General features: G+C 61.5%; 51 protein-coding genes, 2 tRNA genes and 1 pseudogene (1 of these 54 cut by a window edge). 36 read left to right on the forward strand and 18 right to left on the reverse strand.

The genetic code is table 11. The features are described 5' to 3' along the window. Positions 1-113 precede the first annotated feature (113 nt). Positions 114-683, reverse strand: a complete 570-nt coding sequence (locus EK416_RS16670; protein WP_127079480.1) for a hypothetical protein — start codon at positions 681-683, stop codon at positions 114-116. A gap of 356 nt (positions 684-1,039) precedes the next feature. Between EK416_RS16670 and EK416_RS16675 the strand changes: the two genes are divergently transcribed. From EK416_RS16675 to EK416_RS16690, 5 genes are all read left to right on the forward strand, one after another. Then, positions 1,040-2,176: a Re/Si-specific NAD(P)(+) transhydrogenase subunit alpha gene (locus EK416_RS16675; RefSeq protein ID WP_127079482.1), complete on the forward strand. Its 1,137-nt coding sequence runs from the start codon at positions 1,040-1,042 to the stop codon at positions 2,174-2,176. Continuing rightward, a complete protein-coding gene (locus EK416_RS16680; RefSeq protein ID WP_127079484.1) occupies positions 2,176-2,598 on the forward strand; it encodes a proton-translocating transhydrogenase family protein in 423 nt (140 codons plus the stop codon). The genes EK416_RS16675 and EK416_RS16680 overlap by 1 nt, the downstream gene beginning before the upstream one ends. After that, positions 2,598-3,992 carry an NAD(P)(+) transhydrogenase (Re/Si-specific) subunit beta gene (locus EK416_RS16685; RefSeq protein WP_127079486.1) on the forward strand — a complete coding sequence of 465 codons (1,395 nt, stop codon included), beginning with the start codon at positions 2,598-2,600 and terminating at the stop codon, positions 3,990-3,992. Before EK416_RS16680 ends, EK416_RS16685 begins: the two co-directional genes overlap by 1 nt. A gap of 195 nt (positions 3,993-4,187) precedes the next feature. Then, positions 4,188-4,361: a hypothetical protein gene (locus EK416_RS17790; RefSeq protein ID WP_164730073.1), complete on the forward strand. Its 174-nt coding sequence runs from the start codon at positions 4,188-4,190 to the stop codon at positions 4,359-4,361. 375 nt (positions 4,362-4,736) lie between these two features. Next, positions 4,737-6,368, forward strand: a complete 1,632-nt coding sequence (locus tag EK416_RS16690) for an SUMF1/EgtB/PvdO family nonheme iron enzyme (protein ID WP_164730074.1) — start codon at positions 4,737-4,739, stop codon at positions 6,366-6,368. 27 nt (positions 6,369-6,395) lie between these two features. Here EK416_RS16690 and EK416_RS16695 read toward each other — a convergent pair whose 3' ends face one another. After that, the gene (locus EK416_RS16695; RefSeq protein ID WP_245434088.1) at positions 6,396-7,118 is read right to left on the reverse strand and encodes a Crp/Fnr family transcriptional regulator; all 723 of its coding nucleotides are present in this window, start codon (positions 7,116-7,118) and stop codon (positions 6,396-6,398) included. 237 nt (positions 7,119-7,355) lie between these two features. Between EK416_RS16695 and EK416_RS16700 the strand changes: the two genes are divergently transcribed. From EK416_RS16700 to ubiV, 6 genes are all read left to right on the forward strand, one after another. After that, positions 7,356-8,156, forward strand: coding sequence for a DUF2189 domain-containing protein (locus EK416_RS16700; RefSeq protein WP_127079490.1), 801 nt, complete (start codon positions 7,356-7,358; stop codon positions 8,154-8,156). Between the two features lie 156 nt (positions 8,157-8,312). Then, positions 8,313-9,533, forward strand: coding sequence for an efflux RND transporter periplasmic adaptor subunit (locus tag EK416_RS16705; protein WP_127079492.1), 1,221 nt, complete (start codon positions 8,313-8,315; stop codon positions 9,531-9,533). Positions 9,534-9,536: 3 nt separating this feature from the next. Next, positions 9,537-12,701 (forward strand): efflux RND transporter permease subunit, encoded by a 3,165-nt coding sequence (locus EK416_RS16710; protein WP_127079494.1) that lies wholly within the window; start codon positions 9,537-9,539, stop codon positions 12,699-12,701. Positions 12,702-12,879: 178 nt separating this feature from the next. Continuing rightward, on the forward strand, positions 12,880-13,533 hold the full coding sequence (ubiT, locus tag EK416_RS16715) for a ubiquinone anaerobic biosynthesis accessory factor UbiT (RefSeq protein ID WP_164730075.1): 654 nt from the start codon (positions 12,880-12,882) through the stop codon (positions 13,531-13,533). Beyond that, complete coding sequence (ubiU, locus tag EK416_RS16720) at positions 13,530-14,522, forward strand: ubiquinone anaerobic biosynthesis protein UbiU (protein ID WP_127079498.1); 993 nt, start codon at positions 13,530-13,532, stop codon at positions 14,520-14,522. Before ubiT ends, ubiU begins: the two co-directional genes overlap by 4 nt. Further along, positions 14,522-15,442: a ubiquinone anaerobic biosynthesis protein UbiV gene (gene ubiV / locus EK416_RS16725; protein WP_127079500.1), complete on the forward strand. Its 921-nt coding sequence runs from the start codon at positions 14,522-14,524 to the stop codon at positions 15,440-15,442. Before ubiU ends, ubiV begins: the two co-directional genes overlap by 1 nt. An 80-nt stretch (positions 15,443-15,522) precedes the next feature. Here ubiV and sseA read toward each other — a convergent pair whose 3' ends face one another. Continuing rightward, positions 15,523-16,383, reverse strand: a complete 861-nt coding sequence (gene sseA, locus EK416_RS16730; RefSeq protein ID WP_127079502.1) for a 3-mercaptopyruvate sulfurtransferase — start codon at positions 16,381-16,383, stop codon at positions 15,523-15,525. 103 nt (positions 16,384-16,486) lie between these two features. On the opposite strand from sseA, the gene EK416_RS16735 reads away from it, so the two are divergent. Next, on the forward strand, positions 16,487-16,942 hold the full coding sequence (locus EK416_RS16735; RefSeq protein WP_127079504.1) for an NlpC/P60 family protein: 456 nt from the start codon (positions 16,487-16,489) through the stop codon (positions 16,940-16,942). Here EK416_RS16735 and EK416_RS16740 read toward each other — a convergent pair. Further along, complete coding sequence (locus tag EK416_RS16740) at positions 16,912-17,967, reverse strand: cysteine synthase A (RefSeq protein WP_127079506.1); 1,056 nt, start codon at positions 17,965-17,967, stop codon at positions 16,912-16,914. The genes EK416_RS16735 and EK416_RS16740 overlap by 31 nt on opposite strands. A 282-nt stretch (positions 17,968-18,249) precedes the next feature. Beyond that, positions 18,250-19,011 carry an outer membrane protein gene (locus EK416_RS16745; RefSeq protein WP_164730076.1) on the reverse strand — a complete coding sequence of 254 codons (762 nt, stop codon included), beginning with the start codon at positions 19,009-19,011 and terminating at the stop codon, positions 18,250-18,252. Positions 19,012-19,318: 307 nt separating this feature from the next. On the opposite strand from EK416_RS16745, the gene EK416_RS16750 reads away from it, so the two are divergent. Together EK416_RS16750 and EK416_RS16755 are read left to right on the forward strand one after the other, a co-directional pair. Beyond that, positions 19,319-19,403 (forward strand) — tRNA-Leu (locus EK416_RS16750). Between the two features lie 416 nt (positions 19,404-19,819). Beyond that, positions 19,820-20,386 (forward strand): PQQ-dependent catabolism-associated CXXCW motif protein, encoded by a 567-nt coding sequence (locus EK416_RS16755; protein WP_127079510.1) that lies wholly within the window; start codon positions 19,820-19,822, stop codon positions 20,384-20,386. Here the strand turns inward: EK416_RS16755 and tnpB are convergent, their stop codons facing one another. The 3 genes from tnpB to EK416_RS16770 all read right to left on the reverse strand — a co-directional run bounded on the left by tnpB (position 20,387) and on the right by EK416_RS16770 (position 26,213). Continuing rightward, entirely contained in the window at positions 20,387-20,599 is a 213-nt protein-coding gene (tnpB, locus tag EK416_RS18260; RefSeq protein WP_425376129.1) for an IS66 family insertion sequence element accessory protein TnpB, read from the reverse strand. 81 nt (positions 20,600-20,680) lie between these two features. Then, complete coding sequence (locus EK416_RS16765; protein WP_127079514.1) at positions 20,681-24,664, reverse strand: rhamnan synthesis F family protein; 3,984 nt, start codon at positions 24,662-24,664, stop codon at positions 20,681-20,683. Positions 24,665-24,779: 115 nt separating this feature from the next. Continuing rightward, positions 24,780-26,213: a glycosyltransferase family 4 protein gene (locus EK416_RS16770; RefSeq protein ID WP_164730077.1), complete on the reverse strand. Its 1,434-nt coding sequence runs from the start codon at positions 26,211-26,213 to the stop codon at positions 24,780-24,782. A 902-nt stretch (positions 26,214-27,115) separates the two neighbouring features. Here EK416_RS16770 and EK416_RS16775 point away from each other — a divergent pair. Continuing rightward, on the forward strand, positions 27,116-27,745 hold the full coding sequence (locus EK416_RS16775) for a glutathione S-transferase family protein (RefSeq protein ID WP_127079518.1): 630 nt from the start codon (positions 27,116-27,118) through the stop codon (positions 27,743-27,745). Positions 27,746-28,012: 267 nt separating this feature from the next. Further along, positions 28,013-29,851, forward strand: a complete 1,839-nt coding sequence (gene ybaL / locus EK416_RS16780; protein ID WP_127079519.1) for a YbaL family putative K(+) efflux transporter — start codon at positions 28,013-28,015, stop codon at positions 29,849-29,851. Positions 29,852-29,933: 82 nt separating this feature from the next. On the opposite strand, the gene EK416_RS16785 is transcribed toward ybaL, so the two are convergent. Together EK416_RS16785 and EK416_RS16790 are read right to left on the reverse strand one after the other, a co-directional pair. Next, positions 29,934-30,275 (reverse strand): TfoX/Sxy family protein, encoded by a 342-nt coding sequence (locus EK416_RS16785; protein WP_127079521.1) that lies wholly within the window; start codon positions 30,273-30,275, stop codon positions 29,934-29,936. Between the two features lie 83 nt (positions 30,276-30,358). After that, positions 30,359-31,348, reverse strand: coding sequence for a 2-hydroxyacid dehydrogenase (locus EK416_RS16790; protein WP_013419867.1), 990 nt, complete (start codon positions 31,346-31,348; stop codon positions 30,359-30,361). Positions 31,349-31,431: 83 nt separating this feature from the next. Between EK416_RS16790 and EK416_RS16795 the strand changes: the two genes are divergently transcribed. From EK416_RS16795 to scpB, 4 genes are all read left to right on the forward strand, one after another. Continuing rightward, entirely contained in the window at positions 31,432-31,959 is a 528-nt protein-coding gene (locus EK416_RS16795) for an SH3 domain-containing protein (RefSeq protein WP_127079523.1), read from the forward strand. Positions 31,960-32,025: 66 nt separating this feature from the next. Continuing rightward, a complete protein-coding gene (locus tag EK416_RS16800; RefSeq protein ID WP_127079525.1) occupies positions 32,026-32,325 on the forward strand; it encodes an antibiotic biosynthesis monooxygenase family protein in 300 nt (99 codons plus the stop codon). A 239-nt stretch (positions 32,326-32,564) separates the two neighbouring features. Further along, positions 32,565-32,649 (forward strand) — tRNA-Tyr (locus EK416_RS16805). Positions 32,650-33,044: 395 nt separating this feature from the next. Then, positions 33,045-33,962, forward strand: a complete 918-nt coding sequence (scpB, locus tag EK416_RS16810; protein ID WP_127079527.1) for a methylmalonyl-CoA decarboxylase — start codon at positions 33,045-33,047, stop codon at positions 33,960-33,962. 17 nt (positions 33,963-33,979) lie between these two features. Here scpB and acpS read toward each other — a convergent pair whose 3' ends face one another. The 6 genes from acpS to rpoZ all read right to left on the reverse strand — a co-directional run bounded on the left by acpS (position 33,980) and on the right by rpoZ (position 39,283). Continuing rightward, the gene (gene acpS / locus EK416_RS16815; RefSeq protein WP_127079529.1) at positions 33,980-34,381 is read right to left on the reverse strand and encodes a holo-ACP synthase; all 402 of its coding nucleotides are present in this window, start codon (positions 34,379-34,381) and stop codon (positions 33,980-33,982) included. A gap of 13 nt (positions 34,382-34,394) precedes the next feature. Continuing rightward, positions 34,395-35,192 carry a pyridoxine 5'-phosphate synthase gene (locus EK416_RS16820; protein ID WP_127079531.1) on the reverse strand — a complete coding sequence of 266 codons (798 nt, stop codon included), beginning with the start codon at positions 35,190-35,192 and terminating at the stop codon, positions 34,395-34,397. A gap of 8 nt (positions 35,193-35,200) precedes the next feature. Further along, entirely contained in the window at positions 35,201-35,791 is a 591-nt protein-coding gene (locus EK416_RS16825) for a DUF2062 domain-containing protein (protein WP_127079534.1), read from the reverse strand. Between the two features lie 76 nt (positions 35,792-35,867). Next, a complete protein-coding gene (pyrE, locus tag EK416_RS16830) occupies positions 35,868-36,461 on the reverse strand; it encodes an orotate phosphoribosyltransferase (RefSeq protein WP_127079536.1) in 594 nt (197 codons plus the stop codon). Positions 36,462-36,499: 38 nt separating this feature from the next. Further along, positions 36,500-38,740 (reverse strand): RelA/SpoT family protein, encoded by a 2,241-nt coding sequence (locus EK416_RS16835; RefSeq protein WP_164730108.1) that lies wholly within the window; start codon positions 38,738-38,740, stop codon positions 36,500-36,502. 132 nt (positions 38,741-38,872) lie between these two features. After that, positions 38,873-39,283 carry a DNA-directed RNA polymerase subunit omega gene (gene rpoZ / locus EK416_RS16840; protein ID WP_127079540.1) on the reverse strand — a complete coding sequence of 137 codons (411 nt, stop codon included), beginning with the start codon at positions 39,281-39,283 and terminating at the stop codon, positions 38,873-38,875. A 177-nt stretch (positions 39,284-39,460) separates the two neighbouring features. Between rpoZ and EK416_RS16845 the strand changes: the two genes are divergently transcribed. After that, a complete protein-coding gene (locus EK416_RS16845) occupies positions 39,461-40,051 on the forward strand; it encodes a general stress protein (RefSeq protein ID WP_127079542.1) in 591 nt (196 codons plus the stop codon). A 48-nt stretch (positions 40,052-40,099) separates the two neighbouring features. On the opposite strand, the gene EK416_RS16850 is transcribed toward EK416_RS16845, so the two are convergent. After that, positions 40,100-40,372: a hypothetical protein gene (locus EK416_RS16850; protein ID WP_127079544.1), complete on the reverse strand. Its 273-nt coding sequence runs from the start codon at positions 40,370-40,372 to the stop codon at positions 40,100-40,102. 129 nt (positions 40,373-40,501) lie between these two features. Here EK416_RS16850 and meaB point away from each other — a divergent pair, with 129 nt between their 5' ends. From meaB to EK416_RS16915, 14 genes and pseudogenes are all read left to right on the forward strand, one after another. Then, positions 40,502-41,512 (forward strand): methylmalonyl Co-A mutase-associated GTPase MeaB, encoded by a 1,011-nt coding sequence (gene meaB, locus EK416_RS16855; RefSeq protein WP_127079546.1) that lies wholly within the window; start codon positions 40,502-40,504, stop codon positions 41,510-41,512. Between the two features lie 4 nt (positions 41,513-41,516). Next, entirely contained in the window at positions 41,517-42,245 is a 729-nt protein-coding gene (locus tag EK416_RS16860; RefSeq protein ID WP_127079548.1) for a pyroglutamyl-peptidase I, read from the forward strand. Further along, positions 42,181-42,999, forward strand: coding sequence for a glycosyl hydrolase family 28-related protein (locus tag EK416_RS16865; protein WP_164730078.1), 819 nt, complete (start codon positions 42,181-42,183; stop codon positions 42,997-42,999). Before EK416_RS16860 ends, EK416_RS16865 begins: the two co-directional genes overlap by 65 nt. Positions 43,000-43,266: 267 nt before the next feature. Continuing rightward, a complete protein-coding gene (locus EK416_RS16870) occupies positions 43,267-44,112 on the forward strand; it encodes an ABC transporter ATP-binding protein (protein ID WP_127079552.1) in 846 nt (281 codons plus the stop codon). After that, positions 44,105-44,983, forward strand: a complete 879-nt coding sequence (locus EK416_RS16875; RefSeq protein ID WP_127079554.1) for an ABC transporter permease — start codon at positions 44,105-44,107, stop codon at positions 44,981-44,983. Before EK416_RS16870 ends, EK416_RS16875 begins: the two co-directional genes overlap by 8 nt. Before the next feature lie 108 nt (positions 44,984-45,091). Next, on the forward strand, positions 45,092-46,105 hold the full coding sequence (locus tag EK416_RS16880; RefSeq protein ID WP_127079556.1) for an ABC transporter substrate-binding protein: 1,014 nt from the start codon (positions 45,092-45,094) through the stop codon (positions 46,103-46,105). Positions 46,106-46,263: 158 nt separating this feature from the next. After that, a complete protein-coding gene (locus EK416_RS16885; RefSeq protein WP_127079558.1) occupies positions 46,264-46,578 on the forward strand; it encodes a UxaA family hydrolase in 315 nt (104 codons plus the stop codon). A gap of 10 nt (positions 46,579-46,588) precedes the next feature. Beyond that, entirely contained in the window at positions 46,589-47,854 is a 1,266-nt protein-coding gene (locus EK416_RS16890; protein ID WP_127079559.1) for a UxaA family hydrolase, read from the forward strand. Between the two features lie 75 nt (positions 47,855-47,929). Further along, the gene (locus tag EK416_RS16895) at positions 47,930-48,871 is read left to right on the forward strand and encodes a hydroxyacid dehydrogenase (protein WP_127079561.1); all 942 of its coding nucleotides are present in this window, start codon (positions 47,930-47,932) and stop codon (positions 48,869-48,871) included. 17 nt (positions 48,872-48,888) lie between these two features. Next, positions 48,889-49,884: an Ldh family oxidoreductase gene (locus tag EK416_RS16900; protein WP_127079563.1), complete on the forward strand. Its 996-nt coding sequence runs from the start codon at positions 48,889-48,891 to the stop codon at positions 49,882-49,884. Between the two features lie 371 nt (positions 49,885-50,255). Beyond that, positions 50,256-51,272, forward strand: a complete 1,017-nt coding sequence (locus tag EK416_RS16905) for a histidine kinase dimerization/phosphoacceptor domain -containing protein (protein ID WP_127079565.1) — start codon at positions 50,256-50,258, stop codon at positions 51,270-51,272. Positions 51,273-52,023: 751 nt separating this feature from the next. Then, on the forward strand, positions 52,024-53,037 hold the full coding sequence (gene dctP / locus EK416_RS16910) for a TRAP transporter substrate-binding protein DctP (protein ID WP_127079567.1): 1,014 nt from the start codon (positions 52,024-52,026) through the stop codon (positions 53,035-53,037). Next, a pseudogene (locus tag EK416_RS18140) lies at positions 53,037-53,549 on the forward strand (TRAP transporter small permease); the annotation flags it as partial. The gene dctP and the pseudogene EK416_RS18140, both read left to right, overlap by 1 nt. A gap of 87 nt (positions 53,550-53,636) precedes the next feature. Next, positions 53,637-55,001 carry a TRAP transporter large permease gene (locus tag EK416_RS16915; protein WP_245434115.1) on the forward strand — a complete coding sequence of 455 codons (1,365 nt, stop codon included), beginning with the start codon at positions 53,637-53,639 and terminating at the stop codon, positions 54,999-55,001. 174 nt (positions 55,002-55,175) lie between these two features. Here EK416_RS16915 and EK416_RS16920 read toward each other — a convergent pair whose 3' ends face one another. Then, on the reverse strand, positions 55,176-56,048 hold the full coding sequence (locus tag EK416_RS16920; RefSeq protein WP_127079571.1) for an outer membrane protein: 873 nt from the start codon (positions 56,046-56,048) through the stop codon (positions 55,176-55,178). A 598-nt stretch (positions 56,049-56,646) separates the two neighbouring features. Here EK416_RS16920 and lepB point away from each other — a divergent pair. Next, on the forward strand, positions 56,647-57,122 hold the 5' portion of the coding sequence (gene lepB, locus EK416_RS16925; RefSeq protein ID WP_181952147.1) for a signal peptidase I. The gene runs 316 nt beyond the window's last position; 476 of the gene's 792 nt are visible here — the first part of the coding sequence; the start codon lies at positions 56,647-56,649; its stop codon lies beyond the right edge, outside the window.

The following is a 57,122-nucleotide window of genomic DNA, read 5'->3' on the forward strand; positions in this document are numbered from 1 at the left end:
CTTGTCGAACCGGGCATGCTCTTGCCGGGCGTAGCTTGAGACTCAAGCTCGCCGGATCGCCGCAGGGACGGAGATCGCGGCTTTGCGATCTCCTGATATGGCGCCGCATTGGCTTATTTGGCTTCGAGGATCCTCGGGCATTCCTTCGAGACGAAACGGTTGATCTCGCGCACGAGATCCTTTTCGAACAGGCCAAAATTCTGTTCGAGCGTCGCGGCAGTCCAGACCACGCCCTTGATAAGGGTCGCGCCCTGGATGTCGTTGATGTGAAGCGCCGCGCTCGTTGTCGCTCCGTCCTTGAACTTCAGCTCGGGCGCAAGTGTGGCGCTGATAGGATATTTGCTTTCGCCGATCTCGCAGGACACGGCCTGCTTCTCGACCTTCAGCTCGTGTTCCGGCTTCGTGAGCGATGCGACGATGTCGGCGCGCTTCACGCTGACTTTCGCGCTGCACTTCGCCGAGCCTTGGCCCCAGGAGAGCTTCTTCTGTTCGGCGCCCTTCTGGATTTCTTCTTTCTGCCACGTCTTGGTCACGTCGCAGGTTACATCCGGCCCGTTCGCGTCCTTCGAGACGATGATCGAACACAAGTCTTTCGCGCATTGCGAAAGCTTGGCCTTTTCGCTTTCGTCTTCCGCCGACGCCGCTCCAGCGAGCGCCATGGAAAGACCGAGCGGAATCATCACGCGGACAATTCTCGCACTCCAACCGAATTTCGACATACGCAATAAAACTCCCCCGGGTTTCGCGGGCTTCGCCGCGCCGCGATGCTAGCCATTTGGGCAATGGCGCGCTCATTTAGCATGGCGCATACAGAGTTCAACACTTGGCGGTCGCAGAAACTTGTGTAAATGTTCGGCTAACAAAAAGGGGTCCGGCGATGAAGGGGGAGCGAACGGAAGCGGTTGAAACCGTGGACATGTCGGCCTGGATCGTCGCCGGCAAAGCCAAAATCAATCTGTCAAAAGTCAGGTGCGGACGTCGCCATGCCGCTGCGGTGCGGCGACTGTCCTAATCGAAGCCCCAACGTTCCAATAGGCTCATGATCACAATCTCCGTAACCCGGGAGGGAGAGGGCGAAACGCGGGTCGCCTTGTCTCCTGAAACGACGAAAAAATTCAAAGGTCTCGGCGCGCGCGTCGTGTTTCAGGCGGGCGCCGGCGACCGTTCATTCCTGCCGGACCGGCTGTTTGCCGAGGCAGGCGCGGACATCGTCGAAAGCGCTTCGGAAGCTGTGCGCGAAGCCGACGTTCTCCTCAAGGTCGGCCGCCCGTCGGCGGAGGAACTCGCCGCGCTGAAGCCCGGCGCTCTCGTCGTCGCCATGCTCGACCCGTTCGGCGCCCGCGACGAGCTTGATGCACTCGCGGCGAAGGGCGTGTCCGCTTTTGCGATGGAGTTCATCCCCCGCATCACGCGCGCGCAGTCGATGGACGTGCTTTCGTCGCAGTCGAACCTCGCGGGCTACAAGGCCGTGATTGACGCGGCGGCGCAGTTCGGCCGCGCCTTCCCGATGATGATGACGGCGGCGGGCACCGTTCCGGCCGCGCGCGTCTTCGTCATGGGCGCGGGTGTGGCCGGCCTCCAGGCCATCGCCACTGCGCGCCGCTTGGGCGCGGTGATCTCGGCGACCGACGTTCGCCCCGCCGCGAAGGAGCAGGTGGCGAGCCTCGCCGCGAAGTTCATCGCGGTCGAGGACGAAGAGTTCAAGGCGGCTGAAACCGCGGGCGGCTACGCCAAGGAAATGTCGGACGAATACAAGAAGAAGCAGGCGGCGCTGATCGCAAGCCACATCGCGGCGCAGGACGTGGTCATCACGACCGCGCTCATTCCGGGGCGCCCCGCGCCGCGCCTCGTCACGCGCGAAATGGTCGAAAGCATGAAGCCCGGTTCGGTGATCGTGGACCTCGCGGCGGAACGCGGCGGCAATGTGGAAGGCACAGTGCCCGGCCAGATCGTCGAGCATGCGGGCGTCACCATCATGGGCCAGACGAACCTCGCGGGGCAGGTGCCGGGCAACGCCTCGGCGCTCTACGCGCGCAACCTCTATGCCTTCCTCGAACCGCTGGTCGACAAAAAGGAAGGCAAGCTGGCCATCAAATGGGACGACGAAATCATCGCGGGCACGCTGATCGCCAGGGACGGCCAGATCGTGCATCCGCGCCTCAAGGGAGGTGCCTGATGAAAACGAAGCTTTACCCGGCGCTCGCGGGGCTTTGCCTTGCGGCGCTGACGATGCTCGCGCCCGGCGCGGCATGGGCCGCCTCAGAGGGCAGCCACGGCGTTTCGCCCTTCGTCTACGAGTTCTCGATCTTCGTGATGGCGATCTTCGTCGGCTATTACGTGGTGTGGAGCGTGACGCCCGCACTGCATACGCCGCTGATGTCGGTCACGAACGCGATTTCCTCCGTGATCGTGGTCGGCGCGCTGCTCGCGGTCGGCGTCGAGGCGGCGGACGTGATCTCTACCGGCGGCACCTTCTGGGCCAAGCTGTTCGGCTTCCTCGCGCTCGTGATGGCCTCGGTGAACATCTTCGGCGGCTTCCTCGTCACGAGCCGCATGCTCGCCATGTACAAGAAAAAAGAAAAGAAGGGTGAGCGTTGATGAACCCGAATTTGGTTGCCCTTCTTTATCTCGCCTCCGGCGTGCTGTTCATCCTTGCGCTGCGTGGTCTTTCCTCGCCCGAAACCTCGCGGCAAGGCAACAGCTTCGGCATGATCGGCATGGCCATAGCCATTGCCACCACGCTCGGCGTCGCCCATCCTGAAACGACCGAAAGCTGGGCGCTGATCGCGGGCGGCATCGCACTCGGCGGCGGCATCGGCGCAATCGCCGCGCGTCGCATCGCCATGACCGCCATGCCGCAGCTCGTCGCCGCGTTCCACAGTCTCGTCGGCCTCGCCGCCGTGTTCGTGGCCGCCGCCGCGCTTTACGCGCCGGAAGCCTTCGGCATAGGCACGCCCGGCGCGGTCTATGCGCAGAGCCTCATCGAAATGTCGCTCGGCGTCGCCATCGGCGCGATCACCTTCTCGGGTTCGCTCATCGCGTTTGCCAAGCTCAACGGCAACATGTCGGGCAAGCCGATCCTCCTGCCCGCGCGCCACCTCATCAACCTCGCGCTTGCGGTGGGCATCATCGTCATGATCGTGCTCTTCGTGCAGACGCAGGACGTGAAGCTCTTCTGGGCCATCGCGGTGGCGTCCTTCGTGTTCGGCATACTCCTGATCGTCCCCATCGGCGGCGCGGACATGCCGGTCGTCGTCTCGATGCTGAACTCCTACTCAGGCTGGGCGGCGGCAGGCATCGGCTTCACGCTGTCGAACACCGCACTCATCATTACGGGCGCGCTGGTCGGCTCGTCGGGCGCGATCCTGTCCTACATCATGTGCAAGGGCATGAACCGCTCGTTCATTTCGGTGATCCTCGGCGGCTTCGGCGGCGAAACCTCGGCGGCGGGCGGAACGCAGGAACAGCGCCCTGTGAAGCAGGGGTCGGCGGACGATGCGGGCTTCATCCTCAAGAACTCGTCGAAGGTCATCATCGTGCCGGGTTACGGCATGGCGGTCGCGCAGGCGCAGCATGCGCTTCGCGAGATGGCGGACAAGCTGAAGGAGGCCGGCGTCGAGGTTAAGTATGCGATCCACCCTGTCGCGGGCCGCATGCCGGGCCACATGAACGTGCTGCTCGCTGAAGCGAACGTACCGTACGACGAGGTTTTCGAGCTGGAGGACATCAACTCGGAATTCGCGCAGGCGGATGTCGCCTTCGTCATCGGCGCGAACGACGTGACGAACCCTGCGGCGAAGGAAGATCCCTCGTCGCCGATCTTCGGCATGCCGGTTCTCGAAGTGTGGAAGGCGGGCACGGTGATGTTCATCAAACGGTCATTGTCTTCCGGCTATGCAGGCATCGACAACACGCTGTTCTACCGCGACAACACGATGATGCTCTTCGGCGACGCCAAGAAGATGACGGAAGAAATCGTCAAGGCGATCTGAACGGGAAAACGGGGCGCGGCGCTCATGCCGCGCTTCGCCGCAAGCGGGAACAGGCTGCGTCATCCGTCGATCCGGGATCAGCGGTGCACACGGATGATTTGTGGCGTCATGCCCCTTGTAAACAGGGGGCGCTTTCTTTAGCTTTCGGCTGGTATTCCTACGTTCTGCCTGCCGTAGAAAACTTGGGGGACTACAATGAAACTCAGCTATTTGGTTTGGCTCGTCGGCGTAATCGTGGCCGTGATCATCGCTCTTGCCACGTTCAACATTTACACGGTGCCCGTTGTTTACGACTGGCTGAACCAGTTCGGCACCACGAAAGCGCTGCTGATTGCGATCGCGCTGATCGCCGTTTCCAAGCTGTTCTAGCCTCTCTTCCGGCGGGCAAGACGCATCGTTTTGCCGCGAAGCCGGGCGGGATTCGAGAAGGTCCGGTCTCGCTTGCCATGCGGGCGTCGGCAATATTTGCATTCGAGGTCGGCATGGTGACGTCGTGCCGACCTTCATTTGCTTCGCGGGCAAGTGGATCGGCCGGACCATTCGCGCAAGATGACCTGAAGCAAGAGGTTGAGGGGCACGACTTTGAATTTCGGTCGGAAACTGACCCCATGAATTCCCCTCATACGGCCCCGGGGTTGCCGCAAATGCGCCCCATCAATGCCTTAGACGGCGTCCTACTTTTAACAGCGCGCTGGGTGCCCGAAGGCGTGCAAAATCATAATGTGGCGGTCAGGCAATCACGCCATGCACGGTGAGCCCGATTATTACAGCATTCTCGGCGTTGCGAGAAACGCGACCGACGTCGAAATCCGTCGGGCCTTCCGGGCGCTCGCCAAGAAATATCACCCCGATAGCCTGCAGGCGTCCGGCGTGGAATCCGATCTCGATTTCAGCCGCTTCACGGAAGCCTACGAAACGCTGAAAGATCCCGAGCGTCGCGCGGCCTATGACGAACAATTGTCGCAACGCCGGCAGCTGGCCGGCTTTGGCGCGCGCATGAAACCGGACGCCTTCTTCAAGGGCGTCGCGGCGGGGGGCGTGGTGGCGGGCGTGATTGTCGGCAGCTTTTTCTTTCTGGGCGGGAAGCAGGACGCTCCGAAATCACAGGATTCGCTCAGCATTGCGTCAGCCAAGACCGACAGGCCCATGCGAGAAGCCGTGACGCAGGGCGAGCGGCGCGCCGAGCAGGCGCCCGTCCAGCAGGCAGATCAGGCGACACCGGACAAGGCGAAGGCCGACGCGCCACAGGCCGCGTCTTCCGATACCGTGCAGCCGGTACCGCCCACACGGGAGACAGCGGTTTCCATACCGTCCGCGCCGACGGAAACGGTCAAAACACGGCAAACGGCCTCCCTGGAAAAGCCCGTCGCAGAGGGAAGACCCGATTCGCAGCCACGTCCGGACTTCAAGTCCGGCACCGGCCTGGCGACCGAGCCTGCCGCGGAGCCGCACGGCGTATCCGCGCCCGATCAACCCGCGCCGCCTCCCTCGGAGAGGTTGAAAACCGCCGCGAAGAAAACGTCGCCGTCCTCCGCGCTCGCGCTGGAGGTTGCGACCGGTTCTCCGGCGCGCGAAGTCATACAGCCGTTCGAGCCAGGCAACGGCCGGCGAGAAAGTTTCTCCGATTGCGCTCATTGCCCCGAAATGGTCGTGATCCCGGCGGGACAGGCTGTCGTGGGAGCGCGTCCGGAAAGTGCGGGTTATCGGCCCGAGGAAGCGCCGGCTCATCGCGTCGTGTTGAAGAAGCCGCTCGCGATATCGAAGCGCGTGATCTCGGCCGGAAACTGGCGCGCTTGCGTTGACGCCGGCGTGTGCCGCCTCACCTTGTCGTCGTTGCTCGCGGTGGGACCGACCGTTCCGGCGACGCGCCTTACCTGGTTCGACGCCAAGGGCTACGTGGACTGGCTCAGCCAGTCCACGGGGCGGCGCTATCGCCTCCTCAGCGAAGCGGAATGGGAGTATGCGCTGCGTGCAACGTCGGATCGCGACGGCTCCGAACAATCGGAGAAGGCGACGCGCGCACCTTTCGATCCGATGGCGGAATTCAGCGGCGGCGGCCCGTTCGGCCGCATGCGCTATGAGCGGTCGAGCGTGACGAGCGCAAATGCGTGGGGGCTCTACACCGGCAGCGTCTTCGAGTGGGTTGAGGATTGCTGGCACCCGAGCTACGACCGCGCGCCCGGCGACGGCACGGCGTGGCTCTCGGCTTCCGGCGGAGACTGCGCCTATCGCGTCGTGCGCGGGGCGACACGGGGAGACGCGGCCCGGTTCTCGGCCCGCGCGCGGGAATTCGCCGACATTGGAGCGCCGATGCTCGGCTTTCGTGTGGCCCGCGAAATCACGCTGCCGGCGAGAACAGCGCTGGGCGAGCCTTAAGGGCGCAAATTCAGCCCGCTTTCGCTTTCAGTCTCGCGCCAGAGCGCTTCGCCGTCCTTTCTGAGCGAAGAGTCTGGCTGGTGCTGGAGAACCGCCGCCCAAATCATAGGCGGCTTCCTGGAGACGCGCGAGATCGGGGATCAGGATTTCGCGATAGTTCACCAGCTCGATGATGCCTTTCGTCTTGAGCCGGGTGATCTGGCGGCTCACCGTCTCGATGGTGAGGCCCAGACAATCGGAAATCTCGGCGCGCGACAGCGGCAGAACGAAATGAACCTCCTCAAGCCTTTCAGCGCGGGAGCATTCCATGTTGGGTACGCGCTTTGCAATCATCAGCAGAAAGCTCGCCACGCGCTCCTCTGCCTTCTTCCGCGCAAGCAAGAGCATCCATTCCTGACAGGCGTCGAGTTCGGTGAGCGTGTACTGGAACAGCCTGTGCTCAAGGCCGGGGTGCTCGGCGAGCAGGTGCTCGAAGCCTGCCGTCGGAAAAACGCAAAGCTCCACGTCGGTTGCGGCTTCCGCGAAGTAGGGATTTTCGGGGCGGAAAGCTCGTCCGAGAAAGTCTGACGCGAACAACAGGCCGATGATGTGCTGCCTGCCGTCATCCAGAGTCTTCGTCAGCTTGACCACGCCGGAAACGATGTTCGCAAAGACGCTCCGTGTCTGCCCTTCGCCGAGGATCATCTGGCCGGCTGGCACCATCCGGGTGCGGGCTATGCGGTTCAGGCTCAGAATTTCGGTCGCGCTCAACGCGTCGCATATGGACCGATGCCTGATTGCGCACGTTGTGCAGCGGCTTGCGTGGTCGACGGACAGACACATTTCCAAGCAGATGACCGGCCCTCGTGAGGGCTCCCTACGAAAAGCGGTTCTCGGGAACCATTTTATCCCTGTGAGACTGATGGGGAAGAACTTTGACCTGTGTCAAATGAGAAAAATGGCCGCACCCATCTTTTGCCATGAAATGGCCTGAAAGGGGAGTTCGCGATGACGTCCATAAATGATGATGCCGCACCGGCTTCCAGAAGCGGAGACACCGCTCCCGCCATAGTGCGTATTCCGTTCGATGCACCCTGGAATTGGCTGGCCGCGGGGTGGCGCGATCTGACAGCCGCGCCGCAGATAAGCCTCGTCTATGGCGCGATGTTCGCGGGGATCGCCTGGCTGTTCATCCTCGGCCTCGCTCTTTCGAGCGCGATCCCGCTGATCCTGCCGCTGGCGGGAGGATTTCTCCTTCTGGGGCCCGTGCTTGCCGTCGGGCTTTATGAAATCAGCCGCAGGCGCGAGCGCGGAGAAGCGACGTCATGGGCCGATATCTCGGTCGCGGTCCGCGAAAACGGCTCGCGTCTGGCTCTTTTCGGCGTGGCTCTGCTCATTCTCTTCATCTTCTGGATGCGCGTGGCGTTTCTTATGTTCATGTTGTTTTTCGGCGCTGCCAGTTATCCCACCGCGGAAGCACTGGTCCCTACGCTCCTCTTCACCTGGCACGGACTCGGCCTCGTGGTCGTCGGCACGGCTGTCGGCGCGCTGTTCGCGTTCGTCGCCTATGCGATCTCGGCGATTTCGGTGCCGATGCTTCTTGATCGCCGCGTCGATGTCGTGACGGCGATTATTCAGAGTGTGCAAGCCGTGAGGACGAACCCGGAGGCGATGCTTCTCTGGGCGGCTCTGATCCTCGGAATCGTTGTGCTGGGGTGCGTGACGCTCTTCTTCGGTCTCGTAATCGCGTTTCCTCTTGTCGGTCACGCAACTTGGCATGCTTACCGAGAACTCACCGGTACGCGGTAAGGTTCGATACAAAGAGATAGTTGTCTTGCTTCGAAAGACATTATAGGTCCGCACTCGGGCAATTGGTCGCGGATGGACGCAGGTACGCTCGCGAGCGGTATTGCCGAAAGGCTACGGACTTGAATTTTGACGCCAACGTAATCTGAAGAGGGCGCTTTGACTTTCCGGCTTCGCAAGACGCGTCGTTTGCTCTGGGCGCTTCTCCCCATCGTTTCCGCTTTCGCCGCTCCCGAGGGTGCGAAGGCTCAGGCTCCGAATGCAGGCCCTCCCGCTGTCGGCGTGATCCGCGTGGAAGAGCAGCCGCTGACCCAGACCAATGAATTTCTCGGGCGCATTCAGGCAACGGACCGCGTGAATATCGTTGCGCGTGTGTCTGGCTTTCTCGAAAAGCGCTTCTTCGAGGAAGGGTCGGACGTCAAGAAAGGCGAGCCGCTCTATCGCATCGAGCAGCCGCCCTTCAAGGCAGAGGTGGATGCACGGCGCGCGGTTGTGGATCAGCTCAAGGCGCAGCTTGAAAACGCGAAGCTGACGCTCGACCGCGCCAAGTCTCTCCTCGGTGGTCCCGCCGGCCAGCAATCGGCCTATGACAGCGCGCTCGCCCAGCAGCGAAGCTTTGCTGCGCAGGTGCTCGGCGCACAGGCGCAGTTGCAGACGGCGGAAATCAATCTCGGCTATACGGACATCGTCGCACCGATCTCCGGCAAGATCGGCCGCTCGGCGATAACCGAGGGCAATTACGTGACGCCAAGCTCGACAGCACTGACCACGATCGTAAGTCAGGATCCAATGTATGTCGTCTTTCCGGTGGCGGTGCGCGCCGTCAACGAATTGGCGGCGCGGTACGCGACGCGCGGCGGCTTCGACGCTGTCCGCATCAAGCTCAAACTGCCCGACGGTCGCATCTACAGCCAGGAAGGCGAAGTCAACTTCGTCGACAACACCGTGTCGACCGATACCGACACGATCATCATGCGCGGCACGATCCCCAACCCTCAGATCTCCATCACCAAGGGTGTCGCGCTCCGCGAGTTGTCCGATGGCGAGTTCGTGCGTGTGATCCTTGAAGGTGTGCAGCCCGTTCGGGCCATTGCGGTGCCGCGCGCCGCGGTTCTGACCGACCAGCAGGGCGATTACGTCTTTGTGATCGGCGCCGATAACAAGGCCGAGCTGCGCCGCATCGAACTCGGACAGACGACGGGCGCGACAGCTTTCGTGCTGAAAGGTCTGTCCAAGGGCGAGAACATCGTCATCGAGGGATTGCAGCGCGTGAAACCGGGCCAGCCGGTTCTGCCCGGACCGCCGGCGCCTCAGCCCGGCGCGGCGCAACCCGCCGCCGCAGTTCCGGCAACGAACAAGCCCGAAGACGGGAAACGGTGATCCATGATTTCTTCGGTCTTCATCGACAGGCCGCGCCTCGCGATCGTTTTGTCGATCGTGATAACGATCGCGGGCGTTCTCGGCCTCCTCAATCTCCCCGTTTCGCAATTCCCCGATATCGTGCCGCCGCAGGTGCAGGTCACGGCGAACTATCCGGGTGCGTCGGCTGAAGTGGTCGAGACGAGCGTCGCGCAGCCGCTCGAAGCGCAGATGATCGGCGTCGACAAGATGCTGTACATGAAATCCAACAGCGCGAACGACGGCACCTACACGCTCACGGTCACGTTCGAGCTTGGCACGAACCCCGACATCAACACCGTGAACGTGACGAACCGCGTTCAGTCCGCGCAATCGCAATTGCCGGAGATCGTGACGCGGCAGGGCGTGATCACGCGCAAGCGCTCGTCCGCCGTGCTTCAGTTCATGATGCTCTACAGCGAGACGGGCGAGCAGGATCCGCTCTTCATCACGAACTATGCAACGATCAACGTGCTGGACGAGATCGCACGGACGCCGGGCGTCGGTCAGGCGTCGCTCTTCGGCAAGCTCAACTATTCGATGCGCATCTGGTTCGACATCGAACGGCTGGTGAGCCTCAATCTCATGCCGTCGGACGTGATCCGGGCCATCCAGGCGCAGAATCTTCAGGCTCCGATCGGGCGCATCGGATCGAGGCCGATAAGCCCGGACCAGCAATTCCAGATGAACCTGCAAACGCAGGGTCGCCTGTCCACGCCCGAGCAGTTCGGCGAGATCATCCTCCGCGCCAACCCTGATGGATCGGTTCTCCGCGTCCGCGATGTCGCGCAGGTGCAACTCGGCGCGCAGAACGAAGACTCCGATAGCCGCCTCAGCGGCAAGCCTGCCGTGGCGATGGGCATCTATCTCGCCCCCGGTGCGAACGCCGTGGCTACGGCCGCCCGCGTGAATGCCACGATGGAGAAGCTGAAGCCCCGCTTCCCACAGGGGCTGAACTACCTCGTCGTCTTCGATTCCACGACCTTCATCTCGGACACGATCCATGAAGTCATAAAGACGATCATCGAGGCGTTCGTCCTCGTGGTGATCGTCGTCTTCCTGTTCCTGGGGAATCTCAAGGCGACGATCATTCCGGCCATCGCGGTGCCGGTTAGCCTCATCGGCACCTTCGCGGTGCTGCTGCTTCTGGGCTATTCGGCCAATACGATATCTCTTCTCGCACTGGTGCTCGCCATCGGCATTGTGGTGGACGACGCCATCGTCGTGGTGGAGAACGTCGAACGCGTGATGGAGGAAGACCCACATCTCACGCCAGCGGAAGCCACAAAAAAGGCGATGAACCAGATCACGGGGCCGATCTTTGCGATCACGCTTGTGCTTCTGTCGGTGTTCGTCCCGGTCGCGTTCCTGCCTGGCATTACGGGTCAGCTCTTCCGGCAGTTCGCGGTGACGATCTCCATTGCCATGCTGATTTCGGCGGTTGTCGCGCTGACGCTGTCGCCCGCTCTCTGCCGCGTATTCCTGAGGCCCGCGGAGAAAAAGGGCGTCATGGGCTGGGTCATGAGACGCATCGACGACACCCGCGATTCCTATGCGTGGGTGGTGCGACGGCTGGTCCGTCTCGCTCTCGTGTCATTGCTCCTCGTGGGTGGATTCGGAGCGGGGGCCTATCTGCTTTCCCTGAAGATACCGACGGGCTTCCTGCCGGAGGAAGATCAGGGCGCCTACTTCATCGTGATCCAGCTTCCGAACGGCGCTTCGGTGTCCCGAACGACGGAAGTGACGAAGCAGGTCGAAGGCATGATGCTGAAGCAGCCGGAGGTCTATCAGACCTTCTCGGTGATCGGCTATTCCTTCCTCGATCAGAGCGCGGCCTCGAATGCAGCCTTCATGGTGGTTCGACTGAAGCCGTTCGCGGACCGGCCCGGCCCGGAGCACTCCGTTCAGGCGCTCATCGGTCGAACGTTCGGCATGACGCAGAGCATCCGGACGGCGAACATCTTCGCGTTCAACGTGCCGCCGATCATCGGCCTGTCGACAAGCGGCGGATTCGAATACCAGCTCGAAGCGCTTGAAGGACAGGACCCGGCGAAGATCGGCAGCGTGATGGGCGGACTCCTGATGGCCGCCAATCAGGACCCGCGTCTGTTCCGCGTGTTCTCGACCTTCACGGCGTCGAACCCGTCGATCTTTCTCGATATCGACCGCGACAAGGCCCAAACGCTCGGCATCAACATCTCCGATATCTTCACGGCGTTGCAGTCGACGCTCGGCGGCTACTACGTGAACGACTTCAACATGTTCGGCCGAACATGGCAGGTTAACATCCAGGGCATCGCCGAAAACCGCACCGACATCGAGTCGCTCTGGCGGATATATATCCGCAACAACAGGGGCACCGTGGTGCCGCTGCAGGCCATCGCCTCGGCGCGCATCGTGGTCGGCCCGCAGGTCATTTCGCGCTATAACAACTATCGCTCGGTCTCGATCTCGGGGAGCCCGGCGCCGGGCGTCTCGTCTGGCACCGCTCTACAAGCGATGGACGAGATCTCGAAGAAGACGCTGCCGAACGGGTTCTCCTACGAGTGGACCGGCACGGCATATCAGGAACATGAGGCTTCGGGTCAGACGGGCGTCATTCTCGCGCTGGCACTGTTATTCGCTTACCTGTTCCTCGTCGGTCTCTACGAAAGCTGGTCGATCCCGATATCGGTGATCCTCTCGATCACGGTCGCGATCCTCGGCGCGATGGCGGGGATTCTGCTGGCGGGACTGACTCTCGATCTTTACGCACAGATCGGTCTCGTGGTGCTCATCGCACTCGCGGCAAAGAATGCGATCCTGATCGTGGAGTTCGCGAAAGAGGAGCACGACAAGGGCGTGCCGATTCTGGAATCCGCCGTGCGCGGCGCGCGCACCAGGTTCCGCGCGGTGATGATGACATCCATTGCCTTCATCCTCGGGCTTTATCCGCTCGTGGTGGCGACGGGTGCCGCCATGATCACACGTCGCGACGTGGGCACCCCCGTCTTCGCGGGCATGCTGGCGGCGAGCTTCATCGGCATCCTCATCATTCCGATGTTGTATGTGGTGTTCCAGTCGGTGCGCGAACGGGTGAAGAAGCGGCTTCTCGGCTCGGCCTACGAGCGGCAGACGCCGCATCCGCCGGATGAGCAACCGGCTGCATAAAGCGCGTCTCAGGATGGCCGGGATCTCCCGGCCATCTATTTTGCGGAATGTGGTCGACAAAATGCCACCCCCGCTTCCAGATGACGCGCCGCGTTTCGGCTTGACCGTAGATCGATCTTTACTCATCATCCGCCCCATGAAGCCATCGAATTTGCCGGCGCCCCTCGTTCGTGGCGCCATGACCGTCGCGCCGCCCTTCGTGCTGGCGCGCGCTATAGACGCGCTCCTGCGCAAGATGGAGCGCCAACACCCGCGCCTGTTCAAGAATCTGGCGCGGCTGAAGCCCACTGTGATCCACGTCGAGCCGTCGGATCTCCCGCACCGCTTCGCGCTGAAATTCGGCGGCGACGAGAGGGCGTTCGTTCGTCTCCTCGATCCGCGCGATGAAACGCCGGGCGACGCATGCATCAAGGGCAACATCGACGTTCTCCTGAACCTGCTTCAGGGGCGCATCGATGGCGACGCACTGTTCTTCACGCGCGGGCTGGTCATCGCGGGCGACACGGCTGCCGTGGTCGCGCTGCGCAACACGCTCGACCGCGAGGAAATTGACCTGTTCGCTGACGTCACCTCGATGTTCGGCCCGCTTCAGAAGCCCGCCGAGCGCGCGCTGACCACGCTTGGCCGCGTGCGGGAAGCCGCGCGCCATCGTGCAGCCGAGTTCATCGACTCGCTTCGCGAAGAAAAGGCGGTCGATGCCTCGGCGCCGGCCTGGGCCAACGAACGTGACGCTCTCAAGGCCGAAATCAAGACGCTCCAGACCCGCATCGCCAAGCTCGAAGTGCGGGAGAAGCTCGCGAAAGGTGCGAGCCAGGACGTGGCACACTCATGACACAACACTCCCTTGAACTTCTCAGCCCGGCCGGCAATCCGGCTGCCCTCAGGGCGGCTATCGAAGCTGGTGCGGACGCCGTCTATTGCGGCTTCGCCGACCGGACGAACGCGCGCAACTATCCCGGCCTGAATTTCGACGTCGACGAGATGGTCGAGGGCGTGGCCTATGCGCACTCCAAGGGCGCGAAGGTGCTGGTCGCCATCAACACGTTCCCGCCCGCCGGCGAGATGAAGTCGTGGAAGGACGCCATCGACAACGCCGCCATGGCAGGCGCGGATGCCGTCATCCTCGCCGACATCGGCGTGCTCGACTACGCGGCGAACAAGCATCCGAACCTGCGCCGCCATCTGTCCGTGCAGGCCTCCGCCGCGAACCCGCTGTCCATCAACTACTATCGCGATCAGTTCGGCGTGAAGCGCGTGGTGCTGCCGCGCATCCTCTCCGTCGACGAGGTCGCGCATGTGGCGAAGGAAACGGGCATGGAAATCGAGGTGTTCGGCTACGGCTCCGTGGGGCCGATGTCCGAAGGCCGGTGCTTCCTGTCCTCCTACATGACCGGTCTTTCGCCGACGAGCGAAGGGGCTTGCGCGCCCGCGAGCCACGTCACCTACAAGGAAGACGGCGACTTCGTGCTGTCCTGCCTCGGCGATGTCGTGCTGAACCGCGTGGCCAAGGGCGAAGGCGCCGCCTATCCGACGCCCTGCAAGGCGCGCTACGTGGCCTGCGGCAAGGCGGGCTATATCTTCGAGGAGCCGATTGCGCTGAACGCGCTCGACATTCTCCCGGAACTGAAGAAGGCCGGTGTGACCGCTCTGAAGATCGAAGGCCGACAGAGAAGCAAGGCCTACGTGGCCGAGGTGGTGAGCGCGTTCCGCAAGGCGCTCGACGCGGTGGAAACGGGCGAGACGCGCTCGACCGACGATCTCAGCGAACTGTCCGAGGGCGGCCGTCAGACGTTCGGCGCGTACAAGAAGGGCTGGCGCTGATGTCAAACCAGAATGCAAACCGGGCCGGGCTGACGCTTGGGCCGCTCCTTCATCATTGGACTCCGGAAGCGCGCCGCGATTTCTATTTCCGCGCCGCCGACGAGATGCCGGTCGACACCGTCTATGTCGGCGAAGTGATCTGCTCGAAGCGCGAGCCGTTCTTTCAGGATCATCTCCCGGAAGTCATCGACCGGCTGAAATCCGCAGGCAAGGAAGTGGTGCTGTCGACGCTGGCGCTCGTCACGCAGCCGCGCGAGGTCAAGGCGATCCGCGAGGCCGCCGACGCAGACCTTATCGTGGAAGCGAACGACGTCGCCTGTCTCGAAGCGCTGCATGGGCGCCCGCACGTCATAGGGCCGTTCATCAATGTCTTCAACGAGGGCGCGCGCGACTTCGTGGCGAAGAATGGCGCTTTCCGCGTCGTGCTTCCCGTGGAAGCGCCCGCGACGTCGATCAAGGTTCTGGCCGACAATGCCGGCAAGCTTGAGACCGAGGTGCTGGTTTTCGGCAAGCAGACGCTTTCGATCGCCATGCGCTGCTATCATGCGCGCGCGAATGGCCTCACCAAGGATTCGTGCCAGTTCGTTTGCGGCCTCGATCCGAACGGCCTCAACGCCACGACCGTGACCGGCGACGATATTCTTACCATCAACGGCACCTCCACCATGTCGAACGGCTATGGTGTGCTGCTGCACGAGCTGGACGCGCTGCGCTCGATGGGCGTGACGCATTTCCGCCTCTCGCCGCAGGCCATCGATATGGTTGAAGTCGCGCGCCTGTTCCGCGACACGCTCGACGGCAAGCTCGCGCCAGCGGAAGCCGAGACGAAGCTTCGTCCGCTCACCGATCCGGTGCCGTATGTGAACGGCTTCTATTACGGCCGTGTCGGCCTGTCATGGAACGAGCGCCACGCCGCCTGAGCGGCGACGCGGTGATGCCAACGGGACGGTGCCGCCGAGCGGCCCGTTCCCCCAAATGACCGGTCGCTTGCGCTCTCCGATCAGGCCGGACCTGTCGTGACAGGCGCTTGCGGCACCTCGCTCCATTCCGCCCATGAGCCGTCGTAAACTGCGGCGTGCTCGTTGCCCGTGACGGCAAGCGCGAGCGCCAGAATGCACGCCGTCACGCCCGACCCGCATGTGGTGATGACCGGCTTTTCCGGATGGATGCCCGCCGCCTCGAATGCCGCGCGCAACTCCGCCGCGGGCTTCAGCGTGCCGTCCGGCGCGATCAGCGAGCCATACGGCACATTCCGGGCCCCCGGCATATGGCCGAGCCGCGCCACCGGACGAAGCTCCACCTCCGCCCCCTCGAAGCGGGGCTTCGAGCGCGCATCGGCGATCTGCGTGCGGCCACCTTCCACGATACGGATCATGTCGCCGATTTCGCGCACGAGTTCGCTGTTCTTGCGGGCCGTGAAATGCCGTTCGGACCGCGCGGCGGGCGCGCCCGCTTCTACGGGACGTTCTTCCGCGAGCCATTTTTTCAGCCCGCCATTCAGCACCACCACATCTTCATGGCCCATGACGCGGAACATCCACCAGCCGCGCGGGGCGCTGAACAGGCCCTTCGAATCGTAGACGACCACTTTCATTCCGTCGCCGATGCCAGCCTTGCGCATACGCGATGCGAACTTTTCCGGGGACGGCAGCATGTGCGGATAGGGCGAGTTGGTGTCGGACAGCGCCTCGATGTCGAAATAGAGCGCTCCGGGTATGTGCGCGTCATGATAGATTTCGCTCGCCGGGCGCGCATCGGCGGGCATGGTCAGACCGGCGTCGACCACGACAAGGCCCGGCGCGCCGAGCCGCTCTGCAAGCCAGTCCGTCTCGACCAGCCACTTGGACGAAAAATCGGTCATCGCTTCCCCCTGAATCGTTGATTTTGTATAAGTTAACCTGTGAGCGCGCGGAACGGTATGGATAATGCGTCAAAGGCGCGCCGGGTCCACCGGGAGCGACATCGTGCCGTCGAACGAAGCATCGGAACCGCTCGCGATCCCGGCTGCTCTGAGCGCCGTTCGCTACGTCGCGCGGAGCATCCCTGGCTGCGCGGGCAGCATCGCCCTGCACGGAGCGAACTGCCAGCGCTTCGCGTATGCGGTGATCCGGCATTACGGCTGCGAGATCGCGGATTTCCGGTCGAGCGAGCTGTGGGCGGACGAGGTGTTCACGCAGCATGTGAATGAGATCGAGCCGCTCGACCTGCTGTTCTTCAATCGTGAATCCGAAACCTACGGCGCGCATGTCGGGGTCTACATGGGCGCGGGGCTTGTCGCGCATCTTGCGAAACATGTCGGCACGCCAACGCTCTGGACGCTCGCGGATTTCGCCGCGCGCCCGGAATATGCCAACCTCATCGGCGCGAAACGCCCGATCCGACGCGCCGCTCAGCCTTCGAAAACGGTCGGCAGCGTCTGAGGCGTGTCGAGCCACGGCGGAACGGGCAGCCCCTTGCCGCGCAGGAATTCCGGGTTGAAGAGCTTCGACTGGTAGCGCGTGCCGTAGTCCGCGAGGATGGTCACGATGGTATGGCCGGGGCCGAGATCCTTCGCCAGCCGCACCGCGCCCGCAACGTTGACGCCGGTCGAGCCGCCGACGCACAGCCCTTCCTCGGTCAGAAGGCGGAACACCACGTCGAGCGCTTCTTCGTCGGGGATCCGGTACGCGCCATCGACGCCTGCGCCCGCGAGATTTGCCGTTATGCGGCCTTGCCCGATGCCCTCGGTGATCGATGAACCGGTCGCTTCGAGCGTGCCGTGGGCGTAGTGGCTGTAGATCGCCGATCCGAACGGGTCCGCGACGGCGACAACAATGCCCGGGCGCTTCGCCTTGAGCCCGAGCGATGTGCCCGCGAGCGTGCCGCCGGTGCCGACCGAGCAGATGAAGCCGTCCACGCGACCGGCGGTTTGCCGCCAGATCTCTTCCGCCGTCGTCTCGATATGTGCGCGCCGGTTCGCGATATTGTCGAACTGGTTCGCCCAGATCGCGCCTTCCGGCCGCTCGGCGGCGAGCTTGTGGGCAAGCCGCGCCGAATATTTCACATAATTGTTTGGGTTCTTGTACGGCACGGCCGGAACCTCGACGAGGGTGGCGCCGAGAAGGCGGAGCGCGTCCTTCTTCTCCTGGCTTTGCGTCTCGGGGATCACGATCACCGCCTTGTAGCCGAGAGCGTTCGCGACGAGCGCGATGCCGATGCCGGTATTGCCCGCCGTGCCTTCCACGATCGTGCCGCCCGGCTTCAGCGCGCCTTGTTTCACCGCATCCTGCACGATGAAAAGCGCGGCGCGGTCCTTGACCGACTGGCCGGGGTTCATGAACTCGGCCTTACCGTAGATCTCGCAGCCCGTCTCTTCGGAGGCGCGCTTGAGGCGGATCAGCGGCGTGTTGCCGATGGCTGAGATGACGGAGGATTTCAGGGCAGAATTGTCGATTGTGTGAGTCATGAGCTCGCCGGAGATCAATGGAATGCGGTCATGATCGCGCCGTTGAAAGAGGCAGACAACTCGTAAACCGGTGTTTAGATGGAATTTCCGCCTTTGAGCGAACAGGTGGAATAAGCATCGCGCTCCAAAGTCTCTACGCGAAACGCAGGTTCCGCAATCGGGCGTGCGATGTGGGATCTCAGGATGATTCCTTCGCTGTGATCGTGAGGCCAGTGCCTTTCGCTTGGCGCGGAAAGGCACTGGCTCTTTTGCTGCACTGGCGGCCAGATCGTCGATCTCGACCTACCTGCCGAGACGGTAATTCAGGCCGATCTTGACGACGTGGAGAGTTTCGTCCGACTTGCCGCTTGCGGCGAAGGTCGACTCCGTCGGGTAGAAGATCTTGACCCGGTCGTCGCCCAGGTCGATGTAATTATATTCGACCTTGGCGGACAAGTTCGACGTGAAGGCATATTCGAGCCCCGCGCCAACCGTCCAGCCCCAACGCGTTTCTTCTTCCTTGCCGCTGTAGTTGTATCCGGGGTCGAGCGGCACGGTGTAGCCCGCCGTGTACTTCGCATGCGCCCAAGCCACGCCGCCCTTGGCATAAAGCAGCGCGTGATCGAAAGCGACGCCAACGCGCCCGGCAATCGTACCAAGCGCATCGATCTTTGTCGTGCAGGGGTCGCTACTTTGAAGGCAACTTCCGCCAAATGCACCGCCCTTTCCTTGTCCATCGATGTCGGCCCAGGCCGCGTCGGCCTCGACGCCGATGACGGTGCGGTCGATTTGCCAGTTATAGCCGATCTGGCCGCCAGCGAGAGCGCCGTCTATATCGTATTTCGTATCGAAGCCCGGCACCACGTACCATGGATATAGCGGATCGCTGAAATCGCGCCACTCGTTGCGACCCGCGGCGTAGCCGCCATGAACACCGACGTAGAGGCCGGTCCAGCTAAGCGGCGCTTCTTGCGCCGGTTTGATTTCGTCTTTGTAGGATAGATCTGCCGACTGTGCGGCTGTAGACATAAGAATTGCGAGAGTGCTCGCAAAAACAACGCGCATGATACCCTCATTAAAAATTCCGATTGACTCGGAAATGCCCATATTTCCATCGCCTGGCGAGTGGTAACACCACTTAAAATGGCGACAGGATATAAGTCTGTCTCATTATCGCCACAAAAATAAAAACTGTTCTGTCACAGAAGTGACAGATCCGCGCGCTATACTTGCTTTTTATAATTAGTTACACATTTCGGCGATCGTCGCCCCAATGGGACGCTATCACTTGGAAAACGCTGCGGACGCCGCTATAGAATGATCGGCGTACTATCTGTCCGGCGAGGCTTCCCCGACGGAGCCTTCGGGAAATGCGGGCGTGGCGGAATTGGTAGACGCGCTGGATTTAGGTTCCAGTGACGAAAGTCGTGGGGGTTCGAGCCCCTCCGCCCGCACCACCACCCAAAACCCCACTTGTGATTTTCCACGACGGCATTCCATCGTTTCGCCCGCGCGCGCCCGCCCGGTCGGGAGAAAGATCGGCCCAGGAAGGCCGCGACGCCAGCTTGCATTAAGTCGTGTTGCCGGTAACCGCAGAGACGCGGACTTTCCGCTTCCGGCGTTCGTGCCGAGTGCTCCGCCACACTTGCGGTGTTCGACACCGCAACCGCGCCCCGGGAGAGTCCCGACCCCGATTCGCGAGCGGTGGAACGCATAGCCTGAATATCGGACTGCGCGCGGAATGAAGCCTCCATCGTAAGATTGGCTGATTTTCAAAATGCAGTCTTTCTGTCACTTAGCAGCCTGTGTCGGCGAATGAAGCTGGTGTGGCTCCCGGCAGCCGCATCGCTCCTTACGCCCCTTTGGAGAGAAAATGACGAAGCCTTTTCTTTTTCTGGCTGTCACTCTGCTGGCTTTCGCGAACCCCACGCTGGCTGACGACGCACAGCCAACAATTCCCGAGCCCCCGGACTATCGCACCGAAGCCTATCGCGCTCCGACACCCCAAACCCTCCACGGTGCCAAGGTGCTTGACACCGCCGCAGCGGCCGCGCTTTGGCGCGCAAAAACGTCTGTGTTCGTCGATGTCCTGCCTCGGACGCCGAGACCCGCGAACCTCTCGCCGGGCACCATCTGGCGGGAAAAGCCGCGCCGCGACATCCCCGGCAGCATCTGGTTGCCAAACACGGGCTTCGGCTCTCTAAGCCCCGCCATGGAAGCCTATTTCCGCGAGGGGCTTGAGAAGGCCAGCGGCCGGGATTTCTCGAAAACGCTGGTTTTCTACTGTCTTCGAGAGTGCTGGATGTCGTGGAACGCCGCAAAGCGCGCGCTCTCGCTCGGCTATACCTCCGTCAACTGGTATCCCGAAGGGACCGACGGTTGGGAAGCTGCCGGCCTTCCTGTGGAGGAAAGTCAACCCATTCCGGAGCCGCATTCCTAGTCAGCAGCGGAAGAGCTGGGAGACAGAAGCCATCGGGGCAGCGGGCGCTTCGCAGATACTGACGGTCCGGTCCGCCCGTTTGGAGCGGAAGATGAAGGCGGCGCCGCAAAACGGATCGAGCTTCAAGACCGCCTGAATTGCGGCCGCCAAGCCGTCCATGCCCTTGCGAAAGTCGATCGGCCGCGTCGCTATGTATATCCGCGGCGGATGTATGCAGCCGTCGTATCGGGCGACCCGAAACTTGAATGATCACTAAGCTCCCACCGACGGCTGCTTATCCCGTCCAGGCCCCTCTTACGCGTTCTCGGCAACTCTTATATTTATTCCAAAAACGTTCTCTAAGAGCTGCAGGGCGTGCAAGGTTCCATTTCCGCAAAACGCGTCGTCAACAACGAGAGCTGGCGCCAAATCCGACGGAATTCCTCCCCACCCTGACGTCAGCTTCCGCATGGGAGCGAGCGCCAGGTCCGAATCGAATTCGGCTTGCAGGATTGCAGGCGTATAGGCTTGGACCAGGTCAAGGCAATAAGCCTCCATTCCATCAGCCGCTTCGGCCAGCTTTCCGAAAGCGGCTCCGCTTTCCGGTTCATCTTTGAAAACTGGAGAGACTTCGGAACCTTTCGCAGCGTAGCCGTCAACCTGACCGTTCGGTCCGGCAAAAAGAGCTTCCAGCAACATGCTGTATTGAAAAAAATCCGGAGGAGGCTTGCCGCGGCTTTCAGCACCGAAACAGGCTGCGACCTGGCCTCCGCCAGCCTCTACCTCCGCAGCTGCAACACGCGTCCCAAAATAGTACCCGACCAGCGGACTTCCGGTCGACTCCTGAATCGCTTTTTGAATCGTGGCGGAATACCCAAGATCCACTAAGGCAGCGCGCGTGGACTGAAAAAATTTTTCCTGTTCAAGATAAGTGCGAAGATTTTGTCTCACTTCCGCGCAATGAGCACCGATGCGTTCAGCGTGTTTTTCTATAAGCTTCGAAGCCAGATCGCGATGGTCGGGCAGCTTGAGTTTGACGCCGGAATCGTCGCCGAGCCCTTCAGGTGCCAAGCCGAGGCGTGCTTTCAAAAGCTCACCGAATGTTCCGCGAAAACCAGCTCCCGAAAGGATGGGCTTCGGGTCGCGAGAAACGTCGAAAGCCGCTGGCAAGACTGCCCGACGAGAAACCATGAGATATCTGGCCTCGGGCAGGGTCGGATCCAAGGTTCGCAATTTCTCATAAAGACGGTGAAGGAAATAGGCGCCGCGTGCCAGGAAATAGATCCGATCTACACCGTCTGCGGTCGCGCGCTGCACGAGCCATGACATGAAACAGAGGGCGATAGGCCCGAGGATGCAATATCCAAAGTCCCGCGCATTCTCGAAAGCGAAGGGTTGAGGCAATGGCGGTCTGAAGGCATTTCCGCCAACTCGTGCGGCGAGCGGTCCTAGCAGAACGCCTGCGCGCCAATCGCTGCGACTTTCGCGCCAGCCGGGAGGCAAGGGACATCCGCGCAAGTCTGCCAGGACGACAGTATTGATCAGGCCAAGCGAACTTAGGCCGTTGTCGCGAGGAAGTTGCATATCGGAATGTTCGTTGTCGCCGATATGCAGATATCTTGCTCCGTTGTGAATTTTTTCCCGTTTGATCCATTTCCACACCTCGGCCGTGTCTTTTCGAAGACCGGTTTCCGATGACGCGAGAATCTCAAACACGTTATCTGCATTATGTGCGGCCAAGATATTTCGAAGGAACGAAGCTTCAAAATATGTGTCGCTGATGATCGAGAGCTTGCCAAGCCGAGCCAGCTCACGTGCAAACGCAAGTACGGATGCGCGGGGCGTAAGAACCCTCGCCTCAATTTCTCGCTCCAGGGCTTCAGCTCGCGCGACAGCGGCAGCAGGCCATCTTGCCGCAAGATGCCAGGCTGCGTAGATTTCTTTCAGGTTCACATCGCCGTGCCCCTTGGTCCGTCTGGCTTCCCGTTCTGCCTTCTTTCGCAAAGAAAGAAAATCCTCGCCTTTCGGCAGCAATCCTTCGATCGCCAATACATGACCGACGGCGCTTTGCACGTCTTCGGGCTGCACGGAAAGTCGTGCGAATAGCGTGTCGAAAAAGTCAAAGGAAACCGAATCGTACTCTCTGGCTAAGTCGCAAAGTAGCGGAAGAGATGAGAAATATCGATGGAGACACTTGCCGGAAGAACCGACCAGCAATGTTTCCGCCTCCAGGTCCAGTTCACCGTATCTATACCCAGCCGCTTCACAGATAACGCTAATGCCTCGCTCGATGATATGGGCAATGGTCCCGTCTGGGGGCGTCGGCTCCGCATCGAAATCTTCGTAAACCCAATTCGCCGACCACAAGGGAGAGAGCGCGGAGGTACGCGCCCAGAACATTCCTCCGATCGGGAAATCAAGAAAGCCGCGCCTGGGAAAGTGCAAGATACCGAGTCGATGGAAAAATGCTTCCGTCAATTTCGGCGAAGAAGATAACCAATGATGAACCCAATGTGCCATGCCCGGCCACGTGACAGGCCCGACGACACCGAGTTTGTCATTGGTTTTAAATGCTTCAATGATTTTATCTGACTGGCCGGGAGAACCGATCAGATTTTGCAAAATATGCTTTCGCCAGTCATCCTGTTCGCTTCCCGTACGCAATGATTTTTTTGTATGAAGATGCAGGAGAAGATCATATTGGACGATATTTGACGCGAGGTCGACCAGCATCGGCCCGAAATTGCGTCCGCGATTTTGGGCGCGAACCACGCGCGTCTTGGTGCCGGGGAGAATTTCGCGGCTCAGCTCGCGGGCTTGCGCGACCTGCGATTCCGGCGTTGTTATGAAGAGGTCGAACGGCACTTGAATGTTTCGCAAGAGCAACAAGATCTCTCGCGCCGTATCCAAATAATACGCATGGAGAACGACGCAAATAGTTGGCAACCGCCCATTCCCCGATGAAGCCGGTAACGGCGTTCGCTCTCCCAGCACCTTGTCCCAGGCAGCGGGGGCGGCTAGACCGCTTATTCTCGCGATACGAATGCGTTTTTTTTCCGCCGAGCGTGCAAAGCGCGCGCGGCGCTTCTTGGAAAAGACTGGTGATCGGCTCAAAAGCCTCAAAAACCCGATATATGCCCGGAGAGTAAATTTGACTGGTGTTCGTTTTTCGGCGGCGCGGTTTGCTGGCTGCGACCGAGGTAAGAGCGAAAGCGTCTCCGGTGCATTCTTCTGCTCTCTACGCTCCATGCGTGCGATAAATGAGGCTTTAAGAAATGGTCGCGCCTTCTTGATGTTTCGGCTTGTCCGCCACCTTATATAGCGCCGCAAATTAGCTATCGGCCTTCTGCGTGCGTGCCGAAGCTCTGCAAAGACCGATTGAAAACGGGCGTTAGCAGCGGTCAGCTCTCGCTCGTTCAGCAAGCGGTGGGCTTCGACTTGTTCCGCACCTCTATCGCGCTCCTGCAGAAGCGCGGCCTCATGCGCCTCAAGAAGCACCTTCGCACTATCCGCGGAAGAGGCGCGGTCATTCTCCAACTGGCGCGTCGCCGCAGCCAGTTTGGTCTCATGCACTTCCTTTTCAACTTGTCGTAAAAGATGCCGACGATCAGCAAGCGCTGCGATGCCTTGTCCCAATCTTGTATAGGCATTACGGACTGTAAGCGCGGCAGCATCGTCTGTTGATGCATCGAAGAAGCGCGCCAGTTTCTCCGACTGCACATGCCCCGCCGCCAATACGCCGAGCCCGTGGCCGTGAAAAAACTCGAAGCTCGGGCGGCTTGTTTGGAGTTCCGCCCAGAGTTTGAACACGCCGAATTCTCTTTCCCTGACGTTTGTGTCATGAAACAGCACGACTGCGCGGTCGGACAGTTTCGGCAACCAGCTCTCAAAGTCGTGCTTCACATCATCATAAAAATGGCGCCCGTCGATATGAAGCAGGTCCACAGATCCGTCTTCGAAATGAGGCAGCGCCTGGTCGAAGGAGGACCGGATGAGACGGGAAAAAGAGGCATAACGCTGGTGATACGCGTTTAACTGCTGGAATATCTCATCACCATAAAAGCCGGCGTGCTCGTCACCACGCCATGTGTCGACGGCATAGGCGCGAGAATCAAGGCCGATACGCTCGATAGCCTGGCAAAAGCATGAATAGGAAAAGCCCCGATGCGTGCCAAGTTCCACGACTGTGCCCGGGCGATGCGCTTCTACGAGCCAAAAAGCAAACGGAGCGTGTTCAAGCCAAGCTGAGTCCACGACGAAATCGGGCTGCCAAAAACTGCAAGGAGAAATGAAATCCATGAATTAGGCCTATTTAATCGACTTCGGAGCTAACTAAGTTATAAATCGAGGGGCTGTTACCGTCGAGCTCTAGCTCTTGGTGGTAGGCAGAAAAATGCAAGGGGCGCGTACTCCGTCATTGCCTCCCGACACAGCCTACAGTGCCTGACGGGTGTCTATTCTTGCGTTCCTCGAATGCGCCGATGGCGTTCCAGATGGAGTCCGCCGTGTCGTCCCATGTGGTCAAACGATCCCTTATGTCCGGAGGCAGAACGGCAGGATGCTCGATCATCTTCTGTATCGCCGACAGGAGCGAGGCGGGCTCGCCATGGTCGAAATAGGTCGCGGAATCCAGGCCGACTTCGGGCATTGAGGCTCTGGCCGCGCAGATGACGGGCTTTCCGTACCAGAGGCTTTCGCCGACAGGCAAACCCCAACCCTCGTACCAGCTCGGGAAAACCGTGAATCGGCAGTGCCGGTAAAGCAGTTCGAGTTCGGCGTCGTTTGGCTGGGCGACGATTTGCACCGTGCCGTTTACGCTTGCGGTCTTGCGCAGGAATGCGTGGATCTCGTCCGCTCCCCTGCCTTCTCCGCCAGCGAGCACGAGAGAAGGTGTTTTCTCCAGCAGCGACTTTTCGAGTTGCTGCCACGCTTCGAGTAGCCCCAACGTGTTCTTGCGGGTGGTCATCGTACCGACGCAGAGGACGAAGTCTTCCGGAAGCAGGCGGCTCACTTCATCGCGGACGGAGTACCCCGCATCTCTCTCGATCCGAAATTCATGAGGGAAGCGGGCCACGACGACGTCGGCATGCGACAGCAGGTCGTTTTCGTCCAGATAACGCTCGAACTCTTTCTTCGTAAAACGGGAGTTGCAGAGGATGAGAGCTGAGTCCGAGACGACGTGCTCGATCCATTTCCGATCGCGCCCGCTCTTGTCAGAGGCATAGGGCTCCCCGGATAAGGCAATGATGTCGTGGACGAACGAGATCAACTGACAGCCATGCGTCTCTGCAAAAGCTTTCAGTCCATGGTAGTCGGTGTTCCGCCCGGAGCCGAGTGTGACGATGTAGCCGCCAGGCGCGGGAATGCCGTCGAGGACGGGCGATGCCTCCGCTCTTCCGGCAGATTTGAGAACTCTGGCGCGCAGGGCTGGCGAAGAGGCCCACTGCAACTGCATGCGATGTTTTTGGATGAAATACCTCAAGGAACCGCTTTCATATCGGCGGAGCTTTGACGCCATCCACTGGTCCTTGTTCGATGCAAGTTCCAGGCTTGATGCGATTTCGCGAAAAGGAGAGGGCTCCCGAAGGAAGGAGAGATCCGCGGCTCGGTATTTCCCGGATATGGGATGCTGAAGCAGCCCATACACTGCTCGAGTGTCCTTGCGGCGGACGATGCTTTCGAGGATCCGGACCACGCTGCGCTGCACCCCCGTCGGTACCGGGTGCTTGATCGCATGTTCCACAACGTCCGTTATGTGAAAATAGATCGGGGCTTTGGCTAGCATCACATTTTCAAGGTAAAGCAACACCCCCAATGGGGCAGTTTGTAAAAATCGTATTCCCAGCACTTTCGAAATGAAAACACCGATGTAATATATAATATTTTTTCTAATAAACCAATATCATTTTGATGTCTAGGGGGGGGAATCAATGCCACGTGCGCTATAATCCGCAATTTAGGCTCTGCCGGGATCTCTTTATACATCTGTATCTTGCGAAGCGGGTGTATTGAATACCAGATTCATCGATGGCCGCCCAGAATGCGCACCGCGTTCAAAGAGCGGGGCTCGATGAGCCGAAGCGGCGACTTCTCTCGATGTCCTCTCGCGCACTCTGACAAGCTTGGCGCCCGCCAATGCGGCTGGAGAGGCGCCATTCCTTCGCCAGACTTATCGGCCGAATGCTCGCCGAAGCAGCGCGGCGTGCAGAAAAACACAGGTCAAGCAAATTTCGCTTTGTGGCCTTATTTTCGTCCAACCGCTGCGGCATCAATATCACATCACAGGGCGGCGACGCTTCAAGCCCCTCGGAAAGCGGTGCCGCTTGTGAAAGTTGAGTTGGTTGTGTGTTCGTAGAGCGTCCGCGTTTGTTGCGTCTGAGTTCTGTAGCGTTTGTTGAGTATCAGTAAGCGCAGTGGCCAGTTTTGCGTAGCGCTGGAGTGCCCCCGGAGGACCTACGTAACGCTTGGTTTACGAGTTTGGTCTAGAGTTCTCGCAAACCTCGGGACGTCGATCCCGAATTAAAAAAGTTGCCCCTGAGAGACGGAGCCACCTGCATTGGCCCCCACCCCCCGCTAGCCAAAAAGGCTTCGTCTCTCTTTTCCTCTCCCGCATACCCTTCCATCAGTCGCATCCCGGCCTTTGCCGCGCTCGCATGCGTTCAACTTTGCGTGCCAACGCGCGGAACGACATCCGACCGACGCGATCCAGCCTTAAAGCTGGAAAGGTAAAAAGCGCATGGGAGGAGTCTTATGGCAGAACTGATTTTCTACACGAACCCGATGTCGCGCGGCCGCATCGTGCGCTGGATGCTGGAAGAGGTCGGCCAGCCATACCACACCGAGATCGTCGATTTCGGTGCGCCCATGAAGTCGCCGCCCTATTCCGACATCAACCCCATGGGAAAAGTTCCGGCGCTTCGCCACGGCGAAACGGTCGTGACCGAAACACCCGCCATCTGTGCTTATCTCGCGGACGCTTTCCCCGAAGCCGGGCTTGCGCCAGCACCGCAAAGCGCCGAAAGAGGCCGATATTATCGCTGGATGTTTTTCGGCGCCGGTCCCCTTGAAGCCGCCATCACCAACCGGGCCTGCGGCTTTCAGGCGTCCGAGCAGCAGGGTCGTTTGCTCGGTTACGGGAGCTTCGTCACCGTGATGGACGCGCTCGAAAAGGCCGTGTCCGCGTCGGATTATCTCGTGGGAGACACATTCAGCGCGGCCGACGTCTACGTCGGATCGCAGATCGCATGGGGCCTCCGGCATGGCACCATGGAAAAGCGCCCCGCGTTCGAGCGGTACTGGGACCGTCTCAAGGATCGCCCGGCCGCCATTCGCGCTACCCGGATCGATGACGATCTGCTCGCGGAGACAAAGAAAGCCTGATCAGAGCGCAAGGTCGCGATGCGCGCGTCAACCTGAACGCGAAACCGGATGCAAGAAAACCGCCCGATATCGGTACGGAAGGGTTTATTGCACCGCGATAAAATGCGACAAGAGGTTGTAGAGCGCGCATGCAGGCGTGCAGGACTTTGTTCGGCCGCAAAATAGCGCAGGCGCTCCAAAATGGTTGACGAAAACGCTCGGGCATAGTCCTTTTATGGAATAAGTATCTCTACCTGAGCAATCCCCAACGCGAGGAACGATAGCCGCATGCCTCATGACACGCCGCTCATTGCTACCGTTGTTGGCGGGCTTGGGTTCGCGTTCATTTTCGGCGCTATCGCAAACCGCCTCCGCCTGCCGCCACTGGTCGGTTATCTGCTCGCGGGCATCCTTGTAGGGCCGCACACACCGGGCTTCATCGCCGATCAGTCGCTCGCGCCGCAGCTTGCGGAACTCGGCGTCATTCTTCTGATGTTTGGCGTAGGGTTGCATTTCTCGTTGTCGGATCTGCTCTCTGTCCGCAAGATCGCCATTCCAGGCGCGGTCGTGCAGATCGCGCTCGCGACGATCCTCGGCCTCGGCCTCGCGATGGCGATGGGGTGGCCCGTCGGTGCGGGGCTCGTTTTCGGCCTTGCGCTTTCGGTGGCGAGCACTGTGGTTCTTCTGCGCGCGATGCAGGAGCGGCGCCTCATCGAGACGGAACGCGGCCGCATCGCGGTGGGCTGGCTGATCGTTGAGGATCTGGCCATGGTTCTGGCGCTGGTTCTGCTGCCCGCGCTCGGCCCGTTGATCGGCGCAACAGGCGGTTCGGGCAACACCCCGGACCCGCTTGCGGCACGGCTCGGTCTCGACCTCGGCCTTGCCGGCATTCTCTTCGTAACCTTCGCGAAGGTCGGCGCCTTCGTCGCCCTGATGCTGATCGTCGGCAGGCGCGTCATCCCGTGGCTCCTGCATCGCATGGCGCATACAGGGTCACGCGAGCTGTTCCGCTTGTCGGTGCTGGCCATCGCACTCGGCGTTGCGTTCGGCGCGTCGGAACTGTTCGGCGTTTCGCTCGCCCTCGGCGCGTTCTTCGCGGGCATGATCATGAGCGAATCCGAACTGTCGCAGCGCGCGGCGCAGGAGACGCTGCCGCTGCGCGATGCCTTCTCGGTGCTGTTCTTCGTCGCCGTGGGCATGCTTTTCGACCCCACGAGCCTTGTCAACGACCCGCTCCCAATTCTCGCAGTGCTCTTCATCATCGTGATCGGCAAGTCGGTCGGCGCTTTCCTGATCGTCATCGGCTTCGGCTATCCCGTTGCCACCGCTCTCACGATTTCGGCGAGCTTGGCGCAGATAGGCGAATTCTCGTTCATCCTTGCCGATCTCGGTATTCAACTCGGCGTTTTGCCGAAGCAGGGGCGCGACCTCATTCTCGCGGGCGCGCTGCTTTCGATCGTGCTGAATCCGCTTGTTTTCGCGGGCGTCGATCGATTGAAGCCATGGTTCGAGCGCCGCCGCCCGCCCGTGGAGACGGCACCCGATGCGCCCGAGGTTGCGGCTCCCAAGCAGCCCAAGAAGAAAGAAGCCGATCCCGTCGAAAACGACGGGCCTCCGCAACCGACCAAGCTCGATAACCACGCGGTGCTTGTTGGATATGGCCGCGTCGGCAGCCTCGTCGGCAAAACTCTGAAGGAGAGCGGCAAGCCGTTCCTTGTCATCGAGGACGGCGAGAAGCCCTTGGCGAACCTCCGGGCGGAGGGCGTCGAGGTCATCGTCGGCAACGCGGCGAGTTCGGACGTTCTCGCCGCCGCGAATCTGAAGGGAGCAAGCGACCTTATCGTCGCCATCCCGAACGGCTTCGAGGCCGGACAGGTCGTCAGTCAGGCGCGCACGACGAACCCCGGCATGCGCATTGTGGCGCGCGCCCACTCCGATGCTGAAGTGGACCACCTGATGGGGCTTGGCGCGAACGCGGTGGTGATGGGCGAGCGTGAAATCGCGCGCGGCCTGATCGAAGAGATGTCCGGCGGCGCGGCAGTCATCGAGCCGGACGGCACACCCAAGGCTACGTCCGTATCGCGAGGCGGCGATGCTGAAATCCAGCGCGAGGATCGCGTCGTCTGAACCTTTCGAGACATCCGCACGCTTCGACCACGGTTTGGGTTTCGACCTTGGGCAAGCCCGTGCCGGGACCAGCCGTTTGAGCCTACGCGCCTTTCGACTTTCGAGAAGACTTTGGCTTCGGGGGCGGCAGTTCGCCCGCTGTCAGCGCAACGAGCTTCGAAAGCCACTCGGCGTCGTCCCAACGCTCACCCGCAATCAAGAAGTGCGGCTTCGCGCCCGGATAGGGAAAGCCGTCCTGCGGTTCTCCGAGAAAAGTGCGACCGGCAACGGTGGGCTTCACGAAAAGCTGGTCGTCACATACAAACGCGACCGTCTTGCCGTCGCAATAGATCGCATATTCGCCGAACATCTTGCGGGCGGACACGCGGCCCGCGCCCTGAAGCTGCTCGATGATGTAATCGGCGGTGCCTTGCTGCGACGCCACGGGACGTCTCCATGAAGATCGGCCCCGTTCGAGAACCCTTTCGAACGGGGCCGTAATGGCTGAATACAACTGCGCGGCCGCGATCAGAACATCGCGGCGTGCACGCGGTCCGGCGGGTTGTGGCCGTCGAGGAAGGTGCGGATGTTGATGATCACCTTCTCGCCCATGTCGAGGCGCCCCTCGATGGTCGCGGAACCGAGATGCGGCAGAACCACGACTTTCGGATTGCGCAGCAGCTTCGGATTGATCGCCGGCTCGTTCTCGAACACGTCGAGGCCGGCGCCCGCAACCTCACCCGCTTCGACCATGCGCGACAGCGCGTTCTCGTCGATGACTTCGCCACGCGCCGTGTTGACGATATAGGCCGTCGGCTTCAAGAGCTTGAGGCGGCGCGCCGAAAGCAGATGGAACGTCGCGGGCGTATGCGGGCAGTTCACAGAAATGATGTCCATGTGGGCGAGCATCTGATCGAGGCTTTCCCAATAGGTCGCACCGAGTTCGGCTTCCACCGCGCCGGGCACGCGGCGGCGGTTATGATAGTTGATCGACAGGCCGAATGCCTTGGCGCGGCGCGCGACGGCGCGGCCGATGCGGCCCATGCCGATGATGCCGAGCTTCTTGCCCCAGATGCGGTGGCCGAGCATCCACGTCGGCGACCAGCCGTGCCACTCCTTGCCGTCCTGCAGGTAGTCGGCCCCTTCCACGAGGCGGCGCGGCACGGAAAGGATCAGCGCCATCGTCATGTCCGCTGTATCTTCGGTAAGGATACCCGGCGTATTGGTGACGATGATGCCACGATTGCGCGCCGTTTCGAGGTCTATGTTGTCGACGCCCGTGCCATAGTTGGCGATCAGCTTCAGTTGAGGGCCCGCCGATGAAAGAAGCGTCTTGTCAATCCGGTCGGTTACGGTAGGAACGAGCACGGTTGCCGTTCGCATCGCCGCCGCGAGCTGGTCCCGCGTCATCGGTGCGTCGGAGGCATTGAGCGTCACGTCGAAAAGCTCGCGCATGCGGGCCTCGACAAGCTCGGGAAGTTTGCGGGTGACGACGACTTTAACGTTTTGTGCGGTCATAGGGGGCTCGACATGGCCGGCTTGGCCTTGATGGACAGGTGCAACGCAATCTCGATCCCGTTATCTAACAGATACGGCCCGCGATGACAAAGCTTCGGATCATTTGCGGCATATTAGTCGCGTTCTCGTTTTCTTCCGGTGCATCGTTAGCTCAGGAGGCGGGGCAACGCAATGCCGGGCCGGTCACCGGCCTGCCTTTGCCGCGCTTCGTCAGTCTGAAGGCGAGCGAGGTGAACGCGCGCGTCGGCCCCGGCGGCGATTATCAGATCGCGTGGGTGTTTCGCCGCGCGGGATTGCCGGTCGAAGTGATCGGCGAGTTCGAGAATTGGCGGCAAGTGCGCGATTCGGAAGGCGGCACGGGCTGGGTCAATGCGGCGCTGACGAGCGCGCGGCGCACGGCGGTTGTCGCGCCGTGGGTGAAGGATCGCATGCTGTTCCGACTGACTTCGTCGCGCGGCGGCGGCACACTCGTCGCGCAGATCGAGCCGGGCGCAATCGTCGATATCGCGCAATGCGATGGCGAGGATTGCGAGGTCTATGCGAGCAGGCAGAAGGGATATTTGCCGCAGAAGAGCCTTTGGGGTGTATATCCCGGCGAGAAGGTGAAATAGCGGCGCCTGCGCGCGGGCAATGATGAGGTGCGTCCTGACGTCGGCGCACCGTTTGAGGGGACGGTAATGGTCTACGAAATTTGCGAAATTCTGGTGAAAGAGGGCGAGGAAGCGGCGTTCGAGGCGGCGGTGAAGGAAGCCGCGCCGTTCTTCCAGCGTTCGAAGGGCTGCCTTGGCCTTGAGCTTCAGCGCACGATCGAAGCCCCGTCGAAATATCGCCTCGTCATCCGCTGGGAAACGCTCGACGACCACATCGTGCATTTCCGCAGTTCGGAGAATTTTCAGGAGTGGCGGAAACTCGCGGGGCCGTTCTTCGCCCAGCCGCCCCATGTCGAGCATACGAATGTGGCGCTGACCGCGTTCTGACGAGCGGCCACCTTTGAGCCTGTCGCGGCCCGCTCGCTGTTGACCGCGACAGAACGCCTTTTGCCCGGGAAGGGTCGAAAACGAGCGCGTCAAAAATTGTCTTCCGTGTGGAAAGTTCGCGTCTTCCATCGTTGCATCGCGCGAAGTGTGATGCTATGAACCCCGAACCGAGCGGTGATCCGGGCTTCCGTTGCAAAAGCGGCGGTATGTTATGTGAGGAACGGCGCGGTAATTCTCCCGGAGGGGTGCCCGAGTGGCTAAAGGGGACGGACTGTAAATCCGTTGGCTAAGCCTACGTTGGTTCGAATCCAACCCCCTCCACCATCTCACGCTCACGGCAACTCCTACACAATCCTCGGCGGTCCAGGCGGCAGGCGCCTATAGGGGTTTCTGTCTCGGTTTGACGCTCAGTTTCGGGCGGTCGTTGATGGACTGGTCCCGGCAAGGCGGTTTCGCAGCCGCATTCGGCCAGGGCGATCATCCCGGAGCGTTTGAAGCACGACAGCGCACTCGCTTGGATCGAGGATCGAGGATCGGGAATTTCGTGATATCTGGAAACCCGAAAAGAAATCTCGAAGCGGAGCGGGGTTTTGGGTCGACGCTTTTTCTTCACGCCGACCCGCTACATTTCGCTCGAAAGCGCTCTAAAGTGACTGGAAATCGATAACCGAGCGGCGATGCGTTCCTTTACGCCCGACGCTCCCGGCGAAGGATAGATCGTGGCTGAAACGTCCCCTCCTGCTGCTTCCGCACCCGAGTTCGATGAGCGCCGCACCGGCGTCACGGCCGAGACAGCCGAAACCGCTTCGGCAATCGAAACGATCAAGGCTTCACTCGACACGGCGGTCCAAGCCCCTGAACCCGTCATCCTCACCGAGGTGACCGGTCATATCGGGACCATCACGCTCAACAACACAGCCAAGCGCAACGCGCTGAGTTCAGCGCTGCTCGATGCGATCACCTCCGCGCTCGACAGCTTCAAGGCGCAGGCGGTGCGGGTGGTGATCGTGCGCGGGCAGAAAGGGATCAAGGTCTGGTCCGCCGGCCATGATATCAAGGAATTGCGGCGCGGGCACCAGGATCCGCTCGGCTATGCCGATCCGCTGGAGCAGGCGCTGCGCGCGATACGCTCGTATCCGGGCGCCGTCATCGCTATGGTGCAGGGTTCGGTCTGGGGCGGCGCGTTCGACCTCGTCCTGTCCTGCGACATGATCGTCGCTGACGAAACGTCCACCTTCGCCATCACGCCGGTCAATCTCGGCCTGCCCTACAACACCACCGGCCTGTTGCACTGCCTCAACCGGCTCCCGGTGAATTTCATCAAGGAAATGTTCTTCACCGCCAGCCCGGTAAAGGCGGAAGCCGCCGCGCGCTGGGGCATCATCAACCACCTTGTGCCGTCGGCGGAGATCGAAGCCTTCACGCTGGAACTGTCGGAGCACATTGCCACGAAGGCGCCGCTCGCCATCGCCGTGGTGAAAGAACAGCTTCGGGTGCTGACCGACTTCCAGCCGGTGGCGGCGCAGGTTTTCGAGCGCATCCAGAACATGCGGCGCGAGGTTTACGAGAGCGCCGACTACGAGGAGGGCATCGATGCCTTCCTCGAAAAACGAAAGCCGAATTTCCAGGGCAGGTGATCGGGGCGGCAATCGCCCTATGCCTTCGGCAGAGCCTCGATGATCACGAAAGCCTGCGCAAGCGGGTAGTCATCTGTGATGGTCAGGTGAATGCGCGCCTCGTGGCCATCGGGCAGCAGCGCCGCAAGCCGCTGGCCCGCACCGCCCGTGAGCCGCATTGTGGGGGCGCCGGTCGGAAGGTTCGTTACGCCCATGTCGCGCCAGAAGACGCCTTCCGACAGGCCCGTGCCAAGCGCCTTCGCGCACGCCTCTTTCGCCGCGAAACGTTTGGCGTAGGACGCCGCCCGCGCCGCCCGAGCATCGGATTTCGCGCGCTCCGTCTCCGTGAAGACGCGATCGAGAAAGCGCTCGCCATAGCGCGCGATGGTCTTTTCGACGCGGCGGATGTCGGTGAGGTCGCTGCCGATGCCGATGATCATGGCGAGCGCGTCGCTATTGCTGCTGCTGTTGCTGCTGGGCCGGGGCGTGCCCGCCGGGCCGCTTGTCGACGCCCTTCGCGATGGCGGCCCGCATGCGGCGGATCGCTTCCGGCAGGCCGATGAACACCGCTTCGCCGATGATCACGTGGCCGATGTTGAGTTCGCGGATCTCGGGGAAGGCGGCGAGATGCGTCGCGGTCTCAAAGTCAAGGCCATGCCCCGCATGGACTTCGAGACCGGCGGAGGCTGCAAGCGTGGCGGCCCTGGCCAGCCGGTCGAGTTCGGCACGCGCGGTCGCCTCTTCGCGCGCGATCCACGCCTCGCAATATTGGCCGGTGTGCAGTTCGACCACCGGCGCACCCAGGCGGGCGGCGGCTTCGATCTGGCGCGGCTCCGGATCGATGAAAAGCGACACGCGTATGCCGCCTTGGACGAGGCGCTTCACGACCGGGAGCAGGTGCTCTGCGCTGCCCGCGACGTCGAGACCGCCTTCGGTCGTCAACTCCTGACGCCGCTCGGGAACGATGCAGCACGCATGCGGCTTCGTCTTGAGCGCGATGCCGGTCATCTCCTCGGTTGCGGCCATCTCAAGGTTGAGCGGCGCGGCGATTTCGGCCTTGATGCGGCGGATATCCTCGTCGCGGATATGGCGGCGATCCTCGCGCAGATGCGCCGTGATGCCATCCGCGCCCGCCATCACGGCAAGACGCGCCGCTTCGATGGGATCGGGACGCGCGCCGCCACGGGCGTTCCTGAGTGTCGCGACATGATCGATGTTGAGGCCGAGGCGAACGGGAGAGCTTACGGACATGATCTCACTTACCGAAGGGAAGCAGCCGTCTTTGCCGGAGCGGAGCGCTGCGCGCTCTTCTGCAATTCGAGCAGACGGCGGATGAACACATAGACGGCCGCCGAAACGGCGCCGCCGAGGAGCAGCGCGCCGAGCGCCATCGGCTTCAGCACCGGCCAGAGCCCCTGAACGGCTGTGGCGATACCGTCAGGCGAGCCGTTTGTCAGGCTTTCGCCGAGCGCCTGCGCGCCGGTCTGAAAGTGGCTGAGGTCGGCATTCGCCGGGTTGCCGAGGAAGACGCTGCCGAGCGTGAAGGTCGAAACCCAGATCAGCGGATAGGTGATCGGATTGCCGGCGAACGTGCCCACTTGCGAGGCGAAGATATTGCCGCGCAGCAAGATTGCCAGCAGCGCCGCCAGCAGCATCTGGAAGCCGAAGAACGGCGTGAAGATCGCGAACACGCCCGCCGCGCAGCCGAGCGCGATGCTGTGAGGCGTCGATTTGATGCGGGCGAGGCGATAGAACATGTATCGCATGGAACGGTCGAAGCTACGCGTCGGCCAGAGCGCGTTGCGCACCCGTCTGCCGATCGAAAGCGGTTCCTTGCGTTTGAAAAGCATCAATCCCAGCCTGGAAAGCCAAACGCCTTCGCGAATGCCAACCTCTTCCGCCTCCCGGCAGAATCGGTATCGCCGGTTAAACCTTCAAGCCCCGGCTGCCCGGCTTCACAGCAGCTATACCTTTGACTGAGGCAGGGATTTGATCGGGCGGGAAGATGGGAATGTCAAGCCGAATGAGCGGGACGAAGGGCACCGGAAGCTTCGCGCGGCCGCCCGAGCGGTCGACGAGCGACGCGGCCGCGACGACAGTGCCCCCCGCCGCTTCCGCAGCTTCGATGCATTCGCGAGACGACAGCCCGGTCGTGACGACATCCTCCACCATGATGCAGCGCTGCCCCTTCTCGATGCGGAAGCCGCGCCTGAGGGCAAACGCTCCATCCACACGCTCGAAGAAGATCGCGGGCAGGCCGAGCTGGCGGCCCATCTCGTAGCCGACGACGACGCCCCCCATCGCCGGCGACACGACAAGATCGATGCCGTCGGCGAGGCCCGCAGCGCGGATCTTCCCGGCGAGCGCCGCGCAGAGGCGCTCGGCGCGCTTCGCGTCCATCAGCACGCGCGCGCATTGGAGATAGGCGGTTGAGTGGTTGCCCGACGACAGGATGAAGTGGCCTTCGAGCAGCGCGCCAGCGTCGCGGAATTCTGTGAGCACGGCATCGTCTGTGAGCATGGAGAAATCTTTCGAGAGGTCTGAAAGGAGATGTCGGGTCAGTCGATCACGCGGCTCGCAGAGCTGACCACGGGCAGGTTTTTGACGCCGTTGACGATATCCGTCAGATGCTTGAGGTCAAGAACCTCGATGTCGATGAGCATCTCCGTATAGTCTCGCGCGCGGGTGACCATTTGCAGCTTGTCGATATTGGCGCGCGCCGCGCCGATCACGCTCGCGATGCGGGCGAGACTTCCCGGCTCGTTGAGCGCGGTCACCTGCATGCGGGCAGGGTAAAGCTCCGTCGTGCCTTCCCGGATGTCCCATGTGACATCGATCCAGCGGTCGAGCTGGTCCTCGAAGGCGCGCAGCTTCGCCGAGTGGATGGGGTAGATCGTGATGCCCTTGCCGGGATCGAGAATGCCGACGATACGCTCGCCCGGCACTGCGCCGCCCTCCGCCAGCTTCACGATGGGCGAACCGTCCGCGTTTTGCAGCGGAACACCCTTGCTTCGCAACTCACGGTCCGAGCCGGTGAGAAGCCCGGCCCAGCGAAACTTGAATCCGGCCACGCGGCCGAGATTGAACCAACCCGCCTCGTCGCGCGTGATCGTGCGGCGCTTCGGGGGCACATCGCTGCGAAAATTCGGGTCGAGTGCGCCGAGCACCTCGTCCGCCGCGATCTCGCCCTGTCCGATGGCCGTCAGCAGATCTTCCGCCGTTTTCAACGCAAAGCGCGGCAGGATGGGCGACAATTCGGTGTCCGGCGCCTTGTCGGCACGCTCCAGCGCGGCTTTCATGATGTCGCGGCCGAGGGCGAGATACTGCTTTCGCACGGCCTCCCGCGTGGCGCGGCGGATGGCGGAGCGCGCCTTGCCGGTCATGACGGCATTTTCCCACGCGGCGGGCGGTGTCTGCGCCTCCGAAAGGATGATCTCCACCTCGTCGCCGTTCTTCAACTCGGTCAAAAGCGGCATGTGCCGGCCGTTGATCTTCACGCCGACGCAATGATTGCCGATATGCGTGTGAACCGCATAGGCGAAGTCGATGCCATTCGCGCCGCGGGGCAAGGCGATGAGGCGGCCCTTCGGTGTGAAGCAGAATACCTGATCGAGGAAAAGTTCGAGCTTCGTATGCTCCAGGAATTCTTCCGGGTTGTCGCCTTCGAGGAGGTTGTCGACGAGCTTGCGGAGCCACTGATAGGCCATGCTCTCGCTTGGCTGCGGGCCTTGCGCAGCCTGCTCGTCGCCGTGCAGCTTCGCCAGCGCGGCGAGCTTGTAGCCCGAATGCGCGGCAACGCCATATTCCGCGATCTGATGCATCTCGGCGGTGCGGATTTGCAGTTCCACGCGCTGGTGACGCGGCCCGACGATGGTCGTGTGGATCGATTTGTAATCGTTATGCTTCGGCGTCGAGATGTAATCCTTGAAGCGGCCCGGCACGACGCGCCACGTGCGATGCACGACGCCGAGCGCCGTATAACAATCCTGCACCTCCGGCACGATGACGCGGAAGCCGTACACATCGGACAGTTGCTCAAGCCCGATCTGCTTGTTCTGCATCTTGAGCCAGATCGAATAAGGCTTCTTCTCGCGGCTGGTAACGTCCGCCTTGATGGCCTGCGCTTCGAGCTTGGTCCTGAGTTCGCTCGCGATTTCCTCGGTCAGCCCGCGATTTTGCTCGCGCAGCACGTTGAGGCGGGACATCAGCGTTTCGTAAGCCGCCGGATGCAGCCAGCGGAAGGACAGTTCCTCCAGCTCGTCGCGGATTTCCTGGATGCCCATGCGACCGGCGAGCGGCGCATAGATATCCATCGTCTCCTGGGCGATGAGGCGGCGCTTCTCGGGCTTCATGTGCTCGAGCGTGCGCATGTTGTGCAGCCGGTCCGCGAGCTTGACGAGCAGCACGCGCACGTCGCTCGAAATGGCGATCAGGAGCTTGCGGAAATTTTCGGCCTGCTGCGTCTTCTTGGAGACGAGATTCAGCTTTTCGATCTTGGTGAGACCGTCCACGAGCGCGGCGATGTTCGGACCGAAAAGCTTCTCGATCTCGTCCTTTGTGGCCTGCGTGTCTTCAATCGTGTCGTGAAGAAGGGCGGTCGCAATCGTCTCGTCGTCGAGCTTGAGCCCGGTCAGGATAGCGGCAACCGCCAGAGGATGGGAAAAATACGGATCGCCCGACGCGCGCTTCTGCTGGCCGTGCGCCTGCATGGCATAGACATAGGCGCGATTAAGGAGAGCCTCATTCGCCTTGGGATTGTAGCTCAGCACCTTTTCCACGAGATCGTACTGCCGCATGATTGCGGGCGGTTGCGATCTCGTTCGAGTTTCAAGCTGCACGGCCTCGACTGTCTGTTGTTCTTTATTTACGCCACGAGAATAAGTGAAATTCCGAACTTAACCAAGCGTGACGCAGCGCCGTGAACAGCGAATTTACCCCTTCGAGCGCCCGCCGCTCGCGGCCTCGGCCGGAATGCTGCGCGCGAGCCCCTGGAGAAGCTCTTCCTCGGTGATGCGGTCGATCTGCTGATCGGCGAACTGATCGTCCGGGCCGAGCACGTTGACCTGCCGCGAACTCGGCAGCGACGGCGCAGCCTCGGCTTCCGGCTCGTCGACCTCGACATGGGATTGCAGCGAGTGGATCAGGTCTTCCTTGAGATCTTCCGGCGAAACGGTCTGATCGGCGATTTCGCGAAGCGCCACCACCGGATTCTTGTCGTTGTCGCGATCGATCGTGATAGGCGCGCCGGCCGACACCGCCCGTGCCCTGTGCGCGGCGAGAAGCACAAGTTCGAAGCGATTCGATACCTTATCAACGCAATCTTCTACGGTGACGCGTGCCATGAACACCTCAAATGTTGGAAGGTCGCTAAAATAGGACCGCCGCCCAGCATTTGCAAGCTCAAGTTGGCACGAGTGGCTTGCCGGAAGCTTTCCCTTGCCCCGGCCGGAACATGCGCATGCCTGCATGCCTTTTCCTGACAAGAGAGATGAAGCGCCACTCAATGCGGAAGACATGTCATGACTGTCAGCATAACTCACGTCTACGATACCTACGAAAGCGCCGGTTGCGCCATAAGAGAGCTTGAGGCGGCCGGTTTCCACCGCGACGAAATCAGCATCATCGGCACCAATCCGAAGGCTGACGAGGCTTTCCGCGCAATAGAGGAGAACGAGGAGGGAGATGCCGCCGCCACAGGCGCAACGCTTGGTGGCGTTGCAGGCGCAGGGGCAGGCATGCTCGCTTCACTGGGACTTGTGGCCATACCGGGCATCGGCCCGCTCGTTGCGGCGGGCGTCCTGGCAACGACGCTCGCAGGCGCGGCGACGGGTGCGGTAGCGGGTGGTCTTCTCGGCGGGCTGGTCGCCTACGGCATTTCGGAAGACGAAGCCGAAGCTTACGCGGAGTCGCTGAAACGTGGCGGCACGCTCGTCTCAGTCCGCGTCCATGAGGACAAGGCCGACGAAGCGGAACGCATCATGCGGCGCCATCACCCGGTCGATATTAAGGCGCGCGCCGACGAGTACCGGAATGACGGTGATCGCGATAGGGCCGCCGCCTTTCCTCAAAAGGAAAGCGGCACGGGCAGACAACAGCCGCGCGCGATGTAATCAGAGGGGGATGCGCTTCCTGCATCCCTTCCTTGTCATTCACGGGGGTCAATGCCCGCGCGACAACTCCTCGCGAATGATCGCTGTCACGCAGGTCGCCACGATGCCCGGGAGATCCGAGCGAAGCGCGACGATCTCGTTTCTTAGCGCCGACATTTCTTTCCGGATGTCGCCGAGTTCCGCCTTGACCTCAAGGAGCGCGTTTTCATTATCCGTCACCTTGCGCAGGATGTGGCGGGACACGGTTTTTTCGCCCTTCGCGTCTTCTTCGAGAAGCGTCAGGCGCCGGTTCAGCGTCGCAATATCGGACTCGTCGATCATCGTGCCTCGCGCTTCTGTTCGCGCCATCATACGAAGTGGAAAACTGTTTCGCAATTCGAGACCGCCCGTTAACCTTTTTTGGGCCGCGCACATCTTGTCTCTCGGACGCGGTTCTTCTAAGCCTTTCACATGAGCGCTGAATCGCTTCCGCATGCGGATCAAAAAGACGTCGAAGAACTTGCGCGGGGCGTTCGCTCCGGCAATCGCGTGTCCGTCGCGCGCGCCATCACCCTGATCGAGAGCCGAAAACCCGCGCACCGCGTGAAGGCGCGGCTTTTGCTGACGACACTGAACGATGCGGCAGGGCGCGCGCTCCGTGTCGGCATAACCGGCGTGCCGGGCGCGGGCAAGTCGACCATGATCGACGCGCTGGGAACGCTGCTTGTGCGGAAGGGGCATCGCGTGGCCGTGCTCGCGGTCGATCCGTCCTCGACGCGGTCGGGTGGCGCGATCCTTGGCGACAAGACCCGCATGGCATCGCTCGCCGCGGAAGAGAACGCATTCATTCGACCCTCCCCATCCTCGGGAACGCTCGGCGGCGTGGCGCGGACAACGCGCGAAACGATCCTCCTTTGCGAGGCGGCAGGCTTCGACGTGATCCTTGTCGAGACGGTCGGCGTCGGGCAATCCGAGGTCACGGTCGCCGGCATGGTGGATTTCTTCCTTCTGCTGATGATCGCGGGCGGCGGCGACGAATTGCAGGGCATCAAGAAAGGCGTGATGGAACTCGCCGACTTGATCGCGATTACCAAGGCCGACAGCGGTAACGAGCACGCCGCGCGCCGCGCCGCCGGAGATTATCGCGCCGCCCTCCACATCCTCACCCCCGCGAGCGCAACGTGGAAACCGCCCGTCATCACGATCTCCTCGCGCGATGGCATCGGCCTCGACGATTTGTGGACGAATGTGCTCACCCATCGCGCAACCCTCGAAGCGACAGGGGAGTTCACGTCCAAGCGCCGCGATCAGGACGTGCGCTGGATGCACGCGATGATCGAGGAGCAGATCCGGCAGGCATTTCTTGCGAACGAAGCGGCTACCGCGAAAATCGCCGCGCTCGAAAGCGAGGTACGCAGCGGCGTCAAACCGCCGTCCGTCGCCGCCGACGAGGTGACCGCCCTGATTTTCGGGCGCGGTTGAGCCAATGAAACGCGCGTATCCCATCCGCGTGCTCGTGACCGGCTTCGGCCCTTTTCCAGGTGTGCCGCATAACGCGTCGGAGACTCTCGTGCGCCTCCTTGCGACGCAGGCCCCATTCCGCGCAAACGGGATCGAGGTTTCAACCGCGGTTCTTCCCGTGACCTGGGAGAGCGCCCATAAGGCCGCAAGCAGCGCCGTCGCCGCTTTCGCGCCCGATGCGGTGCTACATTTTGGCGTTTCGAGGCGCGCCACGGCCTTCGAGATCGAGTCCCGCGCAGTGAACATGTGCGGCCAGCGACCGGACGCCCATGGCCGGATCGCTCCGCCGATGCCGCTCGTGCGTGCGGGCAAGCCGCTCCTCGCGCCGACGCTCGCTCCGCTTCACCTCATACGCGCCTTGCGCCGGGCGAACGTTCCAGCGGAACTGTCGCGAAACGCCGGCCGTTATCTTTGCAACGCACTTTACTACCGCAGCCTTACGCGCGAGGGCGATGGCGGGCCGCTGGCCGCGTTCATTCATATGCCGGTTCTGGGTGATCCTTCGCTGCGTTCCCGCATAACGATAACGCAAGCCGTGGATGCCGCCCGAATTCTCGTTCAGGCCGCCGCCGAAGCCGTGCTACGCGCGAAGAGGCAAACGGCACGCCAAGGCAGGAGACGATACCGCGATGGATCGCAGACATTTCATAGGCTTGGGCGGAGCGGCGGCCCTGTTCGGCGCGAGCGCGGCTGAAGCGGCTGTCGCCGTCGCGGAGAGGTCCGGCAGGGCGCTCTCCGATTTCGGCGTCATCGCGAACGGCGAAGCGGATCAGACGTCCGCGCTGCAAAAGGCCATCGACGCGCTTGCCGAAGCGGGGCAGCCGATCCTCGTGCCGGCAGGAAGTTATCGTGTGTCGGGCGTCCAGCTCCCGGCCAGGGCAACGCTCATCGGAACGTCGGGCCTAAGCGTGATCGTCGCGCCACCCGGCCGCCCGGCATTCGAGTGCGTCGGCAAAGAGAGCGTGACCCTGCGCGGTCTGTCCTTCGTCAATCAGGGCCTCGTCGCGCGCGAATGCCGCAATCTGACCGTGGCAGAGTGCGAGGTTCTTTCGAGCGACGGCGACGGGCTCTATTGCGGGGGCTCGGGCCTGCTCGTCACCGGCAATCGCGCGTCCTCCTGTGCGAAAGCCGCCATCTGGGTCGAAGGCGACGGCCTCGTCACGAACAACCTTGTCAGCGGTCGCGGGCGCTTCGGCCTTCGCATCGGCAACGCGTGGCGGCTTGGCACGGTGAGCGTGATCGCCAACTCCATCGACGGGACTTCGGTCGGCATCGGCGTTTCAAGCGCCGAGCAGGGCTACGCCATGATCACGATGAATCTGATCGCCGGTGCAAGGGAAGGCGGCATACGCGCGCTCGATGGGGAGACGATAATAGGCAAGGATCTGACGCGCGGCGGCTCGGAAGCCTTTCGCAACCTCGCCATCGCCGCGAATGTGTCGATGTGACCGTTGACGTCCGGCGCGCCGCGCCGTCAGCGACGCCGATCGAGGCAGGCTGATCCGGGCCGCAAAATTCGCGGGCGATCCCTAAAGAATGCAGATGCCGCGCATCGTGGGGCTGACGCAAAATTCAACCTGCAAACGAGGAATACGAGCGGCATCTTTTCCCGATATAATACTTGCCGGGGAATGTATACACTGCGCCGCTTGTTTGACACTTTCCGTACCTTCAAAGAATAATTTGGCGAAACCGCAAACCGGCCGAGCCATACGATGTTTTTCTCAAGACCGAGCCAGCCCGATTTTGTCGGCGAACCGGTGAGTGCGCCCCGACGAAGCACGGAGGGTGCGCCTTTTCTGACGCTCGATGGCGTGACGCTTCAATACAAGACGCGCGACCGCATCGTGACCGCCACCTATCGCGTGGATTTCAACGTCTTCAAATCGGACCGCTACATCCTGCTCGGCCCTTCGGGTTGCGGAAAATCGACGCTGCTGAAGGCAGTGGGCGGTTTCATCCGGCCTACCGAAGGCGAAATTCTTCTCAACGGACAGAAGATCCGGAAACCCGGCCCCGACCGCATGATGGTGTTTCAGGAGTTCGATCAGCTCGCGCCGTGGAAAACGGTCCGCGAGAACATCCTTTTTCCGCTGCGCGCCACGGGCAAGTTTTCCCGCGCCGAAGCCGAAGACCGCGCCGCGTACTACATCGAGAAGGTCAAGCTCGACAAGTTTGCGAATGCCTATCCGCATACGCTCTCGGGCGGCATGAAACAGCGCGTGGCCATCGCGCGGGGAATGGCGATGGAGCCGGACATTCTCCTGATGGACGAGCCGTTTGCGGCCCTCGACGCCCTGACCCGCGACCGGATGCAGGACGAGTTGCTGCGGCTGTGGAACGACACGCGGGTCACACTCCTGTTTGTCACGCACTCCATCAGCGAGGCCGTCAAGCTCGGCAACCGCATTCTGCTCCTGTCCGCGCTGCCGGGGCAGGTCAAGGCGGAGATCGGCTCGCGTGGCGACGGCGTTTCCGACGCGGGGCTCGAAACGATGATCCACGATATTCTCTTCTCGGACGGTGACGGCGCGGCCGCACACGCACCCGCGCATGTCTGAGCCCGTGACCGGCGCCGTGGAGCGCCCCGACGTCTTCTTCGAGACAAAGGCGACGTCCGCCATCGGCCCGACCGAAAAGCGAATTTCGTTTGCCGCGCGGCTGTGGATGAGCGGCGTCTTCCGGAAGAGCGTCATCCTCGTCCTGCTCGCCACGGCGTGGGAGCTGTACGCGCGCCAGCTCAACAACGACCTGCTTTTCCCGACCTTTTTCCAGACCGTTACGGCCTTCGTCGACTGCATCGAGGACGGCACGCTGCCCGGGCGCGTCTGGTCATCGCTCAAGGTGCTGCTGACGGGCTACAGCCTCGGCATTCTGATCGCCGCGGCCATCACCGTGCTCGCTCTCGTTACGCGCGTCGGCGACGATCTCCTCGAAACGCTCACCGCGATGTTCAATCCGCTGCCCGCCATCGCGCTCTTGCCGCTGGCGCTGATCTGGTTCGGGTTGGGCACGCAGAGCATCGTTTTCGTCCTCGTTCATTCGGTACTCTGGCCTGTCGCGCTGAATGCGAATTCGGGCTTCAAGTCCGTATCGCCGACGCTGCGCATGGTCGGACGGAACTACGGCCTCGGTCTGTTCGCGACAGTGCGTCAGATCCTCATTCCTGCGGCGCTGCCAAGCCTCATCACGGGCCTCAAGGTAGGCTGGGCCTTTGCATGGCGCACGCTGATCGCGGCGGAACTCGTGTTCGGCGTCAGTTCGGGAAGCGGCGGTCTCGGCTGGTTCATCTTCGAGAACAAGAACCAGCTCGAAATCGCGAACGTCTTCGCCGGGCTTTTCACGGTGATCCTGATCGGGCTTGCGGTGGAAGGGCTGATCTTCCGCACGCTTGAGGAAAGGACCGTGCGGCGTTGGGGCATGCAGTCTTGAATCCGGGCGGTCGCGGCGCGAGCCGCCGCTTGTCCGGCGCAGCGCTTGCCTTGTCGGACGGCGTGAAAATTTGCGCGAGCCGTCGCTCGCGATAGAGGGGAAAAGATCATGAAAAACCTGTTCCGAAGTTTGGCGGCTGCCGTCGCCGGGTTCCTGCTTCTCGCAACAGCGATGCCACAGGCGAACGCCGAAACCGGCACCGTCCGCATCGCGAAGCAGTTCGGCATTTCCTATCTGCCGCTGGTGCTTCTCGAAGAGCAGAAACTTATCGAAAAGCACGCGAAGGAACTCGGCCTCGATGTGTCGGTCGAGTGGCTGCGCTTCACCGGCGGCTCGGGCATGAACGAGGCGATCCTGTCCGGCAACCTCGATTTCGCATCGGGCGGGGTGGGGCCTCTCCTGACGATCTGGGGCAAGACGCAGAACAATTTCAAGGTGAAGGGCGTCACGTCCTTCAACGCGATGCCGATCATTCTCAACACCAACAACCCGAACGTTAAGACCATCAAGGACTTCACGGAAAAGGACAAGATCGCGCTGCCCGCCGTGAAATCCTCGATTCAGGCGGTGACGTTGCAGATTGCCGCCGAGAAAGCGTTCGGCAAGGGTCAGGCGAACAAGCTCGACTCGATCACGATCTCGCTCGGCCACCCGGACGGTCAGGCGGCGCTTCTGAGCGGAAAATCGGAGGTCACGGGGCACTTCACCGCCGCGCCTTTTGCCTATGACGAGCTTGCCGATCCGCGCGTCCACAAGGTGCTCGACAGCTACGAAGTGCTCGGCGGCCCGCACACCTACAATTCGGTCTGGGCGACGTCGAAGTTCCACGACGAAAATCCGAAGGTGATCAAGGCGTTTCTCGCCGCGCTTGAGGAGGCCATCGCTTTCATCAAGGCCGAGCCTCTGAAGGCCGCCGAGATCTGGGTCAAGGCCGAAAAATCGAAGCTGACGCCGGAGCAGGCAGCGGAGCTTATCCAGAAGCCCGAAAACGAATGGACGCTCACGCCCAAGAAGATCGTCGACTATGCGGACTTCATGTATTCGACGGGCGCGATCTTGGCGAAGCCCGCAAGCTGGAAGGACGTCTTCTTCGACGACATCCATCACCTGCCCGGAAGCTGAGACCGCTGAGCGCTCGGATAGAGCGAGGCGAGGCAGATTGACGGTAACCGAAAATTGCGACTGTCGCGCGCCCCGCCGGCGCATAAGCTTGGCGGGGCGTCTTCATTGCATCGGCGATATCGTATACAAGCGTGAGAAATGACTAAGGAAAATCAGATATGAGCGAACCCGCGAAACGGGATGGGGGCAGCATTCCGCATGTCCTCGCCCACAATCCGGCGGACAACGTGGCCGTTGCGGTGATCGAGGGGCTGAGCGCAGGCACGACCGCGTTCGGCGTGATCACCGAGACCGACGCGCCCTTTCAGTTACTGGTGAAACAGGACATCCCGATCGGCCACAAGGTCGCGCTCAAGGATCTGAAAGCGGGCGACACGGCCATCAAATACGGCCAGGACGTCGGCCGCATCGTGAAGGACGTCGCCAAGGGCGAGCACGTCCACATCCACAATCTCAAGACCAAGCGCTGGTAAGGACGCCACGATGAGCATAGTGCAAGGCAAGGAAAGCCCGTTCGTCGGGGGCGCCCCGGATCAGTTTTTCACTCCAGCGCTTTCCGGAAAACGGGCCTCGCAGGACTACGCGAAGGCCACCTTCACGGGCTGGCGGCGCGAAAACGGCCGCGTCGGCGTTCGTAATCACGTCGTCATCCTGCCGCTCGACGACCTTTCCAATGCGGCTTCCGAAGCTGTTGCGGCGCAGGTCAAGGGCACGCTGGCGCTGCCCCACGCCTATGGCCGCCTCCAGTTCGGCGAAGACCTCGAACTCTTCTTCCGCACGCTGATCGGCACAGGCTCCAATCCGAACGTCGCCGCCGTCGTCGTGATCGGCATCGAAGACCAGTGGACGAACCGCGTCGTCGAAGGCATCGCGAAGACGGGCAAGCCCGTCGTCGGCTTCGGGATCGAGGGTCACGGCGACATAGCGACCGTCGCGAAGGCGAGCTACGCGGCGAAGAAGTTCGTGCAATGGGCGACCGAACTGCCGCGCGAGGAAGCCCCGATCTCCGAGCTTTGGGTTTCGACGAAGTGCGGCGAGTCCGACACGACGACGGGCCTTTCCTCCTGCCCCGCAGTGGGCAACATGTATGACAAGCTGATCCCGCTCGGCATCTATGGCGTCTTCGGCGAAACGACCGAAATCACCGGCGCGGAGCATCTGGCCCGCGAGCGCGCCGCGACGCCCGAGATTGGCGAGAAGTGGTATGCCATGTGGAAGGCGTATCAGGAAGACGTGATCGAAGCGCACAAGACGAACGACCTTTCCGATAGCCAGCCCACCAAGGGCAACATCGCGGGCGGCCTCACCACAATCGAAGAGAAGGCGCTCGGCAACCTCGAAAAGATCGGCCACAATTCCAAGTTCCTCGACGCGCTTGAGCCCGCCGAGGCACCCGCGAAAGGCCCCGGCCTCTACTTCATGGACTCATCCTCGGCAGCGGCCGAGTGCGTGACGCTGATGGCGGCTGCGGGCTACGTGGTCCACACCTTTCCGACAGGTCAGGGCAACGTCATCGGCAACCCGATCCTGCCGGTCATCAAGATCAGCGGCAATCCGCGCACGATCCGCACCATGGGCGAGCATATCGACGTGGACGTGTCGGGCGTTCTGCGGCGCGAGATCACCATCAGTCAGGCGGGCGACTCGCTCATCGACATGATCGTGCGCACGGCGAACGGGCGGCTCACGGCGGCGGAAGCGCTCGGCCACCGCGAGTTCGTCATCACCAAGCTTTATCGCAGCGCCTGACACGCGATAAGCCGAACCTCAGCCGGGCGCGCGCATGCGAAAGCAGCGAGCGCGCCCGGCGGATCGGGAGAACCCATGAAAGTTGTGGTGACGGAGTTCATGGACGAGCACATGCTGCGCGCCGGGTTGCCCGGCGTGGAGGTCGTCTACGATCCCGAACTGGTCGACAAGCGCGACGCACTCTTCGCCGAGGTTGCCAACGCGGACGCGCTCATCGTGCGCAACCGCACACAGGTGAAGGGCGCGCTCCTCGATGCGGCGGCGCGGCTCAGATGTATTGGCCGTCTCGGTGTCGGCCTCGACAACATCGACACCGCCGCATGCAAGGCGCGCGGCATCGCTGTCTATCCCGCCACCGGCGCTAACGACATTTCCGTTGCGGAATATGTGATCGCGGCGGCGCTGCTGCTCATGCGCGGCGCGTTCGGAGCGAGCGCAGAACTGGCAAAAGGCGGCTGGCCGCGTCAGGCGCTGATGAACGGCGGCGAGGTTTACGGCAAGCGTCTCGGCCTTGTCGGCTTCGGCGCGATTGCGCGGCACGTGGCGCGACGTGCGGCGGCTCTCGGCATGACGGTCGCGGCTCACGATCCTTTCGTCGCCAACGACGATGCGGCATGGACGCAGGATTTCGGCCGCGTGGAGCCGCTGGGCCTCGACGCGCTGCTCGCCGCGTCGGACATCCTATCGCTTCACGTGCCGCTGACCGATGCCACGCACGGCCTCATCGACGAGCGCGCGTTTAGCCGCATGAAGCGCGGCGCTATCCTCATCAACACGGCGCGCGGCGGCGTGGCGGACGAGCGCGCGCTGGCCCGCGCCCTTCGCGAAGGGCGGCTTGGCGGCGCGGCGCTCGACGTGTTCGAGGCGGAGCCGTTTCCGCAAGGCTACGCAGAACGCTTCGAGGGCTTGCCAAACCTTGTTCTAACGCCGCATATCGCGGGGCTTACGGCGGAGGCGAACCGGCGCGTGTCGGAGTTGACCGTCGCCAATGTCCGCCGCCATCTTGCCGAAGCCTGACGCATTCGGAGCCGATAATGCCGATCTTGACCATCGACGAGGCGGAAGAGCTGACCGCCCAAGCCCTGCAACGCTCGGGCGCGAATGCGGCCAGTGCCGCCAGCACCGCTCACGCGCTCGTTGCCGCGGAGGCGGATGGCCTCAAGGGGCACGGGCTGGTGCGCGTGCCGACCTACGCGGCGCAGTTGAAGTCGGGGAAAGTGAAGGGCGACGCGGTCCCATCCGCAACGCTCACGCGCCCTGCGGCGCTTCTCATCGACGCCGGTTACGGCTTCGCCTATCCCGCGCTGGAACTCGCCGTCGAGCGGCTCGTCCCGCTCGCCCGCAAGCACGGCATCGCGCTGGCAGGCGTCACGCGCTCGCATCATTGCGGCGCGGCGGGGTTGCCGGTCGAAGCGCTGGCGCGAAACGGTATCGTCTCGCTGCTGTTTGCCAACGCCCCCGCCGCGATGGCGCCCTGGGGCGGGCGAACCCCGCTTTTCGGCACGAACCCGCTCGCCTTCGGCTGTCCGCTGCCGGCCGGCGATCCCATCGTCGTCGACATGTCGCTGTCGAAGGTGGCGCGCGGCAACATCATCGCGGCCAAGCGCAAGGGCGAGGCGATCCCGCCCGACTGGGCCATGGATGCCGAAGGCCGCCCGACGACCGACCCGGCAGCCGCGCTGGCTGGCACCATGGCCCCGCTCGGCGACGCAAAGGGCGTGGCGCTCGCGCTCATGGTGGAGCTTCTGGCCGCCGGGTTGACCGGTTCGCGCTTCGCTTCGGAAGCGACGTCCTTCCTCGATGACATCGGCGAACCGCCTGCTACCGGCCAACTCCTGATCGCCATCGACCCGCTCGTCTTCTCCGACAACGCCCTTGAGCGTTTCGCAGTGCTCGCTCGCATGATCGAAGCGCAGGAAGGCGCGCGCCTGCCGGGAGCGCGGCGATATCAGATCCGCGCGGCCTCGCGCCGGGATGGGCTCGACGTCGCAGAACCGCTCGTTGCGGAAATCGCAGCGCTTGGGGCATAGGCCCACGTGGAACGGCGGTCCCGATGGCGCTGTAATCCGGGCCGTTCATGACCGTCAGCGGCGGCGGAAGGGCTGGCGGCAAGCGGTGTCCCGCCCGATGCGGCAGCAGGCTCGGTGTGCGGCGAGCCGCACAGTTTGTGCGCCGATAATGCAGGCATCGGCACCATTCGTTGATTCCGGCTTTTCTATTATTCGCGCGATACATGAAGAAATCCGAAATCGAAGTTCATGAAAAATTGACGACGTCGCTAACCTTGATTACTCCTCCAACAAAAATCGGAATAGTACGAGAGGCAACGCTCAGCTTAAATTCGCAATGCAGCCATAATTCCGCCTTCTGATGCTTTAGCTCTCTCTAAGATGGTGATTTAATGGTGGCATGGCTTGTTAAATTAAATTCCTGGCCGATGTCTTTACGGCTCATGATTACGGGAGCGGTCATCACATCGGCAGCGCTGATACAGTTGCCAGTGGCCATCGAAGTGCCTGGCGAGCCCTTCCTCCTGTGCTACATCGCATCTGCCTGCTGCGCGTTGGCTTTCGGCCGCGTCAACGGCTTCCTCGCCATCGCTATCAGCTCGGTCTTGTCTTTTCTTTTCTTCGAGCCTTATCGTTCTTTACGGATCCAGTATGCTGGCGATCTCATCGCAATCGAAGCGTACGCCGTTATCGGCGCGATCAGCGTTTCGGCGCTCGCAAGGATGGTGGCGTCGATCATCGCCGAGCAGGAGACTGCCTCCCTCGCAAAACAACACGAGGAGCACAGCCGACTGATGCTGAACGAGATGACCCATCGAGTTGCCAACAACTTTCAGGCTGCTGCGTCGCTCATCCGATTGAGAGCCTCTGATGTGCGAGACTCGGGAGCAAAAACCGCGCTCGATGAAACTGTGGAACAAATCCTTATTTTTGCGCGGCTTCACAGGCAGCTTTGCAACAACGTCGACGGTACCATCACCCTTGATAGCACCCGCTTTTTAAGAGAAATCTTTGAGGCTATCAAAAATAGCCAGGGAATGAGAAGTGACATACGGCTCGAACAGAAGGTTCAAAACGTTGATCTTACGTTCGCGGAAGCCTTGCCGCTTGGCCTCATTGTGAATGAGCTTGTTACCAATTCGATGAAATATGCCTTTCCGAATTCGCGCCCCGGCTCGATCACCCTGACACTCACGGTCTCGGGATCGGAGTGTCAGCTTTGCGTTTCTGACGACGGGGTCGGTTTGCGGAATGGAGATTTTGGTTCCGGAAGGGGATTGGTTTTGGTGCGGGAACTTACCAATCAACTCAGGGGCGAATTCGAAATTCACTCGTCGAGTAAAGGGACCGAAGCGAAAATCAAATTCCACGCAGTCAAGCGGCCCAAGTTGCAGACATTGGTCGCATGACCGGGATTCCGCCTTCACTCGTCAAACGGATATCGGCCCTCCTCGAACGCCCGCTGGATGACTCGAAGCGTCGCTAGGTCTGGCGCGTTGCGCCCGCTCCTCGGAAACGCGCAATAGAGCATTTCATTGTTTGACGGAACCGTATCCATCGTTCTCGAATTTATCTGAATCTTCGCGCTTAGATCAAGTATTACTGAGAGGTATTTTGCGTAGCATCGCCCGTCGATACACGCATCGGGTGCCCTGCGGTCGGTCACAAAACGATGCCGCGCAAATATTTATATCATTTGAAATCGATGATATAATGATCCTCCGCAGGCAGGCGACCGACGGCTCAAAGGGGCACAGTTGGCCAGAAGTCTTGTCGGCGCTGATTACGCAACCGGTCGCTCACTGCCCCATATAAAAAGGACACGCCTATGCACGGCATAGGAGATCGCGCAAAGGTAGGCTTGACCGATGAGGATCAACCAGCCGTTTGAATCCAATCGCAAAAAAGTAGTTAATTATAACTGGGCATAAACGTCACACCCCCGGCTTGCGCCGCCAAACTAACCTTGGAAATTGACAAGGATCCCGCGCAAAAAACGCAAACGAACGCCGCTATTTCCCAATTTTTGTGTCCATTTTTAGGTATTTTGCATACGATTTAGACCAAAGTATAGTCCGGCAATGAATCCCTTCCCGCGACGGGCGGATGCTATAAGAAGGGCGGACGGAACGACCCCTGATTATAGATTTGGAGAACGCCATGATTTCGAGACGGGCATTCATCGGCGGCGCTGCCCTTTCCATAGCCGCGCCTGGACTGCTTCGGGCGCAAGGCGTCCGCACGCTGAAGATTTCTCATCAGTTCCCGGGTGGCACGATCGATCAGGGCGATTTCCGTGATCGTCTCGTGAGGCGGTTCGCAGCCGAGGTCGAGAAGCGCACGAATGGCGCGCTGAAATTTGAAATCTATCCCGGCTCGTCTCTCATGAAGACGTTCGCGCAGTTTTCTGCGCTGCGCAAAGGCGCTCTCGACTTCTCGCTCTATCCCCTCCCTTATGCCGGCAGCGAAGTTCAGGCGTTGAATCTCGGCCTGATGCCGCTTCTCGTCACGTCCTACGAACAGGGCGCGAAGTGGAAAGATGCCCCGATCGGTCAGTCGCTCTCCAAGATCGCCGAAGCCAAGGGCGTGAAGTTCATCACCTGGGTATGGCAGGCAGGCGGCGCTGCGTCGCTCAAGAAGGCGATCCGCGTTCCGGATGACGTGAAGGGCCTGAAGATCCGCGGCGGCAGCCGCGAATTCGACCTCATGCTGACAGCGGCGGGCGCGCAGGTTTCCACCATGCCGTCCAACGAAATCTATCTCGGCATGCAGACGGGCGCGCTCGACGCCGCGTTGACCTCTTCGACGAGCCTTATGTCCTTCCGCGTTGAAGAACTCTGCAATTCCATCACCACCGCGCGCACGGGCGCCATCTGGTTCATGTGCGAGCCGCTTCTGATGTCGAAGGACATCTTCGACTCCCTGCCAGCCGACCAGCAGAAGATCATCGTCGACGTCGGCCAGGAAATGGAATGGTTCGGCACAGCCGAGGCGAAGAAGGACGACGAAGCCATCGCGAAGCTCTACGCGGGTCTCAACAAGACGGTCGTCGACCTGAAGCCGGAAGAGCTTGCGGCGTGGACCAAGATCGCCGAAGAGACGGCCTGGAAGGATTTCGCGTCGAAGTCCACCGAAGCCGCTGAACTTCTGGCCAGCGCACGTTCGGTCTCCTGATGTCGGCGGGCGAGCTTCATTCTGACGCCATTCTGGCGGATCATGGCAAGGTCGATTATTCTGGCGAAAGCATCCTTCGGGGTGCTTTTCGTCGGTTCGTCGATCTTCTTTTCAATCTCGCGTCCCTCTCGCTCATCGTCGCCTCGGGGGTTCTGACGGTTGGTGTCCTCCTCGGACACTCCACCGGCCAGGGCATGGTCTGGCAGGATGAGATGGAAGTGTTTCTGGTTGCCGGCGCCGTCTTCCTGTCGGCGGCCGCCGTGCAAGCGCGCCGGGGACACATCGGCATCGAGATCCTTGCGTCCTTCCTTCCACGCCGGGCGAAGGTTGTGCGGGACGTTTTCATCGACACCGTCTCGCTCGTCTTCATCGCGTTTATCGCGTGGAAGTCTGGCGCGCTGTTCCATGAAGCCTGGGTTGAAGGGCAGATCTCGCAGTCGTCGTGGGGGGCTCCGCTCTGGATCCCCTATCTCGTGATGACGGTCGGCTTTGCCGTGCTCGCGCTGCAGCTCGCGCTGCAGGTTGGCGAGCGGTCGATCATCATGCTGGTGCTGGGCCTTGCCGCCTTCGCGGCGCTGGTCCTGTGGCAGCGTCCGGTGATGCCTCTGCTTCAGGGCTATTCTCCGGCCACGATCGGCATCGCCTACTGCACAGCGACGCTTGTCATCATGTTCTCGGGCATCCCCATCGCGTTCGCGCTGGGTGTGGTCGCGACGATCTTCATGTTCCTTTTCATGCCGCGAGCGTCGGTCGATACCATCGCTCAGAACGTCTATGAAGAGCTGGCTAACGTCATCCTGCTCGCCATCCCGCTGTTCATTTTGAAGGGCGCGGCGATCGGGCGATCCGATGCCGGTAAGGACCTTTACTCCGCGCTTCATGCCTGGCTGCACAAGGTTCCCGGCGGTCTCGGCGTGGCGAACACGCTCGCCTGCGGTCTCTTCGCGGCCATGGCGGGTTCATCGCCCGCAACGTGCTCGGCCATCGGCTCGGCCGGTATCCCGGAGATGCGCAAGCGCGGATACTCGCCCGGTCTCGCCGCAGGCATCATTGCGGCCGGCGGCACGCTCGGCATCTTGCTTCCGCCTTCGGTCACCATGCTTCTCTATGCCGTGGCCGCAGAGGTTTCGCTCGGCAAGCTGTTCCTCGCGGGCATCGGTCCCGGCCTGCTTCTGATCGTGCTTTTCGCGCTCTACGCGTCGTGGAAGTTCAGCCGCGAAAAGCGGCAGGCGCTAGCCGCCGTACAGCGCGGGGAAAAGGCAAAGAATGCCGCCATCCTGCACGAGGATCATTATACGCTGCGCCAGAAGATCTCCATGGTCGCCTGGGTGATGCCGTTCGTCACCATCCTCGCGGGCGTCATGGTGGTGCTTTATGCAGGGTATGCGACGCCGTCTGAAACCGCGGGCGTCGGCGCCATCCTTGCGCTCCTCGTGATCGGAGTGATGTATGGCGTATGGCGGCCGAAGCGGCTGATGCCGATCCTGACAGGCACCATGCGCGAAAGCTCGATGCTCTTGCTTATCATCGGGTTCTCGCTCCTGTTCTCCTACGTCATGAGCTACCTGCACATCTCGCAAAGCGCGGCGATGTGGTTGACGTCGCTTGGTCTGTCGAGATGGGAACTGCTTTCCGCGATCCTTCTTTTCGTGGTGGTTCTCGGCTTCTTCCTTCCGCCGGTGTCTATCATCCTGATGACGGCACCGATCATCCTGCCGCCGCTCAAGGCCGCGGGCTTCGACCTGATCTGGTTCGGCGTCGTTATGACCATCGTGATGGAGATGGGCCTTATTCATCCGCCTGTCGGCCTGAACCTGTTCGTCATCAAGAACATCGCGCCCGATATCTCGCTTTCGACGGTCATGTGGGGCGCGCTGCCGTTCGTGGGTCTGATGTTTGTCGGCGTCGTCCTGATCTGCTTCTTCCCGCAGATCGCGATGTTCCTGCCGAGCCTCGTCAGCTAAATCTTGCTGTCGCCTGGCGCGCCTCTGGTGTTCCAGGCGACAGAAACCCCGCTATAGCCAAGCGGAGGCCATAGGCCTCCGCTTTTTTGTTGCCCGACCTGCGAGCAGAAAGCTTGACCGGGAGCGGCGCGCCGTGCTCGCCGCTGCGTCGGTCAACGTTGCCTCGCTCGGGGGCTACTTCAGCGGCACGTATGCGGCGGGCGTAGAAACGAAGCGATAGTTGATACCAAGCTTCACGGTGTCGGCCGTCACGTCGTTCTTGAAGAGCTTCCAGTTATTGTTCGAGTCCCAAGCCCAGTTATTGTTGTCGAGGCTGAAATCGAAGTGTTGATATTCGACTTTCGCCGACCAATTCGGGTTGAACTGGTACTCAAGACCGCCGCCAGCCGTCCACCCGGTGAGGGTGTTATCGAAGCTGCGGCTGTAGTAGGCGGTGCTGGTCAAAGCGGGTGTGTCGACATCCGACGTGACGGCGGCGCGCACCTTGAGGTCGGTAGCCAGCCATGCGAAGCCGCCCTTCAAATAAAGCAGTGTGCTGCCCCAAGCGTAACCGAGGCGACCGGTCACGTCGCCATAGATGCCGCCTTGCGACTTCACATTTACGACGGCGATATTGTCGATGCCTGCCGGCACAAGGTTATTATATGTGGTCCCGACGAAGGTGCGCTCGTTGTCGCCCTGAAGGCCGCCGACATCCACTTCGATGCCGAGCACGAAATTGCCGCCGGTCTGCCAGTTGTAACCGAACTGGCCACCGCCAAAGGCGCCGGCCGTGTTCAGACCATTGCCGCCGAAAGTGGAATAATTATAGCTAAAGTTGCCGTCGCCATCGTAATAGGTGTTCCGCCGGGTATCGATATTCGTCCACGCCGCGCCGAGATGGCCACCGACGTAGAACCCGGTCCATGTGGGCACCGCCACCACAACGGGCGCGTCCTTGTAGCCCCCGTACCCGCCGCCGGCATAGATATCCGCGGCCTGCGCAGAACCGATCATCGCAAGCGCACCGACTGCAAACGCGCTCGACCGCACAACACGAACAGACATAACCCTCACTCCTATTCCCGCCTAGATTGCATGACATGATTACGCTACACTTATGGAGTGTTTACACGCCCAGCGCTTAAACTCAAGATAGCGGAATGCATAGACGCTCGTTTTGCGAGTGCACGTAAAATACTATACTGGTTGAAATCGTTTGGATTCAGAGGGTTACAACATCATATAGGCGTTGAACTGTTGATTCCATGCCACAGCGCCAGACTTGATTCGCCTCGAAACGCTTCCTTAAAACTTGTGCAAATGCACTGTGTCGACACGCCGATCTCTCATTTCTGGTCCGCTAACCCTGTCGAAGGTGGCGTCATCCAGGGCATCAATCGCAGGGAGGCCAAGGCATGCCCGCAGACATGGACGCATGATGCTTAAGCATCCCGTGTCTCTGGCCCGGATCGTAAAGGGGGCGAAAGCGCACCTCGTCCCGCGGCATTCGTGCCTCGTTCTTGCTTTCGGCGCGACATCGGCTATATCAGGCGCTGAGCGGGCTCACCCATAACAAGCGGCGATCTGGCGTTGAAACGCGCTCATCCCTTTTTGTTCTCGCGCATGCGCCGCGGGTGCGCGAGACTCGAACCGGACCGTAAAGATGAGCGTGAAAACCGAAGTGACCCACGAGAAGGAAAAGAAGGAGAGTAGTGCGTACGATCTTGCGATTGTTCTCCTGCAAGCTATCGCCATCGCGATCGTGATCCGCATCTTCCTTTTCCAGCCGTTCAATATCCCGTCCGGCTCCATGATCCCTACGCTGCTTGTCGGCGATTACCTGTTCGTTTCCAAATACAGCTACGGCTACAGCAAATATTCCTTCCCCTTCGGCGCGGGGATGTTCAGCGGGCGGATTCTCGCGTCCGACCCCGATCGGGGCGACGTCATCGTCTTCAAGACGCCCCGGGACAATTCCACCGATTACATCAAGCGCCTTGTGGGGTTACCCGGCGACCGCATTCAGCTGATCGGCGGACAGCTCTACATCAACGGCGAGGCGGTCAAACGGGAGCGCGCGCCCGACGCCGTGATGGATACGAAGTGCGGGCCCAATCAGACGGTGCACCAGTATCGCGA

Source organism: Rhodomicrobium lacus (genome assembly GCF_003992725.1).
GTDB classification, from domain to species: Bacteria; Pseudomonadota; Alphaproteobacteria; order Rhizobiales; family Rhodomicrobiaceae; genus Rhodomicrobium; species Rhodomicrobium lacus.

Bases quoted from the DNA above. Each gene is read 5' to 3' on its own strand.
- dctP (WP_127079567.1), top strand. From the start codon at position 52,024: ATGATTTCGAGACGGGCATTCATCGGCGGCGCTGCCCTTTCCATAGCC.
- EK416_RS16675 (WP_127079482.1), top strand. From the start codon at position 1,040: ATGATCACAATCTCCGTAACCCGGGAGGGAGAGGGCGAAACGCGGGTC.
- EK416_RS16880 (WP_127079556.1), top strand. From the start codon at position 45,092: ATGAAAAACCTGTTCCGAAGTTTGGCGGCTGCCGTCGCCGGGTTCCTG.
- EK416_RS16740 (WP_127079506.1), bottom strand. From the start codon at position 17,967: ATGACTCACACAATCGACAATTCTGCCCTGAAATCCTCCGTCATCTCA.
- EK416_RS16875 (WP_127079554.1), top strand. From the start codon at position 44,105: ATGTCTGAGCCCGTGACCGGCGCCGTGGAGCGCCCCGACGTCTTCTTC.
- EK416_RS16860 (WP_127079548.1), top strand. From the start codon at position 41,517: ATGAAACGCGCGTATCCCATCCGCGTGCTCGTGACCGGCTTCGGCCCT.
- EK416_RS17790 (WP_164730073.1), top strand. From the start codon at position 4,188: ATGAAACTCAGCTATTTGGTTTGGCTCGTCGGCGTAATCGTGGCCGTG.
- EK416_RS16895 (WP_127079561.1), top strand. From the start codon at position 47,930: ATGAAAGTTGTGGTGACGGAGTTCATGGACGAGCACATGCTGCGCGCC.
- EK416_RS16850 (WP_127079544.1), bottom strand. From the start codon at position 40,372: ATGATCGACGAGTCCGATATTGCGACGCTGAACCGGCGCCTGACGCTT.
- EK416_RS16915 (WP_245434115.1), top strand. From the start codon at position 53,637: ATGCCTCTGCTTCAGGGCTATTCTCCGGCCACGATCGGCATCGCCTAC.
- EK416_RS16890 (WP_127079559.1), top strand. From the start codon at position 46,589: ATGAGCATAGTGCAAGGCAAGGAAAGCCCGTTCGTCGGGGGCGCCCCG.
- EK416_RS16820 (WP_127079531.1), bottom strand. From the start codon at position 35,192: ATGTCCGTAAGCTCTCCCGTTCGCCTCGGCCTCAACATCGATCATGTC.
- EK416_RS16900 (WP_127079563.1), top strand. From the start codon at position 48,889: ATGCCGATCTTGACCATCGACGAGGCGGAAGAGCTGACCGCCCAAGCC.
- ubiU (WP_127079498.1), top strand. From the start codon at position 13,530: ATGACACAACACTCCCTTGAACTTCTCAGCCCGGCCGGCAATCCGGCT.
- EK416_RS16825 (WP_127079534.1), bottom strand. From the start codon at position 35,791: ATGCTTTTCAAACGCAAGGAACCGCTTTCGATCGGCAGACGGGTGCGC.
- ybaL (WP_127079519.1), top strand. From the start codon at position 28,013: ATGCCTCATGACACGCCGCTCATTGCTACCGTTGTTGGCGGGCTTGGG.
- EK416_RS16765 (WP_127079514.1), bottom strand. From the start codon at position 24,664: ATGGATTTCATTTCTCCTTGCAGTTTTTGGCAGCCCGATTTCGTCGTG.
- ubiT (WP_164730075.1), top strand. From the start codon at position 12,880: ATGACCGTCGCGCCGCCCTTCGTGCTGGCGCGCGCTATAGACGCGCTC.
- EK416_RS16680 (WP_127079484.1), top strand. From the start codon at position 2,176: ATGAAAACGAAGCTTTACCCGGCGCTCGCGGGGCTTTGCCTTGCGGCG.
- EK416_RS16700 (WP_127079490.1), top strand. From the start codon at position 7,356: ATGACGTCCATAAATGATGATGCCGCACCGGCTTCCAGAAGCGGAGAC.
- EK416_RS16885 (WP_127079558.1), top strand. From the start codon at position 46,264: ATGAGCGAACCCGCGAAACGGGATGGGGGCAGCATTCCGCATGTCCTC.
- EK416_RS16920 (WP_127079571.1), bottom strand. From the start codon at position 56,048: ATGTCTGTTCGTGTTGTGCGGTCGAGCGCGTTTGCAGTCGGTGCGCTT.
- acpS (WP_127079529.1), bottom strand. From the start codon at position 34,381: ATGATCATCGGCATCGGCAGCGACCTCACCGACATCCGCCGCGTCGAA.
- EK416_RS16865 (WP_164730078.1), top strand. From the start codon at position 42,181: ATGGATCGCAGACATTTCATAGGCTTGGGCGGAGCGGCGGCCCTGTTC.
- EK416_RS16755 (WP_127079510.1), top strand. From the start codon at position 19,820: ATGACGAAGCCTTTTCTTTTTCTGGCTGTCACTCTGCTGGCTTTCGCG.
- EK416_RS16685 (WP_127079486.1), top strand. From the start codon at position 2,598: ATGAACCCGAATTTGGTTGCCCTTCTTTATCTCGCCTCCGGCGTGCTG.
- EK416_RS16905 (WP_127079565.1), top strand. From the start codon at position 50,256: ATGGTGGCATGGCTTGTTAAATTAAATTCCTGGCCGATGTCTTTACGG.
- EK416_RS16745 (WP_164730076.1), bottom strand. From the start codon at position 19,011: ATGCGCGTTGTTTTTGCGAGCACTCTCGCAATTCTTATGTCTACAGCC.
- EK416_RS16690 (WP_164730074.1), top strand. From the start codon at position 4,737: ATGCACGGTGAGCCCGATTATTACAGCATTCTCGGCGTTGCGAGAAAC.
- EK416_RS16775 (WP_127079518.1), top strand. From the start codon at position 27,116: ATGGCAGAACTGATTTTCTACACGAACCCGATGTCGCGCGGCCGCATC.
- ubiV (WP_127079500.1), top strand. From the start codon at position 14,522: ATGTCAAACCAGAATGCAAACCGGGCCGGGCTGACGCTTGGGCCGCTC.
- meaB (WP_127079546.1), top strand. From the start codon at position 40,502: ATGAGCGCTGAATCGCTTCCGCATGCGGATCAAAAAGACGTCGAAGAA.
- EK416_RS16800 (WP_127079525.1), top strand. From the start codon at position 32,026: ATGGTCTACGAAATTTGCGAAATTCTGGTGAAAGAGGGCGAGGAAGCG.
- pyrE (WP_127079536.1), bottom strand. From the start codon at position 36,461: ATGCTCACAGACGATGCCGTGCTCACAGAATTCCGCGACGCTGGCGCG.
- sseA (WP_127079502.1), bottom strand. From the start codon at position 16,383: ATGACCGATTTTTCGTCCAAGTGGCTGGTCGAGACGGACTGGCTTGCA.
- EK416_RS16795 (WP_127079523.1), top strand. From the start codon at position 31,432: ATGACAAAGCTTCGGATCATTTGCGGCATATTAGTCGCGTTCTCGTTT.
- EK416_RS16710 (WP_127079494.1), top strand. From the start codon at position 9,537: ATGATTTCTTCGGTCTTCATCGACAGGCCGCGCCTCGCGATCGTTTTG.
- EK416_RS16870 (WP_127079552.1), top strand. From the start codon at position 43,267: ATGTTTTTCTCAAGACCGAGCCAGCCCGATTTTGTCGGCGAACCGGTG.
- rpoZ (WP_127079540.1), bottom strand. From the start codon at position 39,283: ATGGCACGCGTCACCGTAGAAGATTGCGTTGATAAGGTATCGAATCGC.
- EK416_RS16790 (WP_013419867.1), bottom strand. From the start codon at position 31,348: ATGACCGCACAAAACGTTAAAGTCGTCGTCACCCGCAAACTTCCCGAG.
- EK416_RS16845 (WP_127079542.1), top strand. From the start codon at position 39,461: ATGACTGTCAGCATAACTCACGTCTACGATACCTACGAAAGCGCCGGT.